The organism is Streptomyces sp. NPDC006458 (assembly GCF_040612135.1).
In the GTDB taxonomy this organism is placed as follows: Bacteria; Actinomycetota; Actinomycetes; order Streptomycetales; family Streptomycetaceae; genus Streptomyces.
In genome coordinates this window covers 210,015-264,312 of sequence record NZ_JBEXPR010000007.1, presented here as the reverse complement: position 1 = coordinate 264,312, position 54,298 = coordinate 210,015, and the positions used below count along the sequence as shown (strand labels likewise).

General features: G+C 71.1%; 57 protein-coding genes (2 of these 57 only partly in view). 36 read left to right on the top strand and 21 right to left on the bottom strand.

The window, feature by feature from the left end:
* The 7 genes from ABZZ79_RS12500 to ABZZ79_RS12470 form a co-directional block, all read left to right on the top strand.
* Positions 1-67: the 3' end of a hypothetical protein gene (locus tag ABZZ79_RS12500; protein WP_356688874.1), read on the top strand. Its footprint begins 1,349 nt before the window's first position; only the last 67 of its 1,416 coding nucleotides appear in the window; the start codon falls outside the window, past its left edge; its stop codon occupies positions 65-67.
* A gap of 125 nt (positions 68-192) precedes the next feature.
* Complete coding sequence (locus ABZZ79_RS12495) at positions 193-930, top strand: DUF2993 domain-containing protein (protein WP_356688873.1); 738 nt, start codon at positions 193-195, stop codon at positions 928-930.
* A 226-nt stretch (positions 931-1,156) separates the two neighbouring features.
* On the top strand, positions 1,157-1,237 hold the full coding sequence (locus ABZZ79_RS12490; RefSeq protein WP_350310325.1) for a putative leader peptide: 81 nt from the start codon (positions 1,157-1,159) through the stop codon (positions 1,235-1,237).
* Positions 1,238-1,372: 135 nt separating this feature from the next.
* Positions 1,373-2,218 (top strand): sulfurtransferase, encoded by an 846-nt coding sequence (locus tag ABZZ79_RS12485; protein ID WP_356688872.1) that lies wholly within the window; start codon positions 1,373-1,375, stop codon positions 2,216-2,218.
* A gap of 33 nt (positions 2,219-2,251) precedes the next feature.
* Complete coding sequence (locus ABZZ79_RS12480; RefSeq protein WP_356688871.1) at positions 2,252-2,539, top strand: DUF1416 domain-containing protein; 288 nt, start codon at positions 2,252-2,254, stop codon at positions 2,537-2,539.
* Between the two features lie 267 nt (positions 2,540-2,806).
* Complete coding sequence (locus tag ABZZ79_RS12475) at positions 2,807-3,067, top strand: DUF3099 domain-containing protein (RefSeq protein ID WP_356688870.1); 261 nt, start codon at positions 2,807-2,809, stop codon at positions 3,065-3,067.
* Between the two features lie 10 nt (positions 3,068-3,077).
* Positions 3,078-3,458 (top strand): VOC family protein, encoded by a 381-nt coding sequence (locus ABZZ79_RS12470; protein WP_356688869.1) that lies wholly within the window; start codon positions 3,078-3,080, stop codon positions 3,456-3,458.
* Positions 3,459-3,465: 7 nt separating this feature from the next.
* On the opposite strand, the gene ABZZ79_RS12465 is transcribed toward ABZZ79_RS12470, so the two are convergent.
* Positions 3,466-3,828, bottom strand: coding sequence for a DsrE family protein (locus ABZZ79_RS12465; protein WP_356688868.1), 363 nt, complete (start codon positions 3,826-3,828; stop codon positions 3,466-3,468).
* A 259-nt stretch (positions 3,829-4,087) separates the two neighbouring features.
* Between ABZZ79_RS12465 and ABZZ79_RS12460 the strand changes: the two genes are divergently transcribed.
* The 6 genes from ABZZ79_RS12460 (at position 4,088) to ABZZ79_RS12435 (ending at position 8,914) form a co-directional block, all read left to right on the top strand.
* The gene (locus tag ABZZ79_RS12460; protein ID WP_356688867.1) at positions 4,088-4,813 is read left to right on the top strand and encodes a hypothetical protein; all 726 of its coding nucleotides are present in this window, start codon (positions 4,088-4,090) and stop codon (positions 4,811-4,813) included.
* Positions 4,810-5,655 (top strand): hypothetical protein, encoded by an 846-nt coding sequence (locus ABZZ79_RS12455; protein WP_356688866.1) that lies wholly within the window; start codon positions 4,810-4,812, stop codon positions 5,653-5,655. The genes ABZZ79_RS12460 and ABZZ79_RS12455 overlap by 4 nt, the downstream gene beginning before the upstream one ends.
* On the top strand, positions 5,652-6,641 hold the full coding sequence (locus ABZZ79_RS12450) for a hypothetical protein (RefSeq protein WP_356688865.1): 990 nt from the start codon (positions 5,652-5,654) through the stop codon (positions 6,639-6,641). The genes ABZZ79_RS12455 and ABZZ79_RS12450 overlap by 4 nt, the downstream gene beginning before the upstream one ends.
* A 234-nt stretch (positions 6,642-6,875) precedes the next feature.
* Positions 6,876-7,451 carry an FABP family protein gene (locus tag ABZZ79_RS12445; protein ID WP_356688864.1) on the top strand — a complete coding sequence of 192 codons (576 nt, stop codon included), beginning with the start codon at positions 6,876-6,878 and terminating at the stop codon, positions 7,449-7,451.
* 49 nt (positions 7,452-7,500) lie between these two features.
* On the top strand, positions 7,501-7,938 hold the full coding sequence (locus ABZZ79_RS12440; RefSeq protein ID WP_356688863.1) for a transcriptional repressor: 438 nt from the start codon (positions 7,501-7,503) through the stop codon (positions 7,936-7,938).
* A 10-nt stretch (positions 7,939-7,948) separates the two neighbouring features.
* The gene (locus tag ABZZ79_RS12435; protein ID WP_356688862.1) at positions 7,949-8,914 is read left to right on the top strand and encodes a folate-binding protein; all 966 of its coding nucleotides are present in this window, start codon (positions 7,949-7,951) and stop codon (positions 8,912-8,914) included.
* Between the two features lie 37 nt (positions 8,915-8,951).
* On the opposite strand, the gene dtd is transcribed toward ABZZ79_RS12435, so the two are convergent.
* The gene (gene dtd, locus ABZZ79_RS12430; RefSeq protein WP_356688861.1) at positions 8,952-9,377 is read right to left on the bottom strand and encodes a D-aminoacyl-tRNA deacylase; all 426 of its coding nucleotides are present in this window, start codon (positions 9,375-9,377) and stop codon (positions 8,952-8,954) included.
* Between the two features lie 159 nt (positions 9,378-9,536).
* Between dtd and ABZZ79_RS12425 the strand changes: the two genes are divergently transcribed.
* Positions 9,537-10,142, top strand: a complete 606-nt coding sequence (locus ABZZ79_RS12425) for an AmfC protein (protein WP_356688860.1) — start codon at positions 9,537-9,539, stop codon at positions 10,140-10,142.
* A 117-nt stretch (positions 10,143-10,259) separates the two neighbouring features.
* Positions 10,260-11,513 (top strand): GNAT family N-acetyltransferase, encoded by a 1,254-nt coding sequence (locus tag ABZZ79_RS12420; RefSeq protein WP_356688859.1) that lies wholly within the window; start codon positions 10,260-10,262, stop codon positions 11,511-11,513.
* Positions 11,514-11,930: 417 nt separating this feature from the next.
* Here ABZZ79_RS12420 and ABZZ79_RS12415 read toward each other — a convergent pair whose 3' ends face one another.
* Positions 11,931-12,119, bottom strand: coding sequence for a hypothetical protein (locus tag ABZZ79_RS12415; RefSeq protein ID WP_356688858.1), 189 nt, complete (start codon positions 12,117-12,119; stop codon positions 11,931-11,933).
* A 145-nt stretch (positions 12,120-12,264) separates the two neighbouring features.
* On the opposite strand from ABZZ79_RS12415, the gene ABZZ79_RS12410 reads away from it, so the two are divergent.
* Both ABZZ79_RS12410 and ABZZ79_RS12405 read left to right on the top strand, forming a co-directional pair.
* Entirely contained in the window at positions 12,265-13,143 is an 879-nt protein-coding gene (locus ABZZ79_RS12410; protein WP_356688857.1) for a GntR family transcriptional regulator, read from the top strand.
* Positions 13,143-13,886: an HAD-IA family hydrolase gene (locus ABZZ79_RS12405; protein WP_356688856.1), complete on the top strand. Its 744-nt coding sequence runs from the start codon at positions 13,143-13,145 to the stop codon at positions 13,884-13,886. The genes ABZZ79_RS12410 and ABZZ79_RS12405 overlap by 1 nt, the downstream gene beginning before the upstream one ends.
* Here ABZZ79_RS12405 and ABZZ79_RS12400 read toward each other — a convergent pair.
* A complete protein-coding gene (locus ABZZ79_RS12400) occupies positions 13,877-14,029 on the bottom strand; it encodes a hypothetical protein (RefSeq protein ID WP_356688930.1) in 153 nt (50 codons plus the stop codon). The genes ABZZ79_RS12405 and ABZZ79_RS12400 overlap by 10 nt on opposite strands.
* Positions 14,030-14,082: 53 nt before the next feature.
* Here ABZZ79_RS12400 and ABZZ79_RS12395 point away from each other — a divergent pair, with 53 nt between their 5' ends.
* Both ABZZ79_RS12395 and ABZZ79_RS12390 read left to right on the top strand, forming a co-directional pair.
* A complete protein-coding gene (locus ABZZ79_RS12395; RefSeq protein ID WP_356688855.1) occupies positions 14,083-14,475 on the top strand; it encodes a hypothetical protein in 393 nt (130 codons plus the stop codon).
* 289 nt (positions 14,476-14,764) lie between these two features.
* Positions 14,765-16,966 (top strand): aminoglycoside phosphotransferase family protein, encoded by a 2,202-nt coding sequence (locus tag ABZZ79_RS12390; RefSeq protein ID WP_356688854.1) that lies wholly within the window; start codon positions 14,765-14,767, stop codon positions 16,964-16,966.
* Positions 16,967-16,978: 12 nt separating this feature from the next.
* Here ABZZ79_RS12390 and ABZZ79_RS12385 read toward each other — a convergent pair whose 3' ends face one another.
* Positions 16,979-17,941: a zinc-binding dehydrogenase gene (locus ABZZ79_RS12385; RefSeq protein WP_356688853.1), complete on the bottom strand. Its 963-nt coding sequence runs from the start codon at positions 17,939-17,941 to the stop codon at positions 16,979-16,981.
* Positions 17,942-18,036: 95 nt separating this feature from the next.
* Between ABZZ79_RS12385 and ABZZ79_RS12380 the strand changes: the two genes are divergently transcribed.
* Together ABZZ79_RS12380 and ABZZ79_RS12375 are read left to right on the top strand one after the other, a co-directional pair.
* Positions 18,037-18,684: a TetR family transcriptional regulator gene (locus ABZZ79_RS12380; protein WP_356688852.1), complete on the top strand. Its 648-nt coding sequence runs from the start codon at positions 18,037-18,039 to the stop codon at positions 18,682-18,684.
* A 48-nt stretch (positions 18,685-18,732) separates the two neighbouring features.
* Positions 18,733-20,781 carry an AAA family ATPase gene (locus ABZZ79_RS12375; protein ID WP_356688851.1) on the top strand — a complete coding sequence of 683 codons (2,049 nt, stop codon included), beginning with the start codon at positions 18,733-18,735 and terminating at the stop codon, positions 20,779-20,781.
* 125 nt (positions 20,782-20,906) lie between these two features.
* Here ABZZ79_RS12375 and ABZZ79_RS12370 read toward each other — a convergent pair whose 3' ends face one another.
* Together ABZZ79_RS12370 and ABZZ79_RS12365 are read right to left on the bottom strand one after the other, a co-directional pair.
* Complete coding sequence (locus ABZZ79_RS12370; RefSeq protein ID WP_356688850.1) at positions 20,907-21,746, bottom strand: nitroreductase/quinone reductase family protein; 840 nt, start codon at positions 21,744-21,746, stop codon at positions 20,907-20,909.
* Between the two features lie 157 nt (positions 21,747-21,903).
* Positions 21,904-22,827, bottom strand: a complete 924-nt coding sequence (locus ABZZ79_RS12365) for an NAD(P)-binding domain-containing protein (protein WP_356688849.1) — start codon at positions 22,825-22,827, stop codon at positions 21,904-21,906.
* 70 nt (positions 22,828-22,897) lie between these two features.
* On the opposite strand from ABZZ79_RS12365, the gene ABZZ79_RS12360 reads away from it, so the two are divergent.
* On the top strand, positions 22,898-23,245 hold the full coding sequence (locus tag ABZZ79_RS12360) for a helix-turn-helix domain-containing protein (RefSeq protein WP_356688848.1): 348 nt from the start codon (positions 22,898-22,900) through the stop codon (positions 23,243-23,245).
* Positions 23,246-23,336: 91 nt separating this feature from the next.
* Positions 23,337-23,942, top strand: coding sequence for a DinB family protein (locus tag ABZZ79_RS12355; protein ID WP_356688847.1), 606 nt, complete (start codon positions 23,337-23,339; stop codon positions 23,940-23,942).
* 248 nt (positions 23,943-24,190) lie between these two features.
* On the opposite strand, the gene ABZZ79_RS12350 is transcribed toward ABZZ79_RS12355, so the two are convergent.
* On the bottom strand, positions 24,191-24,445 hold the full coding sequence (locus ABZZ79_RS12350) for a hypothetical protein (protein ID WP_356688846.1): 255 nt from the start codon (positions 24,443-24,445) through the stop codon (positions 24,191-24,193).
* 427 nt (positions 24,446-24,872) lie between these two features.
* Complete coding sequence (locus ABZZ79_RS12345) at positions 24,873-25,565, bottom strand: TetR/AcrR family transcriptional regulator (protein WP_356688845.1); 693 nt, start codon at positions 25,563-25,565, stop codon at positions 24,873-24,875.
* Between the two features lie 53 nt (positions 25,566-25,618).
* Here ABZZ79_RS12345 and ABZZ79_RS12340 point away from each other — a divergent pair, with 53 nt between their 5' ends.
* The gene (locus ABZZ79_RS12340) at positions 25,619-26,737 is read left to right on the top strand and encodes an NAD(P)/FAD-dependent oxidoreductase (protein ID WP_356688844.1); all 1,119 of its coding nucleotides are present in this window, start codon (positions 25,619-25,621) and stop codon (positions 26,735-26,737) included.
* 475 nt (positions 26,738-27,212) lie between these two features.
* Here the strand turns inward: ABZZ79_RS12340 and ABZZ79_RS12335 are convergent, their stop codons facing one another.
* The 5 genes from ABZZ79_RS12335 to ABZZ79_RS12315 all read right to left on the bottom strand — a co-directional run bounded on the left by ABZZ79_RS12335 (position 27,213) and on the right by ABZZ79_RS12315 (position 33,243).
* Positions 27,213-28,292: a MerR family transcriptional regulator gene (locus tag ABZZ79_RS12335; RefSeq protein WP_356688843.1), complete on the bottom strand. Its 1,080-nt coding sequence runs from the start codon at positions 28,290-28,292 to the stop codon at positions 27,213-27,215.
* A gap of 170 nt (positions 28,293-28,462) precedes the next feature.
* The gene (locus ABZZ79_RS12330; RefSeq protein WP_356688842.1) at positions 28,463-29,368 is read right to left on the bottom strand and encodes a hypothetical protein; all 906 of its coding nucleotides are present in this window, start codon (positions 29,366-29,368) and stop codon (positions 28,463-28,465) included.
* A complete protein-coding gene (locus ABZZ79_RS12325; RefSeq protein WP_356688841.1) occupies positions 29,365-30,420 on the bottom strand; it encodes an ATP-binding protein in 1,056 nt (351 codons plus the stop codon). The genes ABZZ79_RS12330 and ABZZ79_RS12325 overlap by 4 nt, the downstream gene beginning before the upstream one ends.
* On the bottom strand, positions 30,411-32,495 hold the full coding sequence (locus ABZZ79_RS12320) for a transposase (protein ID WP_356688840.1): 2,085 nt from the start codon (positions 32,493-32,495) through the stop codon (positions 30,411-30,413). The genes ABZZ79_RS12325 and ABZZ79_RS12320 overlap by 10 nt, the downstream gene beginning before the upstream one ends.
* Positions 32,461-33,243 carry a TnsA-like heteromeric transposase endonuclease subunit gene (locus tag ABZZ79_RS12315; protein ID WP_356688839.1) on the bottom strand — a complete coding sequence of 261 codons (783 nt, stop codon included), beginning with the start codon at positions 33,241-33,243 and terminating at the stop codon, positions 32,461-32,463. Before ABZZ79_RS12315 ends, ABZZ79_RS12320 begins: the two co-directional genes overlap by 35 nt.
* 265 nt (positions 33,244-33,508) lie before the next feature.
* On the opposite strand from ABZZ79_RS12315, the gene ABZZ79_RS12310 reads away from it, so the two are divergent.
* From ABZZ79_RS12310 to ABZZ79_RS12300, 3 genes are all read left to right on the top strand, one after another.
* Entirely contained in the window at positions 33,509-33,955 is a 447-nt protein-coding gene (locus ABZZ79_RS12310) for a helix-turn-helix transcriptional regulator (RefSeq protein WP_356688838.1), read from the top strand.
* An 83-nt stretch (positions 33,956-34,038) separates the two neighbouring features.
* Positions 34,039-34,716 carry a hypothetical protein gene (locus ABZZ79_RS12305; protein WP_356688837.1) on the top strand — a complete coding sequence of 226 codons (678 nt, stop codon included), beginning with the start codon at positions 34,039-34,041 and terminating at the stop codon, positions 34,714-34,716.
* A 122-nt stretch (positions 34,717-34,838) separates the two neighbouring features.
* Entirely contained in the window at positions 34,839-35,171 is a 333-nt protein-coding gene (locus ABZZ79_RS12300) for a DUF2516 family protein (RefSeq protein WP_356688836.1), read from the top strand.
* 371 nt (positions 35,172-35,542) lie between these two features.
* Here ABZZ79_RS12300 and ABZZ79_RS12295 read toward each other — a convergent pair whose 3' ends face one another.
* From ABZZ79_RS12295 to ABZZ79_RS12285, 3 genes are all read right to left on the bottom strand, one after another.
* On the bottom strand, positions 35,543-36,814 hold the full coding sequence (locus ABZZ79_RS12295; RefSeq protein ID WP_356688835.1) for a fused response regulator/phosphatase: 1,272 nt from the start codon (positions 36,812-36,814) through the stop codon (positions 35,543-35,545).
* A 333-nt stretch (positions 36,815-37,147) separates the two neighbouring features.
* Positions 37,148-38,236, bottom strand: a complete 1,089-nt coding sequence (locus tag ABZZ79_RS12290) for an NlpC/P60 family protein (protein ID WP_356688834.1) — start codon at positions 38,234-38,236, stop codon at positions 37,148-37,150.
* Between the two features lie 258 nt (positions 38,237-38,494).
* Positions 38,495-39,280 carry a class I SAM-dependent methyltransferase gene (locus ABZZ79_RS12285; RefSeq protein WP_356688833.1) on the bottom strand — a complete coding sequence of 262 codons (786 nt, stop codon included), beginning with the start codon at positions 39,278-39,280 and terminating at the stop codon, positions 38,495-38,497.
* 350 nt (positions 39,281-39,630) lie between these two features.
* On the opposite strand from ABZZ79_RS12285, the gene mshA reads away from it, so the two are divergent.
* The 3 genes from mshA to ABZZ79_RS12270 all read left to right on the top strand — a co-directional run bounded on the left by mshA (position 39,631) and on the right by ABZZ79_RS12270 (position 42,860).
* On the top strand, positions 39,631-40,971 hold the full coding sequence (gene mshA, locus ABZZ79_RS12280; RefSeq protein ID WP_356688832.1) for a D-inositol-3-phosphate glycosyltransferase: 1,341 nt from the start codon (positions 39,631-39,633) through the stop codon (positions 40,969-40,971).
* A complete protein-coding gene (locus ABZZ79_RS12275) occupies positions 40,964-41,464 on the top strand; it encodes a YbjN domain-containing protein (protein ID WP_356688831.1) in 501 nt (166 codons plus the stop codon). Before mshA ends, ABZZ79_RS12275 begins: the two co-directional genes overlap by 8 nt.
* A 163-nt stretch (positions 41,465-41,627) precedes the next feature.
* A complete protein-coding gene (locus tag ABZZ79_RS12270; RefSeq protein ID WP_356688830.1) occupies positions 41,628-42,860 on the top strand; it encodes a peptidase inhibitor family I36 protein in 1,233 nt (410 codons plus the stop codon).
* Positions 42,861-43,051: 191 nt separating this feature from the next.
* On the opposite strand, the gene ABZZ79_RS12265 is transcribed toward ABZZ79_RS12270, so the two are convergent.
* Positions 43,052-43,813 carry a phosphoglyceromutase gene (locus ABZZ79_RS12265; RefSeq protein ID WP_356688829.1) on the bottom strand — a complete coding sequence of 254 codons (762 nt, stop codon included), beginning with the start codon at positions 43,811-43,813 and terminating at the stop codon, positions 43,052-43,054.
* A gap of 187 nt (positions 43,814-44,000) precedes the next feature.
* Between ABZZ79_RS12265 and ABZZ79_RS12260 the strand changes: the two genes are divergently transcribed.
* The 3 genes from ABZZ79_RS12260 (at position 44,001) to ABZZ79_RS12250 (ending at position 48,965) form a co-directional block, all read left to right on the top strand.
* Positions 44,001-45,698, top strand: a complete 1,698-nt coding sequence (locus tag ABZZ79_RS12260) for a stealth family protein (RefSeq protein ID WP_356688828.1) — start codon at positions 44,001-44,003, stop codon at positions 45,696-45,698.
* 12 nt (positions 45,699-45,710) lie between these two features.
* Positions 45,711-47,486 (top strand): stealth conserved region 3 domain-containing protein, encoded by a 1,776-nt coding sequence (locus ABZZ79_RS12255; protein WP_356688827.1) that lies wholly within the window; start codon positions 45,711-45,713, stop codon positions 47,484-47,486.
* 201 nt (positions 47,487-47,687) lie between these two features.
* Positions 47,688-48,965, top strand: coding sequence for an MFS transporter (locus ABZZ79_RS12250; RefSeq protein ID WP_356688826.1), 1,278 nt, complete (start codon positions 47,688-47,690; stop codon positions 48,963-48,965).
* 104 nt (positions 48,966-49,069) lie between these two features.
* Here the strand turns inward: ABZZ79_RS12250 and ABZZ79_RS12245 are convergent, their stop codons facing one another.
* On the bottom strand, positions 49,070-49,234 hold the full coding sequence (locus tag ABZZ79_RS12245; RefSeq protein WP_356688825.1) for a hypothetical protein: 165 nt from the start codon (positions 49,232-49,234) through the stop codon (positions 49,070-49,072).
* A 637-nt stretch (positions 49,235-49,871) separates the two neighbouring features.
* Entirely contained in the window at positions 49,872-50,570 is a 699-nt protein-coding gene (gene phoU / locus ABZZ79_RS12240) for a phosphate signaling complex protein PhoU (protein ID WP_356688824.1), read from the bottom strand.
* Between the two features lie 294 nt (positions 50,571-50,864).
* Between phoU and ABZZ79_RS12235 the strand changes: the two genes are divergently transcribed.
* Both ABZZ79_RS12235 and ABZZ79_RS12230 read left to right on the top strand, forming a co-directional pair.
* A complete protein-coding gene (locus ABZZ79_RS12235; protein WP_356688823.1) occupies positions 50,865-52,166 on the top strand; it encodes an ATP-binding protein in 1,302 nt (433 codons plus the stop codon).
* Positions 52,163-52,843, top strand: a complete 681-nt coding sequence (locus ABZZ79_RS12230; protein WP_356688822.1) for a response regulator transcription factor — start codon at positions 52,163-52,165, stop codon at positions 52,841-52,843. Before ABZZ79_RS12235 ends, ABZZ79_RS12230 begins: the two co-directional genes overlap by 4 nt.
* A 94-nt stretch (positions 52,844-52,937) precedes the next feature.
* Here ABZZ79_RS12230 and ABZZ79_RS12225 read toward each other — a convergent pair whose 3' ends face one another.
* Entirely contained in the window at positions 52,938-53,585 is a 648-nt protein-coding gene (locus ABZZ79_RS12225; RefSeq protein ID WP_356688821.1) for a DUF461 domain-containing protein, read from the bottom strand.
* Positions 53,586-54,212: 627 nt separating this feature from the next.
* Between ABZZ79_RS12225 and ABZZ79_RS12220 the strand changes: the two genes are divergently transcribed.
* On the top strand, positions 54,213-54,298 hold the beginning of the coding sequence (locus ABZZ79_RS12220) for a CarD family transcriptional regulator (protein WP_003953493.1). 397 nt of this gene lie beyond the right edge of the window; only the first 86 of its 483 coding nucleotides appear in the window; the start codon lies at positions 54,213-54,215; its stop codon lies off the right edge, out of view.

Genomic DNA, 54,298 nt, shown 5'->3' with positions numbered 1-54,298 from the left:
GGCGGGCGTGGCCCTGCCGCTCGCGGCCGCCGCGCCCGTGCTGTGGGTGCTGGGGCGGGGGCTGTAGCGGGGGCTGCGGGGACGCGCTTCGCGGGAGCGGCGCCTGTCACAGGTGATCGACAATCTCGCGGCGCCCTCCTCCGGCGGGGTTACGGTGACTGGCGACCGGATCGAACGCCGAGGTGGGGGAACATGCGAGCGCTGCGAATAGTCCTGATCGTGGCCGTGGTGCTGGGCGGCGTCTTCGTCATCGCCGACCGCCTCGCCGTGACCTTCGCCGAGGGCGAGGCCGCCGACAAGCTGCGGGCCGGCGAGGGCCTCGCGCGGACACCGGACGTGTCCATCAAGGGCTTCCCGTTCCTGACCCAGATGGTCGGCGGCGAGCTGGACGACGTCGAGGTCGGCATAGCGGACTACGAGGCGCTCACCGGCAAGGGCACGGAGAAGATCCGGATCGCCGACCTGAAGGCGAACATGAAGGGCGTCCGCTTCTCCGGCGACTACAGCTCCGCCACCGCGGCCTCCGCCACCGGCACCGCGACCATCTCCTACGCCGAGCTGCTCAGGACGGCGACGGGCGAGCCCACCCAGGTCGGGCCGGGGGTCACCGCGCGGGTCGTCGGCCTCTCCGACGGCGGCAACGGCAAGATCAAGTCGGCGGTCGAGGTGTCGATACTGGGCAGCAAGCTGCCCCAGCCGGTCACCGTGCTCAGCACGGTCATGGTCGAGGGCGACACCGTCAAGGTGAAGGCCGACGCGCTGCCCGAGTTCGGCGGGGTGAGCATCGCCGAGAGCCGGGTCCGGGAGATCACCGACTTCGACCAGGTGATCGAGCAGTTGCCGGGCGGTATCGAGCTGGACAAGGTGGAGGCGGCGGAAGACGGCGTACGGATCACCGTCCAGGGTTCGAACGTCAGCCTCGCCGGGTAGGTAGTCTCGCCGGGCGAGGGACCCTCTTCGGCGGGCGGCTGTCCGAACAGCGTTCCGAAGGGCGAGACGGTCCCGTCCGCACCGCAGATGCCGACGGTGCCTTCCGGGCCCGGACCCCTTGCCGTGACTGCCCCGCGAGGGAGCCGATCCCGCTATTCGGACGATCGCGTCTCAAAATGCGACACACCGGTGACATGTCCCGCTGTCCGTCCCTACGATCGAGGGCATGAAGCGACAGGCGGATCTCACGAAGCGGCGGGCAGTAGACCTGTGCCGCGTCGCCGCCATGCTCTGTCGCACCTTCTGAGCGGCACCGGCTCCGCAGCCGACCGCATTCTCCAGCCGCCCTGCCCAGGGCATTTCGTGCGCGCTCCCGCATGCCCGGCCGCGCACCCACTCTTCACGCACACCCTCGCCGCAACTGCCCCGGAGGAGAACGAGCATGAGCCGCAGCGACGTCCTGGTCGACGCCGATTGGCTGCAGGAGAACCTGGACAACCCGGCGATCGCCATCGTCGAGGTCGACGAGGACACCTCCGCCTACGAGAAGAACCACATCAAGAACGCCATCCGGATCGACTGGACCAAGGACCTCCAGGACCCGGTCCGCCGTGACTTCGTCGACCAGGAGGGCTTCGAGAAGCTCCTGTCGGAGAAGGGCATCGGGAACGACCACACCGTGGTCCTCTACGGCGGCAACAACAACTGGTTCGCCTCGTACGCCTACTGGTACTTCAAGCTCTACGGCCACGACAACGTCAAGCTCCTCGACGGCGGCCGCAAGAAGTGGGAGCTGGACGCCCGCGAGCTGGTCGACGGCACCGAGGTGCCCGCCCGCCCGGCGACCGAGTACAAGGCCAAGGCGCAGGACACCTCCATCCGTGCCTTCCGCGACGACGTCGTGGCCGCGATCGGCAGCCAGAACCTGGTCGACGTGCGCTCGCCCGACGAGTTCTCCGGCAAGCTGCTCGCCCCCGCGCACCTGCCGCAGGAGCAGTCGCAGCGTCCGGGCCACGTCCCGAGCGCCCGCAACATCCCGTGGTCGAAGAACGCCAACGACGACGGCACGTTCAAGTCGGACGACGACCTCAAGGCCCTCTACGAGGAGGAGCAGGTCGACCTGGCGAAGGACACCATCGCCTACTGCCGCATCGGCGAGCGCTCCGCGCTGACCTGGTTCGTGCTGCACGAGCTGCTCGGTGTGGAGAACGTCAAGAACTACGACGGTTCCTGGACCGAGTACGGCTCCCTCGTCGGCGTGCCGATCGAGCTCGGCGCCAACAAGTAAGACCACCGACCTTTACCCCTCAAGGAGTTCAACATGTGTGGAGCGAAGGCCGGCGGCCCCGACGCCTCGACGATCAAGCCCGGTGAGACCACCATCCAGGGCCAGGTGACCCGCGACGGCGAGCCGGTGCAGGGCTACGTGCGCCTGCTCGACTCGACCGGCGAGTTCACCGCGGAGGTCCCCACCTCCGCCACGGGCCAGTTCCGTTTCTACGCGGCCGAGGGCACCTGGACCGTCCGCGCGCTGATCCCCGGCGCCACCGCTGACCGCACGGTCGTCGCCCAGCAGGGCGGCCTCGCCGAGGTCGCGATCGCCGTCTGACGGCACGGAAACACCGCAGGGCCGCAGCTCCCGGGTTGGACACCTGAGCCGCGGCCCTTCGGCATGCCCGGCCCCCGGACCGAACTGGACGGTGAGGGGCGCCGGGGCACTGCGTCGGTTTCCGGCCGTCGGTTTCGGGGAGAGGTCGGCGGCAGGTGGCGTTGTCTCGCGGTCCCGCGTCCACGTGCACCCCGTCGGCGGCGAGTGGTGTTGTCTCGCCGTCCCGCGTCCACGTGCACCCCGGCGTGCCGGACCTACCCTGGAGTTATGTACGCACGGCGACGGCACGTGTACTTCGCCATGATGGGGATCTGCCTGGGGCTCTTCGTCCTGGCCTGGGCCGTCGTGCGGCTGTGGTCCGTTCCGGTGGCCGTGGGGATGTGTGTGGTGGCCATGGTGATCCCGCCCGTCGCCGCGATGGTGGCGAACCGGCGGGGGCCCGAGGACCGCTGGTGGGACGACCCCTCGGGGGACCCGCAGTCGGACGAGTGGTGGGACGAACTGGACGGCAAGAAGCGGCCGCGGTAGGAAGGCGGGCATGGTCGCAGCCAGGCTCTCCACCGTGGTGCTGGACGCGCACGACGCCCACGAGCTGGCCGGCTTCTACCGGCGGCTGCTCGGCTACGAGGTGCGCGCCGAGGAACCCGACTGGGTGCTCATCGGCCCCCCGCCCGGCACCGGGGGCCTCGCGCTCGCCTTCGAGACCGAACGGGAGTACGTACGCCCCGTCTGGCCGACCCGCGCCCCCGGTGACCAGCAGATGATGCTGCACCTCGATGTCGAGGTCGACGACCTGGCGGCCGAGACCGCGCGGGCGCTGGCGCTGGGGGCCACGCTCGCGGAGTACCAGCCCCAGGACGACGTACGCGTGCTGCTCGATCCCTGCGGGCACCCGTTCTGCCTCTGGGTGCAGTCGTAGGCCGGGGTCAGTAGACGAGTGCCTGGGTGTCGTCCGCCAGCGACTCCTGGACGAACACCTGCGCGCCCGCGATCCGGACGCCCTCGAGGACGTCCTTCTCCGTGATGTCCCGGCGGGCCGCGCACTGTGTGCACAGGGTGAGGCGCCCGCCCGCCAGGATCGACTCGATCAGGTCCGGCAGCGGCGCCGCGTGCGGCAGCTCGAACTCCGCCGCCCGGCCCGGCAGCGCGAACCACGACGACTCCCCGGTCAGCCACAGCGAGACGTCCACCCCGCTCGCCACGGCCACCGCCGCGACCGTGAACGCCTGCGAGCACCGCTCGGGTGCGTCCGCCCCGGCCGTCACCTTGATCACCAACTTCTTCGCCATGCGGGCAGCGTAGTGCGTCCGCCTGCCGAAACAGGCGCAGGACGGAGGCCACCAGCAGGCACGCACCCCCCTCCTCTTCACCGCGGAGGCATGGGCCGCCTTCGTGGGCGATGTGAAGCGGGACGAGGGGACCGGCTGACCCTCAGCGGACGGGGCATGACCGAATCGTGATCAACTCCCGTGCAACTTGATGCACGGGCCATGGGTCTCCTGTGCGCGCGGATAGGGAATTCGCGCTTCAGGTTCCACGGGAGACGATTTGGAAGAGCCAGAACAGCCGCCCCGGCGGCGCGGGCGCACCGCCGCACTGCTCGCCGCGGCCGTAGCGCTCGGGGTCGTCGCCGGCACCTGCGTCGGCTACCTCGTACAGGCCGACCGCGAGCCCACCGCGCTCCCGCCGCTGTCCCAGCCAGTTCTGACGCAGGCGAAGGGGCCGGCGCCCGAGCCGCTGTCGGTCCTCGGCGACCACAAGCTGCTCGCTGACGGTGACCTGACCCGACTGCTGCTGCCCAAGCCGCCCACGGCGAAGGAGACCGACTGGCTGCCCGCCAAGGGCTCGTGGGTGGACGCGGCCACCTTCGCGAGCTACTACGGATCTCCGGGCTCGGCGTTCGAGTGGCTCCTCGACGACGAGTTCCGCCGGGCCGCGACCGTCGGCTGGGACACCGGCACACACACCGTGGAGATCCGGCTCGTCCAGTACCGCCAGCGGGAGTCCGCCGCCGCGGCCGACGCCGTACGCAACGCGCAGGACTACATCGACCAGGTGCCTGACACCGACAGCTGGCCCATCCCCGGCACGGGCAACGGCTGGGCCTACGTCCACAACCGGCCCCAGAGCGAGCCGGGCTCCGCGCCGAGGTACATGGCCCGCGCCGAGGCCTGGCGCGGGGACATCGAGATGGAGATCTGGGTCTCCGGAGACCGGCCGGTCCCCAAGAAGACGATCATGGATGTGGCCGAGCGGCAGATGGAGCGGCTGTGAGCGAGAACGAAATCGCGCAGGAACCGATCCGGGAGCAGGCCGAGGCCGCCGGGGGCGGGCGCGCGCGGCGCAGGCGGGCGGCCGTCGTGGCGGCCTGCGCGCTGACGGCGGCGGCGGTCCTCGCCGGGGTCGGCGCGACCGCCGTGACCGTACGGGACGCCGACCGGTCCGCCGGTGCCCCGACGTGGAAGTTCCCCAAGCCCAGGTACAGCGAGGACACCACGGACGGCAAGGCCGACGAGGAGCGGCCGGACGGCGAGCAGGCGCGGGCCGCGGCGTCGCTCACCGCCCTGCTCGTGCCGTACGACGCCGAGGGCTATGTCCAGGGCCCCGACATCGAGGAGCTCGGCTCCGAGGCCGAACTGACCGGCGACGAGGCCACTGCCCGGCTCGGCGTCTTCCTCGAAGGCCTGCCCCGCTCCGCGCGCCGGGACATGGAGCGGATGATCGAGAAGCGCGACATCCGGGCCAAGGCGATGCGCAGCTACGCCAGTCAGGACACGGCCCGTTTCGCCCGTCAGGGTGTCTTCACGGTGTCCGTCGAACTCACCCAGCTCGGGAACCGGACCGCGGTGCGCGGCTACCTCGAAGCCGTGCGCTCGCTCGCCGGGCTGGAGGAGGTCGACGAGGGGCCCGAGATCAAGGGCTACAAGGACGCCGAATGCCTGCGCGGGCCGCTCGACGAGGACGAGGAGCTGGAGATGCTGTTCTGTGCCGCCACCGTCGGCGACATCGTCGTGGCCATCACCACGCAGGGCGCTGACCCCCTCGACGACGACGAAGTCACCCGGTTCGTGCGCACGCAGCTCGACCGGATCGACGCACCCGGGAAGACGATATGACCGAACGGACGAGCGAGGCGGCCGACATGGCTGAGGCGACCGGCGAGGCTGAGAGAGCCGAGCGGGCAGAGGTGACCGAGGTGACCGAGGTGACCGAGGCGGACCCGACGAACGAGGCGGCTGCGGCTCGCCCCGACTCCACGGCGGTCGCGCCCGCCGAGCCGGCCGGACTTCCACCGGCACCGGCACCGGCATCGCCGCCGCAGGCCACCGCACCCCGCGACCGGCGCGTACTGCGCGCCGTGACCCGCTGGGTCGCCGCCGTCGCCGTCTTCGCGGCCGTCGGCGCGGGCACGGCGTACGGCATCGCCTCCATGGAGCGCGGGGACGTCCCCGGCCTGGCCACCGAGTCCGACGGGCGGTGGGACTACCCCGAGCTGACGCTGCCGCCGCTGCCCGCCGGGAGCCCGAGGCCCTTCGCCGAGGGCAACAGGGAGAACGCGCACCACGCCGACCTGCGCGCCCTCGTGCTGCCCGCCCCCGCCGGGGCGAAGGAGGACAAGGCGCTGCGCGGCGAGGACGGCTGGCTGGAGACGAAGGACTACCTGGCGGAGTACGCCGACGACGAGCACCGGGAGCAGGTGCGGCAGAAGCTCGTCGACACGGGTCTGCGGCACATCGCCGCCCGCGGCTGGACCACCCCGGACGGCGTCAGCACCCGGATCTACCTCCTCCACTTCGCCACGGCGGAGATGGTGGACGGCCAGATCGCGAGCGACACCGTCTCCTACAGCACGCCCTCCTACCTGGTGCGCGGCGTGCACGACGCCGTACACGACGAGGAGTTCCCCGAGGCGGCCGCCGTCTCCGGGATCAAGCGGGTCGCCTACACCGAGCCCGCCCCTCACGGCCCCGAACACGTCCGGCTGGGCTACCTCGCCGCCGGGGACGTCCACGCGGTGATCATCCAGTCGCTCAAGGGCGGCGAAGTACCGGCCGTGCCCTTCCAGCAGACCGTGGTGCTCCAGAGCCAGCTGCTCGGATGACGCGAGGCGTACCTCGCAGGGAGGGCCGGGCCCCGGCCGCGTAAGCTGGGGCCCGGCCGTGCGCACCGAACCCTCCGCTCACCAAGGAGCACCCCGTGATCCTCTTCTTCGAAATCCTGCTGGGCCTGGTCTGTGTCGCTGTGGCGGCCTTCGCCGCTGTGGCCGTGAAGAAGCTGTACCAGGGCCAGCGCTGACCCCGTCCCCTTCCAGCCGTACGAGACTGCTGAGCTGATCATGATCGAGATCCCGTCCGACCTCCACAAGGACCTCGTGCCCCTCGCGTTCCTGCTGGGCAGGTGGGCCGGCGCCGGCGTGCACGACTTCCCCGGTTCCGAGAAGTGCAACTTCGGGCAGGAGGTCTCCTTCACGCACGACGGACGCGACTTCCTGGAGTACCAGTCCCACACCTGGGTGCTCGACAAGGACGGCAACAAAATCCGTCCCCTGGAGTCCGAGACCGGCTACTGGCGTATCGACGACGCCCGCAAGGTCGAGGTCACGATGACCCGTGACGACGGCGTCGTGGAGATCTGGTACGGCGAGCTGGCCGACAAGAAGCCGCAGATCGACCTGGTCACGGACGCGGTCGCGCGCACGGCCGCCTCCCGTCCCTACTCCGGCGGCAAGCGTCTGTACGGCTACGTCAAGAGCGACCTCATGTGGGTCGGCGAGAAGCAGACCCCCGAGGTCGAGCTGCGCCCCTACATGTCCGCCCAGCTCAAGAAGGTCGTCACCCCCGAGGAGGTCGAGCGCTGGGCCAAGGCCCTGCCCGACGACCTGCCGGACGACGGGGTGGCCTTCTTCAAGTAGGCCCCCTTCCACGGCGGCCCGCCGCCCGGGTGGTTCTAGACTCGTCGGTGTGGTGAGCACCGACTGGAAGAGCGACCTCAGGCAGCGCGGCTACCGGCTGACGCCGCAGCGGCAGCTTGTCCTCGAAGCCGTGGACACCCTGGAACACGCGACCCCCGACGACATCCTCGCGGAAGTGAGGAAGACGGCGTCGGGGGTCAACATTTCCACCGTCTACCGGACGCTGGAGCTCCTGGAGGAACTGGACCTCGTCTCGCACGCCCACCTGGGGCACGGCGCGCCCACGTATCACCTCGCCGACCGGCACCACCACATCCACCTGGTGTGCCGGGACTGCACCAACGTCATAGAGGCCGATGTGTCCGTCGCCGCCGAGTTCACCGCCAAGCTGCGCGAGGAGTTCGGCTTCGACACCGACATGAAGCACTTCGCGATCTTCGGCCGTTGCGAGGACTGCTCTCTGAAGAGTTCAAGTACCGAGTCGTAGGCTTGAGCGTATGAAGAGCCCCCTGCTGTCCCTGCCCGGCGCAGTCCCCGCCGAAGGCGTGGACGAAGGCGTCGCCGCCCACTACGGCGACCTGTTCCGTGAACAGCGCGCCCTCGCCGACGGCGCCGGATTCGTGGACCTCTCCCACCGCGGAGTCGTCACCGTGTCCGGCGACGACCGGCTCAGCTGGCTGCATCTGCTGCTCACCCAGCACGTCAGCGACCTGCCGGCCGGACAGGCCACCGAGGCGCTGATCCTCTCGGCGCACGGCCACATCGAGCACGCGCTGTATCTCGTCGACGACGGCACCACCGTCTGGGCGCATGTCGAGCCCGGCACCCAGGACGCGCTCATCGCCTACCTGGAGTCGATGAAGTTCTTCTACCGCGTCGAGGTCGCCGACCGGACCGGGGACGTCGCCGTCGTCCACCTGCCCGCCGGGTCCATCGCCCCGGTGCCGGACGGGGCGGTCGTCCGGGAGACGCCGTACGGGCGGGATCTCTTCCTCCCGCGCGACGGCCTGGAGGCGTACGCCGAACTGGTCGGCTCCCCGGCCGGGCTCCTCGCCCACGAGGCGCTGCGCGTCGAGCAGCAGCGGCCCCGGCTCGGCTTCGAGACCGACCACCGGACCATTCCGCACGAGCTGGGCTGGATCGGCAGCGCGGTGCATCTGCAGAAGGGGTGCTACCGGGGGCAGGAGACCGTCGCCCGGGTGCAGAACCTCGGCAAGCCGCCCCGCCGGCTGGTCTTCCTGCACCTGGACGGCAGCGAGGTGCATCTGCCGGTGCACGGCACCGAGATCCGGGTCGCGGACGAGGGGCCGGACGGCCGGAAGATCGGGTTCGTGACCACGTCCGTACGCCATCACGAGCTGGGGCCCGTGGCGCTGGCGCTGGTCAAGCGGAACGTTCCGCTGGACGCCCGGCTGCTGGCCGGGGAGACGGCCGCGGCTCAGGAGGTCGTCGTCGAGCCGTAGGGCGAGGGGCCCGTCGACGTCTCCGGCGGCGGCGCCCTCACATCTCCAGCAGGACCGTGAACGGGCCGTCGTTCGTCAGCGACACCCGCATCTGGGCGCCGAAGCGGCCGGTGGCCACCGTGGCGCCCAGGGCGCGGAGTTGGGCCACCACCTCTTCGACCAGCGGCTCCGCCACATCGCCCGGGGCGGCCGCGTTCCAGGTGGGGCGGCGGCCCTTGCGGGCGTCGCCGTAGAGCGTGAACTGGCTGATGACCAGCAGCGGTGCGTCGATGTCGCTGCACGACCTCTCCTCGTGCAGCATGCGCAGTGACCAGAGTTTGCGGGCCAGTTGGGCCGCCTTCTCCTTGGTGTCCTCGTGGGTGACCCCCACGAGGACGCACAGGCCCTCGCCGGTGATCTCGCCCACGGTCTCGCCGTCCACGACGACACTCGCGCCGTCCACCCGCTGTACCACTGCACGCATGCCGACCATCATGCCGTGCGGGCCGAAGGGCGTCGTACCTGGGCTTCTTTTCGTTCCTTAAGCGCCCATCTGGGGCCGTTCGGGGGCACTCGGTCACATAGCGGCCGGTTGGGGTGGCACGATGCTTCCACACGCCGGTCGAGGGGACGGTTGAGGCGTATGAGCACACCGAGCACGAGTACCGGGAGTCCGCCGGGCATGACCACCCGGCGGACGCCCGCGCAGCGCACGGACAGTCCGACGACAGGCCCGCTGCCAAGGGAGCCGGGCCCGCGGGATCTCGGGCTGCTGAGCCTGCCCGAGCTGCGGGCACTGCGGCGGGACGCGCAGCGGGACGAGGCCGATCTCAGCTATGTGCGGCGACTGCTGCAGGGGCGGATCGACATCCTGCGCGCCGAGTTGGCCCGGCGGGGGCCGAGTGTGCCGGCGCGGCCGGGGGAGGTGTCCGTGGTGGCGCGGCTGTCGGAGATCCTCACCGACGCACCCGCCCGGCAGCGGTCCTCGGCCCGGCACGTGACGCTGGGGACCCCGCACGGCGAGGAGTACCGGCGGCTGGCCGCGGAGATGCTCGCCGAGGTCGAGCTGTCGGATCTCGTGGCACGCACGGATCTCGAGCTGAGCGTGGCGATGGGGCGGCTCGTGCGGTACGAGCAGGAGGTCTCGCGACGGCGGGCGGGGCTCCAGGGGACGACCGACGTGTGCAGCGCGGAGATCGCGCGGCGGTACCGGGACGGGGAGGCGCAGGTGGACGATCTGCTGGTGTGAGGGCGGGGCAGGAGCGCGGCGGGGCACGGGCCCTCGGCGGCGGGCGCACGGGCCGCCTGCCGCCGGGCCGGCGGAAATGCGGGCGACACACCCACGTCACGGACCTACCGTGGCCCCATGACTGGCCACGCCGATATCGCCGTACGTCCCATTTCCGCCGGTGAGACCGCCGAATGGAGCCGTGCTCTGAACACCGGGTTCCTGCGCGCCCCCGAGTCGTCCGAGGAGGAGGTCGCCGACCGGGAGTCCTACATCGATCCGGGGCGCACGCTCGGGGCGTTCGAGGGCGGGCGGTGCGTGGCCACGTTCCGGTCGTTCGCCCAGGAGATCACGGCGGTGGGCGGGGCGGCCGTGGCCGCGGACGCCGTCTCCAACGTGACGGTGACGCCCACGCACCGGCGGCGGGGCCTGCTCAGCCGGATGATGGCGACGGATCTGGCGGCGGCCAAGGAGCGGGGCGACGTCGTCGCGACGTTGATCGCCGCCGAGTACCCGATCTACGGGCGGTTCGGGTTCGGGCCGGCCACGTGGACCGCGCAGTGGACGGTCGATGTGCGGCGGACCGGGCTGGACCCGCGCTGGTCGGGGCCGGGGGACGGCGGGCGGATCGACATCGTGGAGCCCGAGTTCGTGCGGAAGGCCGGGCCGGAGCTGTTCGAGCGGGTGCGGCGGGCGCAGCCGGGTGCGGTCGACCGGAGCGAGCGGTGGTGGCAGGTGGCCACGGGCGCGCTGCGGCTGGCGCGCAGTTCCTGGAGCGAGCCGTTCTTCGCGGTGTACCGCTCGGCGCGGGGCGAGGTCGAGGGCATGGTGTCGTACCGGGCGGACGACAACTGGCAGATGAAGCAGCCGCACAACACGGCGAGCGTGGACTGGCTGGTGGCCGCGAGTCCGGCGGCCGAGCGGGCCCTGTGGCACTACCTGTGTTCGATCGACTGGATCACTCAGGTGAAGTCGGGGTGGCGGGCTCCGGACGATCTGCTGCCGCTGCTGCTGCCCGACCCCCGGGCCGCGCGGATCACGACGCAGTCGGACTGGCTGTGGGTGCGGATCCTGGACGTCGTACGGGCGCTTCAGGCGCGTACGTACACCGGTGAGGGGGAGCTGGTGCTGGAGGTGGCCGACGCCGGTGGGCTGGTCGGCGGGCGGTATCTGCTCCGGGCGTCGCGGGAGGGCGCGTCCTGCGCGGTGACGACGCGGGAGGCCGACCTGGTGATGGACGTGGCCGAGCTCGGGGCGCTGTGGCTCGGGGACGAGTCGGCGGTGCGGCTGGCAGCGCTGGGGCGGGTCCGGGAACAGCGAGCGGGCGCCGCCCAGGTGGCCGACGCCCTGCTGCGTACGTCCAGGCGGGCTTGGTGCCCGGACGTGTTCTGACGGGTGTGCGCTCCTTTCCGCCGATGACAGGGTGGCTGTGCATCCGTAGCGAGCTGTTCAGTTGTGGCTGTGCTTCTTCTGTTGTGGCTGTGCTGTGAAGTTGTGGCTGTGCGGTCCTGCGGAGTGGCTGTGCGGTCCTGCAGGGTGGCTGTGCCTCTTCTGCTGTGGCTGTTCTGATCGGCGTGGCTGTGCGTCCGCCGGACTCCCGGCTCCCCTCCGGAAGGGAGCCCGGCTGGGGCCAACCCCCGTGAAGTGGAACCAGGTGGTGTGAGTTGGTGACCAACTCCACTGTGTTCATCTCCACTTGGGGGCGGTCTGTAACCACCTGTGGGGAAATCGTCCGAAGATGGCGGGAAGTCGTGGTCCTCGGCCCGTGTCGCCTCCGGACCGGGGGAGGGTGGTCGGCCACGCCTGATGTCACAGGGCGGGGCCGGTGAGCAGGAGGGCGAGGACGACCGCGCCGACGGAGCTGACGGCGGGACTCTTCGCCTTGATGCCGATGGTGAGCAGGAGCAGGCCGACGATGCCGGTGGGGCCGTACGTCGACTGGATGAGCTGTTCCATGCCGATGACGAGGACGGCGGACAGGAGGGCGAGGACGGGCACGGTGGTTCCCCCTTTCGGACGGGAGGTAAAGCTTCCGCCAACTTGGCCGAGTTGGTGACCAACTCTGATTAAGTTGTCCCCACTTGGTCGATACTCATAAACAACTTCCAAGCAACTCCCCTTAGATGGGTGCTAGTTGTAGCGTTTGGTCGTGGACCAGGAGAACGTGGCAGTGAACGGCAGCAGAAGGCTCACGCCGCAGGAGATAGCCGACACTCTGCGCGAGCGGATCCGGACCGGGGAGCTCAGGGCCGGGGACCGGCTCGCGACCCAGGCCGAGCTGTCCGAGGAGTTCGGCGTGGAGCGCGGCGCGGTCCGCCAGGCCCTGCGGGCCCTCCAGGAGGACGGCCTGCTCAGCAACGTGAGCAAGGGCAGCCCCCCGCGCATCGCCGAGCCGGCCTCCGCGCAGCACGAGCCGCAGCCCACCATGGTCGCACTGGCCCCGCGGCTGTCCGAGGCGTTCTCCGCCCGGCAGGTGCGCATCGACGCCGCCTGCCTGACCGCCGAGACGCTGATGCTGGCGCTCGGTGAGCCGCTGCGCCACATCCACGAGGGCCGGGTCCACCCCGAGTCGGTCGACGTACGCCTGCTGCTGCCCTCCCGGAAGATCAACCTCGCCTTCCCGGTCCCGGTCGACGGGCGCGGCGAGGACGACGCCGTCCACCAGCGCTGGCTCGCCCAGCGCAACGCGCAAGGGCATGTCCTGCGCCACAACCTCCAGTCCCTGCGCTCCACCCACGGCATCGACGTCCGGGTGGCCTTCCGGGCGCTGCCCTTCACCCCGCCGACCAAGCTGTACCTGCTGAACGGCACCGAGGCCCTGTTCGCGTACTACATGGTCGCCCGCCGCGAGGAGACGAGTGACGGCGAGACCCTCGACATGTACGACGTCCTCGGCACCGAGTCGCTGCTGTTCTCCTTCGAAAAGCGCGGCGGGCAACTGGAGGAGGCGTTCGTGGAGCAGTCCCAGTTGTGGTTCAACGCCCTCTGGGAAACCATCACCACGGACCTGACACTCTCCTAGTGACTTCTGAGACTGAGCAGACTGGACGGACGCTCCCGGAGCAGGACCCCGGGCGGCTGCGGGATCTCGTCGGCCGTGCGCGGGTGGTGCTCTGGGACTTCGACGGGCCGATCTGCCGCCTGTTCGCGGGGCATTCGGCGCGGGAGGTGGCGGGGGATCTGGTGCGGTGGCTGGAGGGCGGAGGGCTCAAGGGCCTTCTGACGGAGGCGGAGAGGGACTCCCTGGACCCGGTCGTGGTGATGCGGGCCGTCGACCGCCGCCACCCCGGCAGCGACCTGGTCACCGAACTGGAGGAACGTCTCACCCGGCACGAGGAGCGGGCCGCGCCCTCCGCGATGCCCACCGCCTACGCCGACCCGCTCATACGGACCTGGACGGCCGTCGGTGTCCGGCTCGCCGTCGCGACCAACAACTCCCCTCGTGTGGTGCGCGACTACCTCGCCGGCCGCGGGCTCGGTTCCTGCTTCGCCCCCCACATCTACGGCCGCACCCAGGCCCTGCACCTCCTCAAGCCCGACCCCCACTGCCTCAACCGCGCGCTCGACGCCACCGGCGCGGCCCCCGAGGACGCCCTGATGATCGGCGACGCGGCGACCGACTTCGAGGCGGCCCGGGAGGCGGGCGTACCGTTCCTCGGCTACGCCCGCAACGAGCGCAAGGAGAAGGTGCTGCGGGCCGTCGGCGCGGAGACGGTCGTCAGATCCCTGGAGCCCGTTCTGTGGGCGGTCCGGCGTCAGGCCTGAAGCATCAGCACGGTCGCCAGGACCGCGGCAGCCACCGCGAGGTCGTCGCGCCGGGCACGGACCCCCACTCCGACGGCGAGAAACAGTGCCACGCCCAGGACGCCGAGCCGGGCCTGCACGAGCAGTCCCACGTTCATCTCCACGTGGCCTGCGCCTGCTGCTGCCGTCCCGGGAGATCCCCCTGCCGTATCCCCGGGTGAAGGGCGACCCGGCCGACCTCAGACTCCTGGAGCGGCTGCACACGATCACCGCGCGCCACACGGAGTCACTGCGCGGGGCGCTCCTGCAACTGCGTACCGAGGACCTCGTGCCGTCCGTCGACGTCCGGATCCGGCGGGTGCCGCTGGCCCCGGCCTTCAAGCTCTACCTGTTCAACGGCGACGAGGCGCTGCACGGCCCGTACGAGGTCATCGAACGGCCGCTGGCGATGGGCGAGGACGTGGTCACGGCCCTGGACGTGCTCGGTCTCGGGGCCACCCTCACCCACCATGTGAAGGACGAGGACCGCGACTCACCGGGTTCGGTGTTCGTGGAGAGCATGCGGTCGTGGTTCGAGTCGGTGTGGACGCTCCTCGCCGACGAGGACTGACCTGGCTCGACGGCGAGAAGCGCCGGGAAGGGCCCGGCCCTGCGCTAGCATGCCCGCACCGTGCGCGGACCCGCTCCGTCCCCGGTGTCCGCGCGAGGGCCGATCGGCCGTCTCGAACGGCTTCAGGCGGAAGGGTGGCACACCACCCGCTGGGCTTACTCGACCGCGACCCCGGTCGTTCGGTGTATCGGTCTGGATGTCGAGCGGTCCGCCGTCGGCCGTCCGCCGCGCGGAACCGTGCTTGACGTCCTTCCCGTCCATCGTCGTGCGAGTCCCCCGGAGTGGCCAAGTGGGCGCACCCCCCGTTCCCGTGCATCCGACGCGGGGGCGTACCGCTGCCGACGAACCGGAGGCGTTCCGCGCGTTCGTGGCGAGTGCCGCGGCCCGGGGACACGCCGGCAGTGGGCATCACAACCACAACTACACGATGCCGCTGACGGAGCAGACGGCCCGCCTGCTGGGCCGGCAGCCCGGTACGACCGTCACGGTGCGCGTCCCGCGGGCGGACGTCCTGCCCGTGGTCATCAGGACCTGGTCGGACGAGGCGCAGATCCTGAACGCCGTACGGACGGTGTTGTCGAACGTGCCGCAGTGCCTGCTGCAGGGCGACGGCTACGCCGTCCACAGCTATGTGGAAGGCGTGCCGCTGTCCAGTGTGTGCGCCAACGGCAAGGCCGTCGACCCGCAGCTGATGAAGGAGCTGGCCGGGCTGCTCGCCCGTATCGGCCAGGTGCGCCGCGGGACTCTGCCGACGCTTCCGGCCGGCTGGCCGAGCGACTACACCGACAGCCGCGGGTTCCTGCAGGCGCTGACCCGGATGGCGGACGTACAGATCCGCCGGCCCAACTGGGCCGTCTTCGGCGGGCTGTTCGCGGCGCTGGGCATCCCCGAGGACGCGCTGGTCCGGCTGGGGGAGCGCGTCCCGTCCCTGGCGCGCCGGCCGTACAGCCTCCTGCACGGTGACCTGCACCGCGACAACCTGATCATGTCGTACGAGGGTGACCCGCCGGTCATCTGCATCGACTGGGAGCTGGCCGGCTACGGCGATCCGCTGCACGACCTCGCCACCCACCTGGTGCGTATGCGCTATCCGGCCGCGCAGTGGCCCCGGGTCATCGACCTGTGGGCGGACGCCATGCGGGAGCTGCGTCCGGCGGCGGTGAACGGACTCGGCAAGGACCTGGACCACTACGTCGCCTTCGAGCGGGCGCAGTCGGTGTACCCGGACGTCATGCGGGCGGCCCGCTCCCTGGAGGAATCCTTTGACCAGGCGAGCCTCGACCGGGCGACGCAGGCGGTGCGCGGCGCTCTGGAGGCGGCCGCGGAACCTCTCGGGCTGAAGAACGTGCCGGACGACGGCGAGATCGGCCGCATCCTCTTCCGGTGGCGGGCCTCCAGGGACGGCGGCGACGGCGGCAGGCCGGGCAGGCCGCTGAACGCCCATCACATCTCGTGGTCCAGGGACAAGCGCGTCCCGGTACGGCCCGACTTCCCGCTCTCCGCGGTGGACCGGGCGCTGGTGGCCGAGGGCGCGGCACCGGCCAACCGCGTGTTCAAGGGGACCGTGCATCTGAACTCCGTGGTGTGGGTGCCGGACACCGACTTCCCCGTCGTCGTCCGCCGCAAGGTGGCCAACGCGGCGCGCCGCGAACGCAGCTTTCTCAGCGAGCACGCCGTGCTGCGGGCGATCGAGTCCTCGGGGGCGCGCGTGGCCGCGCCGCGCGTGCTGGCCATGGGCAGAAGCAATCGGACGGACCAGTTCACCATCCACACCTACGAGGGCCCGCCCGACATCGACCAGCCGCCCAGCCACCCGGTGCACGGTCTGCTGCCGCACGAGGCCGACCTGCTCGTCGACCAGTTGGGCGAGCTGACCGGGGTGGGCTACCGGCAGCTGGACCCGGCCGCCGGGGAGGGCCGGTTCTACGAGTGGCTGAGCGGACAGCTGGTCGAGCTGGTCCGCGACCTGCCCAAGGAGTCCCAGCAGCTGGCCCGCTTCCTGGGCCTGCCCGAGGCCGCCCGGCTCGCGGAGATCCTCGGCCGGCACCGCCTCAGCGTCCGCGCACCCGCCCTGCTGCACGGCGACCTCAACCCGTGGAACCTGGTCCGTCGCGACGACCGGACGGCGCTCACCCTCATCGACTGGGAGATGGCCGTGGTCGGCGACCCCCTGTACGACCTGGTGCGCCATATGCACCTGACACCGACCCGCCCCGAGATCCGGGACCGGATGTTCCGCCGCTGGGAGTCCCGGCTGCCCGCTGCCTCCACGGTCGACTGGCGCCGCGACTGGCGCGTCTACCGCTGGATCGAGATCGTCCGCTCGGCCTACATCGACCTCGACCGCCTGGTGACGGGAGCCGGTCTCGACGCCCCCAACGTGCGCCGCGCCGTCGACTCGTACGCCATGACCCTGGCGGCGGCCAGCGCGTCGCTGGGTCTGCCCATGCGCCGCGCGGCCAACCCGTATCTGGCCCGTGCCCTGGCCTGAGGGCGACAGCCCCTAGACCTCCAGCACCACCTTCCCCACCAGCTTCCGCCCCTCGATCGCCGCATGGGCCAGGTCGGCCCGGGCCAGCGGGAAGACCTCGCCGATCACCGGCCGCAGGCGGCGCGCGACCGCCTCCGTGAAGGCCGTGGAGGTGAGGCGGCGCAGGTCGGTGGGGGAGAACTGGACGTCCTGGATGCCGAAGAGGGTGATGTCGCGGCGCTTGGCCTCGTCGGGGTCGACGGGGGCGAAGCCGCCCGAGGGGGCGCCGTGGGCGGAGAAGCGGCCGCCGTCGGCGGTGAGGGCGAAGGCGCTGAGGCCGAGTCCGCCGCCGACGCCGTCGAGGACGACGTCCGCCGCGCCGCCGAGGGCCTGCCGGGCCCGGTCCGGCCAGTCGGCCGCGCTCGGGTCCACCACCGCGTGCGCGCCCAGCTCCCGCACCAGGTCCGACTTGGCCTCCCCGCGGGCCAGTGCCACCACGTGGGCACCCCGGGCGCGGGTCAGCTGGACCATAAGCGTGCCCATGCCGCCGGACGCGCCGAGGATCAGGACCCGGTCCCCGGGCCCGACACCGACCCGCTCCGTCAGGCCGCCGGCGGTCACTCCGTCGTGGACCAGCGCGGCCGCCGGAAGGAGGTCGAGATCCTCCGGTACGACGGTCAGCGCGTCGGCCGCCGCCACCGCCAGTTCGGCGTAGCTGCCCGTGACGAACGCGGTGACCCGCCGCCCCAGCCAGGTCTCCTCGACGCCCGCGCCCAGCGCCCGCACCACACCGGAGACCCCGCCGCCGGGGACGTAGGGCGGCCGGACCGGGAAGTAGTCCAGGCCCCAGCCGGAACGCAGCTGGGTCTCCAGGTAGATCGTGTCGGCGTAGGCGACCTCGATGAGCACCTCGCCCGGTCCGGGCACCGGGTCCGGCACCTGTGCCGGGACCAGGACCTCCGGTCCGCCGAACTCCGTCACGTGCACCGCGCGCATGCTTCCCCCAGGGGTGATCGACTGCCGTGCCCGCAGTCTTCGACCTCAAGCGGAGTTGAGGTCAACCCCGTGTCCGGGTGCGTAGGCTTTCCGGCATGGCGGAGATGGGGCTGCGCGAGCGCAAGAAGCAGCGGTTGTACCAAGAGGTGTCGGACATCGCGGTACGGCTGTTCCTGGAGAAGGGCTTCGACGCCGTGCCGGTCGCCGAGGTGGCCGCAGCCGCGCAGATCTCCAAGCCGACGCTGTTCCGGTACTTCCCGGCCAAGGAGGACCTGGTCCTGCACCGGATCGCCGACCACGAGGGCGAGGCGGCCCGGGTGGCCGCCTCCGAGCCGGCCGCCCCGCTCGCCGCGCTGCGCCGGCACTTCCTCGACTGCCTCACCCGCTTCGACCCCGTCACCGGGCTGAGCGACCACCCCCAGGTGCTGGCCTTCCACCGCCTCCTCTACGGCACCCCGTCCCTGGTCGCCCGCGCGTACGGCCATCTCGAACGCTCCGAGGCCGTGCTCGCCGAGGCGCTCGGCGGCGACCTGGACGCCCGGCTCGCGGCCGGGCAGATCATCGCCGTACAGCGCGTCCTGGCCCTGGACAACTGGCGGCGGATCGCCGACGGGGCACGGGCGGCGGACCTGCTGCCGGAGGCGGTCGCGGCGGCCGAGCGGGCGTTCGGACGGCTGGAGCGGGGGCTGCCGGGGCTCAGACTGCGGGACGACCATGGTGTGACCGGGCGCGACCGGGTGTGACCGGGTAAAAAATGTAACCGAGTAACGAAATCTGTGTACGCTGCGGTCATGACCTCAGCCGACCTCACCCACGCCCTGCTGCACGAACGCGCCCACCACGACGCCTGCCGCGCCGCGCTCGCCGCCATGGTCGAGGGCGCCGGCGAACAGGTCGTGACCGGCGAGGACGTCTCCGCCTCCGGCGCCGACGCGGAGGTCCTCGGCCGCCGGCTGCGCAGCCGGGCCAAGGCGCTGCGGGAACTGCCCGAGGGCCCGCTGTTCTTCGGCCGGCTGGACTTCGGCCCGGACGCGGGCGACCACAGCGGCCAGCGCTACCACCTGGGCCGCCTCAGGATCAGCGAGCACCCGGCCGCCCCGCCCCTGGTCGTCGACTGGCGCGCCCCCGTCTCCCGCGCCTTCTACCAGGCCGGTGCCCGCGACCCGCTGGGTGTGGCCGTCCGCCGCCGCTTCGGCTGGGCCCCCGGCAGCAGCGGGGACTCGGCCGACCTGACCGGCCTGGAGGACGAGCACCTCGGCGCAGGCGAGGACCGCACGAGCGACCTCGTGGCCCGGGAGATCGAACGCCCCCGCGTCGGCCCGATGCGCGACATCGCCGCGACCATCCAGCCCGAGCAGGACGACCTCGTGCGCGCCTCGCTCGCCACCTCCGTGTGCGTGCAGGGCGCCCCCGGCACCGGCAAGACCGCCGTCGGCCTGCACCGCGCGGCCTACCTCCTCTACACCCACCCCCAGCGCGTCCACCGGGGCGGTCTGTTGATCCTCGGCCCCAACCGCGCCTTCCTGTCCTACATCGCCGAGGTGCTGCCCTCCCTCGGCGAGACCGGCGTACGCCAGGCCACGCTCCTGGAGGAGATCGCCCGCCATCCGGTGCGCGCCGAGGACTCCGCGCGCACGGCCGCGGTCAAGCACGACCCGCGCCTGGCCGAGGTGCTGCGCCGGGCCCTGTACGCGCACGTCACCCCGGAGGCGGCCGTCCCGCTCGTCCTGCGCGAGGAGTCCAGCCGCTGGCGCCTCGACGCGGACGGGCTGCGCGCGATCGTGGCCGGCGTCCGGGCCGAGGAGCCGCCCTACGACACCGGCCGCGAACGCGTCCGCACCCGGATCGTCCGCGCCCTCCAGGTCCAGGCCGAGCGCCGCGCGGGCCCCCGCCCGGCGACCTGGGTCCGCGGCGTCGAACGGGCCGTACGCCCGCACCTCGACGCGATGTGGCCCCGGGTCCGTCCGGAGGAGGTGCTCGCGGCCCTGCTCACGGACCCGGACACCCTGTCCGCCGCCGCGCACGGCCTGCTCGACGCGGACGAGCGGAAGGCCCTGCTGTGGCCGAAGCCGCCCCGCTCATGGAAGTCGGCGCGCTGGTCGTCCGCCGACCTGGTCCTCCTCGACGAACTCGCGGGACTCCTCGAACACCCCCCGGGGAACGGCCATGTCGTCGTCGACGAGGCGCAGGACCTGTCCCCGATGGAGTGCCGGGCCATCGCCCGCCGCGCGGCCTTCGGCTCGCTGACCGTCCTCGGCGACCTGGCCCAGGGCACCACCCCCTGGGCCGCCCGCTCCTGGCCCGGCCAACTGGCCCACCTGGGCAAGCCGGACGCGGCCGTCGTCCCCCTGACCACCGGCTTCCGGGTGCCCGCGCAGGTCGTGGACCTGGCCAACACCCTCCTCGAACGCCTGGACGTGGACGTCCCCGCGGCCCGCTCCCTGCGCCCCGACGGCGAACTGCGCCTGCGCCCCACGGCCGCCGCCGGCCTGCCGGAGCAGGTGGTGACGGCCGTACGGGAGGCCCTCGCCCACGAGGGCTCGGTCGGAGTCGTGGCCGCCGACCGGGACGTCCCCGCGCTGCGCACGGCCCTGGAGGCGGCCGGCCTTACGCCCGCCGCCCCCGACGCCCGGCCGGGCGCCCGCCTCACCCTGGCACCCGCGAGCCTGGTCAAGGGCCTGGAGTACGACCATGTCGTCGCGGTCGAGCCGGCCACGATCGCCGAGTCGGAGGACCGCGGCCTGCACCGGCTGTACGTCGTGCTGACCCGGGCCGTGTCACGACTGGACGTGGTGCACGCGCGGCCGCTGCCGTTCCCGGACCCGTCGGACGGACGCTAGCGACCATCCCGACTTGGCGGACGGACGCCGGGACCTGTCCCGGACTCGTCGGACGACGGACGCCGGGACCCGTCCCGGACTCGTCGGACGGACCCTGGGACCCGTCCCGGACCCGTCGACAGATCCTAGGGACCGAGCAGGGGGATCAACTGCTCCTCCTCGTAGGTGAGATGGGTCTCCAGCTCGGCCGTCAGCCGTTCCACCTCGGCGCGCGCGACCTCCGTGTCGCCGGTCCCCACTGCGGCCCGCAACTCATCGATCAGCGCGGTGATGCGCTCGTGCTCCTCCCCGAGCCGGGCCAGCGCGGCCTGCGCCTCGGGATTGCGGGCCGCGACCATCGGGAAGAGGGCCAGGTCCTCGCCCGTGTGGTGGTTGTGCAGCCCGTGGCAGAAGGTCAGGCAGTTGACCCGGAGCTGGGCGCCGAGCAGGGGTCCCTGCCGGGCCATCTCCTGCCTCAGCAGGCCGAGTTCACGACGGAAGGCGTCATGGACGACCTTGATGGCCTCGGCGAGCGACCCGGCGTTGATGTTCGGCGGCCCGTCGCCCGCGATCTCGTACAGGGCGACCACGGGGATCACCCGCTGAGTCTTCCTCTGGTACTCCGCCCACCCCGGATCGGCCTCCACAGCCCGCGCGAAGGCGAGTTCGCGCTCCTCGCCGGTGAGGGGCACGGCCCGCGCCCGGTAGGTGAAGGCGCCGCTCTCCACGGTCACTTCCGGGTGCGCGAGCAGATTGTGGTACCAGGCGGGATTCCTCGGCGAGCCGCCCGCCGAGGCGATCACCAGGACACGTTCGGCCCCGTCGGGGAGGTAGCCGACGGGCGTGGTGTGCGGCCGTCGGCTGCGGGCGCCCTCGGTGGTCAGCAGCAGGAGCCGCCCGCCCTCGAAGGGGCCGCCGACCCGCCCGTTGTTGGCCCGGAACTCCTCGATGACACGCTGATTGAACTCGTTGAACTCGTTGGGCATGCGTTTTCGTCTTCTCCGTCTCTCACGTCTCGTCCTCGAACGTCCTGATGAGAAACAGAGCCGGCGGGCCCCTGGCCCGCCCCGGCGGCCTCACTCAGAGGCCGGGCACCCAACTCGCTCACGGCACACGGCCGACCCGGCAGTCATACCGGCGACGCTATCCGCGCCCGACAGGCCCGGCAAGGGCTTTTCGAGCGGACGCGGCGAGCAGCTCGGTCACCCGCAGGAAGCCGTCCTCCCCATGACCGAGACCGATGACCCGGCGCGCCAGGCCCTCCGTCGCGCGCATCACGCTCGCGTCGATGCCGTGCGCCTCCGAGGCGTGCACGATGTGGGACATCGTCGACACCGCCGAGGTGATCGGGTTGATACGGCCGGAGTACGTGCCGTCCTCCACGTCCCCGGCCATCTCCTCGAACAAGGGCGGCAGGACCGCCGCGATCCCCTGGGCGAAGGGGGCCAGCTCCCGGGGGGAGATCCCCTCCACGCCGGCCATCGCGAGGGCGTGGGCGTACCCGGACATCGCCGTCCAGAAGACGTCCAGCAGCGCGAGGTCGTACGCCGCGGCGCGGCCGATCTCCTCCCCGACGTGCGTGTGCGTGCCGCCGAGCGCGCCCAGCAGCTCCCGCACGGACTCGTACAGCGCGACCGGTCCGCTGAGCAGGAACACCGCGTCGGCCGTCCCGATGCTCGGCGCCGGGGTCATGATCGCCCCGTCGAGATACCCGGCCCCGCGGTCCGCGGCCCAGGCGCCCAGCTCCCTCGCCCGCGCGGCGGTGTCGGCGCTGAGGTTGACGACCGTGCGGCCCTTGAGTGCCGGGGCGACGTCCTGCGACCGCAGCACCGCGTCCACGGCGTCGTAGTTCACCAGGCAGACCACGACCACCGCGCTCGCCTCCACGGCCGCACGCACCGAAGCCGCCGGGGCCGCCCCGCGGGCGACCAGCTCGGTGTCCCTGCCGGGCGTACGGTTCCAGACGGTCGTACGCAACCCGGCGTCCAGGAACGCCCCGGCCAGCGCCCGCCCCATCGGACCCAGGCCGATGACGGTGACGGCGGACCGGTCGTCGTACTCGGACATGATGCAACTCCCTTGAAAAACGGCACAATTGACAGAAACAGGCGAACAACTCATCGGAAAAGGGGCGAGGATGACCCGTCGCAGCCGCGCGCAAGACACGAACGTCTGCGGAGTGACCGCCGCGATCGCGGTGATCGACGGCAAGTGGAAGACCACGCTGCTGTGGCTGCTGGAATCCGGCCCGCAGCGCCCCGGCGAACTGCGCCGGCGGCTCCCGGGCCTCAGCGAGAAGGTGCTGACTCAGGCACTGCGCGAGATGGAGGAGGACGGTCTGGTGCACCGCGAGGTGTACGACGTCCTGCCGCTGAAGACGGTGTACTCGCTGACCGCCTTCGGCCGTGAACTCTCCGAGGTCCTCGCCCCCCTCTCCGACTGGGGCCACCGCCGCCTGGAGCGACTCGCGGCCACGGCCTCCTGATCACCTGCGACCAGCCTCGCGCGCCGGGCGGAGGCTGCCAAGTACCCACAAAAAAGTGGGTACGCGGCGCCCGCCCGGCAATACTGGCCTCATGAATCCCGCTGACCCCGACCCCAAGGTCGCTCTCCGCTTCTACCTCCAGTCCGCCCGCGACGCCCTGCTGTGGAAGCTGGAGGGCCTGTCCGAGTACGACGCCCGCCGCCCCATGACGCCGACCGGCACGAACATCCTGGGCCTGGTCAAGCACGTGGCCTCGGTGGAACTCGGCTACCTCGGCGACACGTTCGGCCGGCCGTCGGGCGAGAGCCTGCCCTGGACGGGGGAGGACGCCGAGGCCAACGCGGACATGTGGGCCACGCCGGAGGAGTCGCGCGAGGATGTCGTGAGCCTGTACCGCCGTGCCTGGGCGCACGCGGACGCGACGATCGACGCGCTGCCGCTGGACACCGTGGGCCGGGTGCCGTGGTGGCCCGACGGCCGGGACGAGGTGACGCTGCACCACGCCGTGACCCGGGTCGTCGCCGACACGCAGCGGCACGCCGGACACGCCGACATCCTGCGCGAACTGATCGACGGCGCGGTCGGCATGAACGAGACCAACACCAGCGTGCCCTCGGACGACCCGCGGTGGTGGGAGGGGTACCGGGAGCGCCTGGAGAAGGCGGCGCGGGAGGCGGAGGACCGCTATCGGGCGTAGTCCGCCACCGCCCGGCCGAAAGTTCCGGCCCCACGGCGGCCGCCCCGCCTCCGGGCGCCACTGTCCGTTCCCAGAAGATCTGAATGGATGAGGTGCCTCTGAGCTGGGTCTTTTCAGTTCTGCTGGGACGGTTCCGATGCCGCGCGGTCCAGTGGATCTGAACGGTGGTGAGCCTACTTGTGAGGACAGCTGGGGTAGTCCCATTTGTTCTGTCGGACAGTGGGGCTGTGACCTGGAGTCTTTCAGTTTTAGTGGGACTCATCCTGTAGGGCGTCGTAGTCGTCCGGCGTCGTCACCAGCATCAGTGATCGTTCCAGGGAGTCGGTCCAGCGAAAGAGGGCGTCGTTGGAGAAGGCGTGGGATCGGAGCTTCTCGCGAAGCGTGGGGACGTTCAGCCGCTGCTCAGCCTCTGTGTAGACGGCGTTGATGGTGCGCCGGTGCTGTCTGAGGTTCGCCCATCGGCGAGGCGCCCGTAGGGCCCGCCAAGCAGGGTCGGCCACCATGCCGAGGAGCGTGACGAACTCTGGGTAGGTGGCGATGTACTCCCGCTCGTCGACGCGTCGCCTGATGATGTTCCCGTAGATGGCTTCCTTGGGAGGGAGCTGGGCGAGGCGGTCATTCCAGCGTGAGAGCAGATGAGGCTGGTTCTTGTTCAGCAGCCAGGAGCGGCATCCGGAGGGTCTCGGGCGTAAGACCCGTCAGGATAGCCAGCCGTGGCAGAACCATCGGAGTCCAGCGCCACAGTGTGTCCGTCCGCTTGCTGACCTGCGCGATTTTGCACGGCGTCAGAGTTTTCGCCAGTTGGCCCGCCGTCACTTGGTTGGCGGCGGCGAGGCGGTGCAGATACCAGCCGAAGACTTCTCCGTGGACCGGTGGCAGAGGAAGTGGCAGGAGCCGGACCGGGGCTTCACATTCGGCAAGAGCTGAGCGTCACGCCGGCGGCCGGGTCAGTTTGGCGGCCACGGCGTCGAGGACCCAGTCCAGGCCGGTTGCGAAGGATGTCTCGGCGTCCACGTCCGTGCCGTCGTACACGGCCTTGGCCAACGCCGGGAAGCGGCCGGTGGCCAGCATTCTCGTCACATGCGGGCCGTGGGCGCGCTGCCAGTCGTGCTTGGACAGGCCCGTGGCGCGCTCGGCCCGCAGGTTCGCGATCTCGCGCCTGATCGCGCCAATGAAGTAGGCGCTGACAGTCTCCACGGCGCGCATGACGGTGTCGACGTCGGCGAGGCCGTCAAAGGCGGCCAGCGTGGCCTCGGTCACGGCGAGGCCGTTCGGACCCAGGGTCGGGCGACCGCCGAGCAGGTCGGCCAGCCATTCGTGACGGAGAGCGGCCTGCCTGGTGCGATGGGCGAGGATACACAGTGCCTCCCGCCAGTCACCGGGCTGTTCCTCGGGGAGAATCTCGGCCTGGACCTCGTCCACCATGAGGTCGAACAGCTCCTCCTTGGTGGAGATGTGTCTGTACAGCCGCATCGGGCCGGCGTCCAGGCGGGCCGCGACCTTGCGCATCGACACCGCCTCCAGCCCGCCCTCGTCGGCCAGTGCGATGGCGGCGGCGACAATCCGCCCCCGGTCGAGCGGCACGGGGCGAGTCGGCGGTTCCGGCCGGTCCCAGACAGTCATGCCCACACCGTACCGTTGCGATACACCGTAAACGAGCAATACGGTGTATCGATATGAGACATCGCATCGCAGTGGTCGGGAGCGGTCCTGCCGGCCTTACCTTCGCCCGTGTCCTGCACCGTCATGGTCACCCGGTCACCGTCCTCGAACGCGATCCCGCCCGGGACGCCCGCCCCCCGGGCGGCATCCTGGACCTGCACGAAGGGCTGGGCCAGCTCGCGCTGGACAAGGCGGGGCTGCTGGCGGAGTTCCAGGCGCTGTCCCGTCCCGAGGGGCAGGCCATGCGCATCCTGGACACGGACGGGACCGTCCTGCGCGACTGGCAACCCCGTCCAGATGACCGGGCCAATCCCGAGATCGACCGCGGGCAACTCCGTGACCTGCTGCTCGGCCCTCTCGACGTGCAGTGGGGTCGGGGCGTGACGCAGGTGGTGCCGGGGACCCGGGATGGCGCACTGGTCCACTTCGCGGACGGGCGGCAGGAGACGTTCGACCTCGTGGTCGGTGCGGACGGCGCCTGGTCCCGGATCCGTCCGGCGGTCTCGTCGGCGACACCGCACTACGCCGGCGTCACCTATGTCGAGACCTCCCTCGACGACGTCGACACCCGCCACCCTGACCTCGCCCGGCTGATCGGCGACGGTTCCGTGGCTGTGTACGGCGTGAACCGAGCTCTCGTCGCCCAGCGCAACAGCGGCGGCCACGTCAAGGTGTACGCCCAGTTCCGCGCGCCGCTGGACTGGCACACGAACCTGGACCTGGCCGACGTCGAGGCTGTGCGATCGAGCCTGCTGGCTCTGTTCGACGGCTGGGCCCCTCCCGTCCTCGACCTCCTCCGCCACGGCACCGCTTTCGTCCACCGCCCGCTTTACGTACTGCCCGTGTCCCACACCTGGGCCCACGTCATCGGGGTGACGCTACTGGGCGACGCCGCCCATCTGATGCCCCCATTGGGGGCGGGCGCGAACCTCGCGATGCTGGAAGGCGCCGAACTCGCCGAGTCCATCGCCACCGGCCCTGAAAATCTGGACGAGACCGTCCGCGCCTTCGAGGAACAGATGTGGGCACGGGCCGGCAGGTGGGCGAAGATCACGACGGCCGGTCTGGAACGCCTCGTGAGCCCGGACCCCGCCGAAGCTCTCGCACTCTTCGACCAGGTCCAGCCATCCTGACTGCCAAGCGCCAGAGCACCAGCACCAACAGCTCGCCCACGGCTTCATGGGACAGTACGGCACCGCCACTGGTCCGATCCTCCTCGCGGGACGGTGAAGCAACTCGCTGCGCAGGTCGTCCGGGACCCGTTCACTTCACTCTGCAGACTCGGCGGGAAACCGCAGATAGGCAGGGAACGGACACGGCTGTCCTGTCCCAGATATCTGTGGGCAGGGGGAGGCGCTGACCTGCGGTGTCTACGGTTGAGTGGGACAGGTTGGCGGTCGGTGTCCCGCTCAACCGTAGGCAGCAGGATGGTTCACCCGCGGAGCCAAGCCAGCAGGCGCCGTGGAGTCGGTCGCCATGTGCTGGCCGGCATGGATCGGGGAGCCGATTTGGCTTTCCTGACTTGTTGGGCGAGTCGGTATTCGTCCGCCTCGCGGATGAGTTCATGAGAGCGGATCTGGTGCAACTCGAAGTGCATGCCGCTCGCTCCTATTGCTGTAGCTCCATGACGTCGGCGACCACGCAGCTGACGTTGTCGGGGCCGCCGGAGCCGTTGGCGAGGGCGATGAGTTCGCGGACCGCCTGCTCGGGCTCACTGATCTCGGAGAGCACCTGGTGGATCTCTTCGATCGGCACGACGGTGGAGAGGCCGTCGGAACAGAGCAGGTAGCGGTCTCCCTGCTGGGCGTCGTGCAGGCGCATGTCGGGGGTGCCATCGGCTCCTTGGCCCAGAGCGCGTATCAGCAGTGATCGCTGGGGGTGGGAGGCGGCTTCTTCCGGGCTGAGGCGTCCTTCGTCGACCATCGACTGGACCATGGTGTGGTCGTGGGTGATCTGGAACAGCTCTCCGTCGCGCAGGAGGTAGACGCGGGAGTCGCCGATGTGGACGAGGGCCAGCTGTGAGCCGGTCCAGAGCATCGCGGTGAGTGTGGTGCCGGCCTCTTCGGGCGATGAGGCGGGTCCGGCGACGCCGTTGACGGCCTGTTTGGCCTGTTCGATGGCGTCCTCGAGGAGGTTGAGGAGATCGCCTGCCGGGATGCTGTCGGTTTCGAGGCGCTTGAGCGCGTCGACGGCGGCGGCACTTGCGGGGGCTCCTCCGCTGCCGAAGCCGTCGGCGACTGCGAGCAGGCGGGACCCTGCGTAGGCGGTGTCCTGGTTGCTCTCACGGACAAGGCCCGTGTCGGAAAGAGCGGCGTAACGGATTCCCAGGGGCTTAGCGGTCGAAGACATAGCGGGGTCCTTCCAGGACAGATGGCCGATGAGGAAGGAAGCGAGGTCTCGCCGCGCGGCGGTGTCGGCCTCGACCTGGGCCCAGAACGCGCGGACCTCCCGGGCTGCCGGGCCTGCCTCCAGCGTGCAGACGTGCTGGATGCGGGCCAGGGGCATCCCCAGGCGCCGGAGCCAGGCGACCAGCCGGGCTTGCTCCAGCTGTTCCGGGGCGTAGAGACGGTAGCCGGTCACCGGGTCGACGCGAGCGGGAGTTAGCAGACCGAGCTCGTCGTAGAGACGCAGCGCCTTCGGTGACAGTCGGGATGCCTTCGCGAACGTCCCGATAGTCAGCAACCCCATACCCGCTCTCCTCCTCATGCCGAGCATGTCGCCCGGCCTCACCGATGCTGTGGCCTCCCCCAAGGTGAAGGTCAACCAGAGTCCTGCTCCGGCTCGGTCAGATGGTCTCCCACTCGCTCGTCGGCTGAGTGATCAGTCAAGGACGCCGACCGTCGGTGGGCATCGATGCCTCACCGGGCAGTGGACGCGGTTGCGCCTCTTGAAGGGTTCAGGAGGCCTTCGATCTGCCTGGCTGTGGCCTCGATGGTGGTGCTGAGCCACGTGCGGCTGGTGCCCCGCAGGGGCGTCTGCAACGGGAAGCGGCGGTGGAATTCGGCGAGGGCATGTGTGGCGGCGAGGAGATCTTCGCTGAGGATGGACTGTCTCCAGTGGACGGATGCGAACAAGCTGATCAATGTGATGTGTTCGGGATATCCAGCTGCGATCCGCCAGGGGGCCGTCTTGTCCGGTTCGACCGTCGGTCCCTTTACTCGGACCAGGTCGTGGAGGAGTTCGACCCGGCGGTTGAGCCGGTAGTGGCGGTGGGCCAGACCGCTCCAGAGCTTGCCGGTGGCGTCCAGGCAGATGCCCGTGACGGTCGGGCCGAAGCGCCGGCGGAGCCGCCAGTAGCGGCGTTGAGCGCGGATGACGTCAGGGGTGCGGGTCAGGTCGAGCTGTTGGTCGGGGGCGAAGACGTCCTTGCCGATCCAGAGGTTGTGGCGAAGACAGACGTTGTCGTGGATGGAAGCCCAGACCTGGGCGGGGAGATTCCAGCCAGTGCGCGCGACGACGCAGCGACGGCATGCCCAGCGAAGAACATGATCGTCCGGGACGGCGGGCGGTGCTGGGGGCAGACCTTCGGTGTAGAGGTCGGAGATTGTGCGGCTCAGGTGCTGGCGGGACTGACTGCTGAGGATGCAGAGGGCATCGACGCTGGTCAGGCGGGATTCCAGCCAGCGCGACGGGGCTCGCAGCCGGGCCAGAGGAACATGGTTGGCTTGGGCCAGCCGGGTCCAGTAGGACGATTCGCACTCGCCGGGAAACGGCGGCAGCGGGATGGGCAGGGGACGGATCAGGGCAGGGTGAAACATGTTCATCCCGTGCGGGGCAGGGGCGAGGGTCGGCCGTGGCAGGAGGATTCGCTGCTGTGGTCGATGCGGATGTTCTTGACCGTGGCCCGCGTGATGCGTTCGCTCTGGTCAAGGATCGCGGAGATGGCCGCGGCCCGGACGAGGTGGGAGAGACTTCCGATCATGCCGCCGGTGCGCTGATGGAGGTACTTCGCCATCGTCACCAAGGTGGTCGGCTCGTGCCGGTGGAGGCGGAGGGTGTTCTCCATGGAGGCGATCAGGGACCGCCACTCGGTGTTGAGGGGGAAGGGCCCGGTGCGGACGAGGATGCAGCGGCCAGCGAGCTGCTTGCCGCGGATGCCGGTGAACAGACCGGACTGTTCAACGTTGATTCCGGCATAGACGAACGTCGCGGGCAGGTGCTCGGTGAAGTATTTGAGGTGGTCGGAGAGGTCCTCGCCAGCGATGGTGGCGTGGTTGAGCAGGTGGATCTCGTCCACTAGGACCAGGTCCGTGCGGGCCTCGATGAGGACCTGGCAGACGGCACTGGTGACGTCGATGGTGTTGTGCCTCGGGCCGATCACAGGCAGGCCGAGGAACCGGGCGAATTCCATGGCGAGTTTGCGAGGGGAGCCTTTGGGCGGGGCGGTGATGTAGACGACCGGGATGCGATCGCTTCCCGGGTAACGCTGCCGGACGCGAAGTTCGTGCAGGCGGCCGAGCTGCTTGAGCGCGGTGGTCTTCCCGGTGGTCCATTCCCCGGAGACGATGAGTCCGCGGCGGGCGCCGTGCTCGCGCTGGTTGAGCAGGGTCAGCAGCCGCCCTTGGTGGGCGATGTCCTTGACCGTGGACGTGCGCACGACCTGGAGTTCGGAGTGATAGGCGATGCGGGCCTCGTCGTAGGCGTCCCGCATCGGCGGGCTCAGCGCCTGCCACTGCTGCTCGGGCAGCAGGTCGAAGACGGCCGGGTCTTCTTCGACGAACTGGCGCCAGCCTTCCAGCCGAGTGGACGGGTCCGTGCGGTCCTCGCCGGGCTCAGGTACTTCCCCGCTATCGGGGTCCGACGTGTTCACCACCACCGCTCAGCCTCCTTGCGTGCGTCGAAGATCTCCAGCGGGATCACGTCGGCGAGTTCGTCCTCGTCCGTCTCCACCGGTTCGGCAGCGGGCTCGTCTGCCGGCTCGTCCGGCCGGGGCCAGGAGGGTTCGGCGGTGGCCCGGGTCCGGGCGGCGACCTTGCGGTTCCGGTCGCTGCGGCGCGACGCGCGGGACGGTTTCGCGGGTTTGTCCTCCGGGCCGTCGGCGGCGCGGTCCAGCAGGGCGACGGCGGCCTGGGCGATCTCGTCCTCGGTCGCCGGGTCGGTGCCGCGCTGGGCCAGGATGCGCCGGGCGTGGTCCCAGGCGAGTTCGCCCATCGGCATCGGGGCAGTGCGAAGATGCCGCCAGATGGCGGTGATCCAGCCGCCCTCGCGGTGGTTGCGCACCCAGATGCGGGAGATGTCGTAGGGGTCGTAGTGGACTTCCCAGCTCCGCCCGTCCGGGCCAGCGCCGGACGGCTCGCGGCGGAACGGGTTCAACTCCGCGCTGTCGTAGGTGCGGTGGCCCAGGCGGATGCCGTAGGAGTTGATCCTCCGCCGGCAGCGGGGCAGCAGCTCGATGTACTCGTCCGGGCTGAGCGAGACCGGGACGTGCCCGGCCGCCGCGACCAGGGCGGCGTACTTCTCGTTCGGAGTCAGCGCCTTGCCGGGCATCAGTGGGTCGCGCAGTCCGTCGTGCGGCCGCATCTGCCAGTGCACGATCCATTCCTGCAGCAGTTCCTGAAGCTGGTGGATCGTCCAGACGGCCTCCTTGGCCGGATCGGTGCCGCGGTGTTCGGTGCTGCGTCCCTTGTGGCCGGGAAGGTGCTGGACGAACATCGTGGCCACCGAGCCCAGCGTTGTCTCGATGTGCGGTTTGTCGGTCGGGGTGTCGGGGTGGGCGGGCTGGAAGGAGATGCCCAGTGCCTGGCAGGCGGAGCGGAAGGTGTCGGAGATGTATGCCTTGCCGCGGTCGCAGACGATCGTCTCCGGAGTGATCACCGGAATCGCCGCCGCCTGGGCCAGCCGCTCGTCCAGCGCCATGAGCGACGCGTGCGGCAGCACCGAACGGGACATCCGCAAAGCGTCCGCCCAGCCCGGCCGCATCGGCTCCGGCGTCATCGCCCGCGCCAGCAGCAGCGCGGCGTCCACCGCCTTCGTTGACGGCCGCAGCACCGCCGCGGCCAGCGTGCGGGTCGCGATGTCCACGATTCCGGTCAGTTCGACGGTGTCGACCGTGCCGTCGTCGTGAACGACCAGCACGTCCAGTGGCGTCGAGTCGATCTCCATGACCTCGCCCGGCCGGGCGGCAGTGAGCTGGCCGAACATGCCGTCCGGCTGCTTGGCCAGCGAACGACGGGTGGGGGCCGAGCCCAGTGTGTGGCGGCCCGAACTGACCGCTTTCAGCAGCCGGTAGAACGCAGTGCGCGACGGCAACGGCACGACTCCGGGCCCGTGTTCGGCCTCCAGGAGGCGTTCCATCCGGCGCCGTAGCACCTGCGCGGAGACCGTGGACCGGCCCGTCTGATCCTCCACGACCCTGCGCAGAGCCTCGACCACCCGCTGGTCGGCGCGGCCCGTGCCGTCCGAGACGGCCCGCAGTCGCGGGTCGACCAACCCCAGCACCCCCTCGTCCTCGAAACGGCGCCGCATCCTCTGGATCAGCGCCAGTGACGTCGTGTGCCCGGCCCCGGCCAGCTCTGCGGCCTTGGCCAGTTCCCGCTGCCGCAGCGACATCACCGCCGGGTCGTACTCGGCTCGCACCGGGCTCTGCGGATCATCCAGCGCGCGGCCCGTGAGCATCTCCACCAGGTGCCGCTGCCACCACTCGGCCCTCTCGACCGCCTTGGCCGGAAGCCCCTCCAGCACGCCGGCCGCCGGGACGACAGTCCGCACCGAGGCGGGGGTGACCACCTCGAAGCCGACAGAGGACAGCAGATGGGCCAGCATCACCACGCTCGCCGACTGTGCCTCGTCGACCAGCCGGACCGCTGTCCCCTCCAGCGCGGCCACCGTGTGCAGCCGTCCGTCGAACCGGACCAGGTCACCCGCTCGCAACAACCGTGGACGCGACGGCATCCCCGCCTCCTTCCCGCACCATGCCGAGCCGGACCCGCGAGTCCGCCGACAACAGCCCGGCCTCCAGATCCACGGTCAGGACCCGGCGCCAGAGCAGGTGGAACAGCACCGGAAGCACCGCGATCTGGTCACCCGTGGTCAGGGCCCCGGCCAGCAGCCCGCCGCCATCGGTGAACGCCTTCGTCAGGCGGGCGGCGACATCCGGGCGGTGTACTCGCGGATGCCGGTAGTCGGCCAGCCACCGCACGTTCGCCATCAGCACCGCGTCCGGGGTCCCCACCCGCGTGAATTCCCAGCCCACCGACCGGCAGGCCGCCGCCGTCACGGCGAACTTCTCCGCGTCATCCGGCCTGATCCGCTCGTCCGGACGCACGTCCACCACCAACCCCGTGCCGTCGGCGCGGCGGACGAAGAAGTCCGGCGTATGCCGTACCCGCTTCCCGTCCGGCCCGGTCCACGACAGCCGGAACGGCTGCGAGGCCATGCCCGTCACCAACGGATCGAAGTCGAGCAGCATCAAGTGGTCGCGCTCCAGCCACGACTCGTATCCCACATGCCCGCCGCAGGTCGCCGACCAGTACCAGCCGCACCAGTTGCCCTGACCTCGGAAAGCTGGGAATCGGCGCTCGGGCCTTACCGACTCGAACCGGACCGACCACAGGCGCCCCAACGACCCCCGCTGACGGATACCGGTCGCGCTGACGTACTCCAGCTCGACGTCCTTCGCCGACACCTCGCGCACATCCATCCGGGCCTCCGGTACGACGCTGACCAGCTACTTCGACCGTAGAAGCGCGGCGATTGCCGTACCTACACAAGACCGGAACCCTCCGGAACTTGCCTACACATGACCGGGACCCAGCCGTACATGCCTACAGAAGAGCGGGACTGCCTACACATCGCAGAGACAGGACAGCCATGCCCCCCGCCGCCCCGCCTCCGGGCGCCACGCCGGATAACTCTTGCAAGCGGCGTGCTTGCAATTGTTAGCGGGTTGGGTGCACAGTGGGGTCATGGCATCGCTCAATGTCGGCAACCTCGGTGAGTACCTGCGTGAGCAGCGGCGCAGCGCGCAGCTGTCGCTGCGGCAGCTCGCGGAGGCCGCCGGGGTGTCGAACCCGTATCTGAGCCAGATCGAGCGCGGGCTGCGCAAGCCGAGCGCGGAGGTGCTCCAGCAGGTCGCCAAGGCGCTGCGGATCTCCGCGGAGACGCTGTACGTCCGCGCCGGGATCCTGGACGCCGAGCGTGACCGGGACGAGGTGGAGACGCGGGCCGTCATCCTCGCGGACCCCACGCTCGACGAGCGGCAGAAGCAGGCGCTGCTCCAGATCTACGAGTCGTTCCGCAAGGAAAACGGCAACGGCACCTCGACGACCGAGCGACCCACCGGCGAGCACTCCGATGTGCCCGTCGACGCCGTGGGCGATGCTGGCGGGGAGCCGCAGCAGACGGCCGGTTGACCGGACCAGGGGACCGGCCGCCGACTGCGGACCCACCAGACCCTCAGCCGAAAGCAGCAAGCGAATCCGGGAGGACCCTCACCATGGCCATCACCGACGACCTGCGCAAGACCTTCAGCGACCCGACCCCGCTCTACTTCGCCGCCGGCACCGCCGATCTGGCTCTCCAGCAGGCGAAGAAGGTGCCGGGCCTGGTCGAGCAGCTGCGGTCCGAGGCCCCCGCGCGGATCGAGGCGGTGCGCAGCACCGACACCCGGGCCGTGCAGGAGCGCGCCGCCGCCCGTGCCAAGGAGGCGCAGGCCAAGGCCCGTGAGGCACAGGAGACCATCCAGGCACGGGTCACCGAGTTCATCGGTGCCCTCGACGGCGACCTGAAGAAGCTCGGCAGCACCCTCGACGCCGATCTGAAGCGGCTGGGCGAGTCCGCCCAGGACCTCGCGCTGCGCGGGGTGGGCGTGGCCGCGGAGTACGCCGTCAAGGCCCGTGAGACCTACGAGAAGGTCGCCGAGCACGGCGAGCAGACCGTCAGGGCGTGGCGCGGTGAGGCCGCCGAGGAGCTGGAGGACCTCGCGGTGGCCGTCGAGCCGGAGCCCGCGCCGAAGGCCCAGCCCGTCGCGGTCAAGGACGAGCCCGCGCCGGCCGAGCCCGCCGAGGAGAAGCCGGCCGAGGCGAAGGCCGCCGCCCCGGCGAAGAAGGCTCCGGCGAAGAAGGCGCCCGCGCGCAAGACCGCCGCGAAGAAGGCGACGCCGCCGGCCGAATGAGCGCCGGCCCCGGGTGACGGACCGGGCACTTCCGGGTCGCCCGGTCCGTTGTTCGGGTAGTCGAGCCGTGCTTGCGGGTACGGTGACCGCGTGAGGACGAGCCGAATCGGAGGGTGGACATCATGCTGATGCAGGGTTTCGCGGGGTTCATGTCCCTGCTGAGTCTGGCTTTCACCCTGTTCAGCGGCTTCGCGCTGGTGGACGCGGCAGTGCGCCGTGAGGATGCCTATCGGGCCGCCGACAAGCAGACCAAGACGTTCTGGCTGGTGATTCTCGCGCTGGCCTTCATCGTGAGCCTGGTCTTCGGCATCCTGTCGTTCCTGCCGATCATCGGCCTCATCGCCACGATCGTGTACATGGTCGACGTCCGCCCGGCAGTCCGCCAGATCTCCGGCCCCCGCCGCGGCGGCAGCAGCAGCGACGGCCCCTACGGCCCCTGGAACGGCGGCCGCTAACCGCCCCAAGGACCGCAGGCCCAAGGACCGCAGGCCCAAGGGGTGCGGGGAACGGCGCGATCAACCACGGACCCCCCGCACCCAAACACGCACGGAACCCACCCCAAGGGGCGCGAGGAACTGCGCAACAACCCCGGGACGGCCACCCAGGGGCGCGGGGAACGGCGCGATAAACCGGGAACGCCCCGCACCCAAGTACGCACCACACCCACCCCAAGGGGCGCGGGGAACGGCGCGATCAACGACGGACGAGCCCGCACCCAAGTACGCACCACACCCACCCCAAGGGGCGCGAGGAACCGCGCGACAGGCCCAGGATGCCCCGCACGCACCCCACCAGCCCCACACACCCCCGGCCAAACCGCCGGAGGCTACGGCACGCGATCCAGCAACAACACAGCCACATCATCCGTGAGCTCCCCACCATTCAGCTCACGAACCTCGTGCACGGCCGCCCGCAGCAACTCCTCACCGCGCAGTCCCGCGGCAAGCTGCCGGCGGACCATCTCGACCATCCCGTCCTGCCCGAGCCGCTCCAGCCCCGGCCCGACACGGCCCTCGATCAGCCCGTCGGTGTAGAGCATCAGACTCCACTCGGCCCCGAGATCCACCTGCATACGCGGCCACCGCGCGCCGGGCAGCAGCCCGAGGGCGGGCCCGTTGTTCTCGTACGGCAGCAGACGGGCGGTGCGGCCCGGCCGGGAGACCAGCGGCGCGGGGTGCCCGGCCAGGCACAGCCCGGCCCGGCGTCCGTCGGGCGCGATGTCCACGGTGCACAGGGTCGCGAAGATCTCGTCGTCGGCCCGCTCGTGCTCCAGCACCTGCTGGAGCGTGCTCAGCAACTGGTCCCCGCACAGCCCGGCCAGCGTCAGCGCGCGCCAGGCGATGCGCAGCTCCACGCCGAGGGCCGCCTCGTCGGGCCCGTGCCCGCAGACGTCGCCGATCATGGCGTGGACCGTGCCGTCCGGTGTGCGGACGACGTCGTAGAAGTCGCCGCCCAGCAGGGCGCGCGAGCGGCCGGGCCGGTAGCGCGCGGCGAAGCGCAGCGAGGAGCCCTCCAGCAGCGGCGTGGGCAGCAGCCCGCGCTCCAGCCGCCGGTTCTCCTGGGCGCGCATCCGGCCCTCGGCGAGCCTGCGCTCGGCGGTGTCGGAACGTTTCCGCTCCACGGCGTAGCGGATGGCCCGGCTCAGCAGCCGGCCGTCCAGCTCGTCGCGGAAGAGGTAGTCCTGGGCGCCGACCCGCACCGCCTGCGCGCCGCGCTCGGCGTCGCCGGACGCGGTGAGCGCGAGTACGGCGTGCCGGGGCGCGAGCGTCAGGACGTGCCGCAGCACGGCCAGCTCGTCGGGCTCGTCGCCCGCCCGGCCCGGTGCCGTCAGCGCCAGGTCCAGCAGGATGCAGTGGACGTCGTCGGTGAGCAGCCGCTCGGCCTCGGTGAGATTGCGGGCCGTGCGGACGCGGATCGACTGGCCGGAGGAGTCGATCAGGTCCGGCATGATCACCGAGCCGCCCGGATCGTCCTCTATCAGCAGCAGCGTGAGGGGGGCGGCGGTGTCCTCCTTGGTGAGGCCGGCGGTGGACGCGGCCTGCGCCTGACCACTCTCCACGGCCGGGATCGCTCTCTGCCGCGGTACGGGTACGGGCATTTCCAGTGTTCCTTCCCTCCCCCCGAGGGCATGGCGGGGCGAAGGACCTCGACCCACCGTCGGGACCTTAGCGGGTGTCGCCGTCGCAGCGGAATGGTGTACGGCACGCCGTCCGCCGTCAGGCCGCTGTCATATGCCGCGTTCCGTACCGCAGTTGGGCGAGGTGCCCGCCCTGCTGGATGACGAACGTCACGTCCTTGCCCGGTTTCACGCAGACTTGGCGTGCGCCAGGTCACGTGGCCCCCGTCACGAGGTGTGCGTCACGCGCCCGCACGGCCGTCTGTACCGGCTGTCGGCCCGGTCGGGTCCCACTCGGCACGGCCGTACAAACCGTTACGCATCCGGGCGAACCACCCCGAGTATCGGCATCGAGCCCGCTCCGGTGACCGTCACCGTGCGTCCGGGGCGCGGGGCGTGGACGATCAGGCCGTCGCCGATGTACATGCCGACATGGCTGGCGTCGTCGAAGTAAATGATCAGGTCGCCGGGCCGCATGTCCTTGACGTCGACATGGGCCAGCTGCTCCCACTGGGCCTGCGAAGTGCGGGGGATGACCAGCCCGACGTGCGCCCAGGCCTGGGAGGTGAGGCCGGAGCAGTCGTAGGAGTCGGGGCCTTCGGCACCCCATACGTATGGCTTGCCCTGTTGTGCGGTGGCGAACTCGACCGCCCTCACGCCCTGTTCGGAGGCGCCGGCGATGTTGCCGTCCAGGACGCCGGTGCCGAGCCAGTCGGTCTGGGCCTTGTGGGCGGCCTCCCGCTCCAGACGGGCCAGGCGCTCCTTCTCCTCCTTCTCCAGCCGTGATTCGAGCTCCTCCGCCTCGGCGATCCGCTTCTTTATCTTCTTCTTGGCGGTGGCCTTCGCCCGGCGGTTGGCCTCCAGCTTCGACCACTGGGTGGAGGCGTCCTGGGCGTACTGCTCCAAGTCCTGCTGGGTCCTGGTCGTTTCGCCGAGCAGATGCTTGGTCGCGCGCTCGCCCTGGCGGATGCGGCCGTGGCCGTCGAGGAACTCGCCCGGGTCGTCACTGAGGGCCAGCTGGGCCTCGGGCGGCAGCCCGCCGGTGCGGTACTGGGCGGCGGCCCCGCGGCCCGCGCGGTCCTTGAGGTCCGCCAGCTTCTCCCGGCCCGCGACGATCTTCTTGGCCAGCGAGACCAGCTCCGCGGACTGCTTCTGGACCTTCTCCTCGGCGGCGTTGTAGATGTCGGTGGCGACTGCCGCGTCGTGGTAGAGCGTCTCCAGGCGCCGGCGTACGGCCTCAAGGTCCTTGTTCGTGGCCGGAGTCACGCGGGTGACGGAGGCCGGCGGTCCGGGCGCCGGGGTCGGGTCGGGTGCGGCGAACGCCGTGCCGGGCGCCGCCAGCACGGTGACCGCGCACACGACGGTCACGGCTGCCGTGATCAGCCCGCGCTTGCCCGTTCCCATACGCCTGCCCCCAAACTGATTAACCGTCAGTAACATGCGGTGCCTGGGGGATCGTGCCATGCCGCCGCCCAGAACGACAGAGGTCGTACGACGCCGTACGCCCTGGGACACACTGGACGAGGGCTTCGTTCCCCGTTGAGTCGTCCGGTCATGACGATCTCCCCGTCGATGTGACGAACGACTCCGTGCCATCGTTCCCGCAAGTCACCCGGGAGAGGGACACCTGCTCGAACAGTTCACCTGCCTGCCGTCGCGCCCTTACCCGCGCGGCGCCAAGGACTCCCAGCTCAGCGTCACTTCACCCTGCCGCCAGCGGGCCGGCCCGTCCGTCACGGGCCAGTCGGCCGCGAGGTCCCGCACCGTGCGCAGCCACCGCTGGCGCGCGCCGTAGGAGGCGTAGGGCGCGGCGGCGGCCCACGCGCGGTCGAAGTCGCGCAGGAAGGAATGCACCGGCTCGCCGGGCACATTGCGGTGGATCAGGGCCTTCGGCAGCCGCTCGGCGAGGTCCGAGGGCCGCTCCAGGGAGCCCAGCCGGGTGGCGAAGGTGACCGTGCGCGGCCCCTCCGGGCCGAGGGCGACCCACACGTGCCGGCGCCCGATCTCGTCGCAGGTCCCCTCCACCAGCAGCCCGCCGCGCGAGGCCCCGGCGGCCGGGGCGAGGCGGGCGCACAGCCGCTCCCAGACGGCCTCCACCGCTTCCTCGTCGTACTGGCGCAGCACGTTGGCGGCGCGGATCAGCAGCGGTCGCTGGGGGATGGGGATCTCGAACCCGCCGTGCCGGAAGACCAGCCCCTCGCGTTCGTACGGCCGGGCCGCCGTCACGCGCGCGGGCTCGATCTCGACCCCGACCACGCGCGCGTGTGGCGCGACCGTGCGCAGCCGGCCGAGCAGTTCGACGGCCGTCCAGGGGGCGGCGCCGTAGCCGAGGTCGACCGTCACGGGGTCGGTGGCCCGCCGCAGTTCGGCGCCGTGCGTGGCGGCGATCCAGCGGTCCATGCGGCGCAGCCGGTTCGGGTTCGTCGTCCCGCGCGTGACCGTGCCCACGATGGGGGTCCCCCCGCTCGAGCGAAGTCGAGAGTGGGGGAGGGCGGCGCGGGAAGTCATGGATACGAGGGTATGCGGGCGCGGACGTCCCTCGGTGCGGGGCGGTGAGGGGCGCCAAGCGGAGGTCTCTCGGTGCGGGGCGGCACCGGGCGCCAAGCGGGGGCGGTGTCGAGCCGGGCGGGCGGGTAGGCGCGCGACGCCGCACGCTATCGAACGGTTGAGCGACTGCGCGTAATGATTCGGCAAAGACGGTCGACGAGGAAATGGATTCAGGCCCTCCGTCGTTGATGCCCCTCGGAGGGCGCGCGCGGTCCTCCGTCCGGCATGCCCGCAGCAAGGAGGAACGCCCCGTGAGCCACTACGTCGGCAGGCTCGGGCGTCGTTCGGCGGCAGCCCCCTCACGGCTCAGGCTCGGACACCGGCGCCCCCGGCGCGTCGCGATGCTCTCCGTGCACACCTCCCCGCTGCACCAGCCGGGCACCGGCGACGCGGGCGGCATGAACGTCTACATCGTCGAACTCGCCCAGCGGCTCGCCGCGATCAACATCGAGGTCGAGATCTTCACCCGGGCCACCACCGCGGCCCTCCCGCCCACGGTGGAGATCGTCCCCGGCGTCACCGTCCGGCACGTCGACGCCGGCCCCTACGAGGGCCTGGCCAAGGAGGACCTCCCGGCTCAGCTGTGCGCCTTCACGCACGGCGTGATGCAGGCCTGGGCGGGCCACCGGCCCGGCTACTACGACCTCGTCCACTCGCACTACTGGCTCTCCGGCCATGTCGGCTGGCTCGCCGCCCAGCGCTGGGGTGTGCCCCTGGTGCACGCCATGCACACCATGGCCAAGGTCAAGAACGCCAGCCTCGCCGACGGCGACACCCCCGAGCCCGCCGCCCGCGTCATCGGCGAGACCCAGATCGTCGCCGCCGCGGACCGGCTCATCGCCAACACCGCCGAGGAGGCCGACGAACTCGTCCGGCACTACGCCGCGGACCCCGCGAAGGTCGCCGTCGTCCACCCCGGCGTCAACCTCGAACGCTTCCGCCCCGCCGACGGCCGCGCCGCCGCGCGCGCCCGCCTGGACCTGCCCCAGGGCGCCCTCATCCCCCTCTTCGCGGGCCGCATACAGCCCCTGAAGGCCCCTGACGTGCTGCTGCGCGCCGTCGCCGTCCTGCTGGACCAGCGCCCCGAACTGCGCTCCCGGCTGGTCGTCCCGGTCGTCGGCGGCCCGAGCGGCAGCGGGCTGGCCAAGCCCGAGGGCCTGCAGAAGCTCGCCGCCCGGCTCGGCATCGCGGACGTCGTACGGTTCTGCCCGCCGGTCGGCCAGGACCAGCTGGCGGACTGGTTCCGCGCGGCCTCGGTGCTGGTCATGCCGTCGTACAGCGAATCGTTCGGGCTGGTCGCCATAGAGGCCCAGGCAGCGGGTACGCCCGTGCTCGCGGCCGCGGTCGGCGGTCTGCCGGTGGCGGTGCGCGACGGCGAGACCGGCTTCCTGGTGCGCGGCCACGATCCGGCCGCCTACGCGCGCGTGCTGCGCGACTTCGCCGACACGCCGCATCTGTCGGCGGCCATGGGCCAGACCGCCGCCCGGCACGCCCGCTCCTTCGGCTGGGACACCGCGGCGGGCGCCACAGCCGAGGTGTACACGGCCGCCCTGCACGCCCATCGCCGTCGCGTACGCTCCCACCATGGGTGATGCGGAGAAGGCAGCGCGGATCGTCGAGGACGCCCTGAAGGACGCGGAAGTGGAGTGGGAGAGCCCCCGCCCCGGCCACTACGTCGTCAAGCTCCCCGGCACCCGCAAGCTCTCCACGACCGTCTCCCTGATCGTGGGCCGGCACTCGCTGTCCCTGAACGCCTTCGTCATCCGCCACCCCGACGAGAACGAGGCCGGCGTCCACCGCTGGCTCCTGGAGCGCAACCTCAAGCTCTACGGCGTCGGTTACGCCGTCGACCCGCTCGGCGACGTCTACGTCACCGGCAAGGTCGCCCTCGCCTCCGTCACCCCCGCGGAGATCGACCGTCTTCTCGGCCAGGTCCTGGAGGCCGCCGACGGCAGCTTCAACACGCTCCTCGAACTCGGCTTCGCGACCTCGATCCGGCGCGAGTACGCGTGGCGCGTCTCCCGCGGCGAGTCCACCCGCAACCTGGACGCCTTCACCCACCTCACCCGGCGCCCGGAACATTAGGCGCCCGGAACGCTAGGCGCCCGGAACGCTAGGCGCCCGGAACGCTAGGCGCCCGGAACGCTGGGCGCCCCGCGCACATAGCTGATCACTTCCGCGGGTGGCGCGATATCGTCCTCCCGCGGCGCGTCGAGCGTCTCTCCGCGCCGCGTCAGGGAGGGAACACATGCGCATATCCCCGCTTCGGCGCCTGGCCGCGCTGGCCATGACGCTGGGGCTCGCCTCGCTCGGGCTCCTGGGCACGGCCGCCTCGCCCGCTCAGGCCGCGATCCGCGACTGCCCGGCGGGCTACTTCTGTGCCTGGAAGTCGGAAGACGGCACGGGCACGATGTTCAAGACGAACACGAACAAGGCGACACTCGGCACCTGGAACAATTCGTTCCGCTCGGTCGTGAACCGCACGTCGCAGTATGTCTGCCTGCACGAGGACGCCAACTACGGGGAGGCCGGAGGCGCCTACGTCTGGGCGCCGGACCCCCCGGGCACCGAGTGGGGTCACGCGTACGCCACCACCAGCTCGGTGCGGTTCGTGCGCACCGAACGGGAGTGCCACTTCCCGGCCTACCCGAGCTGGTACTCCTCGGCCACGCCCGAGGCGGCCGGCTTCGGCGACCTCAACGGCGACCTCAACGGCGACCTCAAGGCCGACGTCCTCGTCCGCGACAAGGCGGGCCGGCTGTGGTTCCTGCCCGGCGACGGCACCGGTCGGCTCGTCGGCTCCGGTGGCTGGAACGCCATGAACGCCCTCACCCGCCACGGCGACTTCAGCCGCGACGGCCGTGAGGACCTCATCGCCCGCGAGGCCGCCACCGGCAAGCTCTGGCTCTACCCGGGCAGCGGCACCGGCTCGTTCGGCAGCCGCAAGCTGATCGGCTCCGGCGGCTGGAACTCCATGAGCCGCGTCCACGCTCTCGGCGACCTGACCGGTGACGCCCGCTCCGACCTGATCGCGGTCGAGAAGGCCACGGGCAGGCTGTGGCTGTACCCGGGCACCTCCACCGGCACCCTGGGCGCCCGTAAGCTCATCGGCTCGGGCGGCTGGAACTCCATGAACGCGCTCGTCGCCGTCGGCGACGTCAACGGCGACGCCCGCCCCGACCTCTACGCCCGCGAGGCCGCGACCGGCAAGCTCTGGCTCTACCCGGGCCGCACCGCTGCCCTCGGCGGCCGCAGCCTGGTGGGCTCCACCGGCTGGAAGCTCGTGGCCGAGTTCGTCGGTGTCGGCGACGTCACCGGCGACGCCCGCGCCGACCTCGTCACCATCAGCACGAGCAGCTACGTGGGCGAGTCCTGCCGAGGCGTCGGCTGCCAGCTCGTCCTCCCGGGCCGCGGCGACGGCACCCTCGACCCGGGCGAGGTGTCGGACCCGTACTGGTTCGGCCTGAACGGCACGTTCTGACCCGACCAGCAGAACGCGATCAACACACGGAACGCGTTCAGCACACGGAACGCGTTCAACAGACAGGACGCGATCAACACAAAGGAGAGGGCCTCCGCACCGAGCGGAGAGCGTCAAGGACGGTGGGCCCAGCCCGTGAAAATGCCCCCGCCTCGCGCCGTAAGCGCAGGTCGGGGGCATGATCGCAACTCTTACTTCTTCTTGCCCTGGTTCTTGACCGCCTCGATCGCCGCCGCGGCCGCCTCGGGGTCGAGGTACGTGCCGCCGGGGGTGACCGGCTTGAACTCGGCGTCGAGCTCGTAGGCGAGCGGGATGCCCGTGGGGATGTTCAGGCCCGCGATGTCGGCGTCGGAGACGCCGTCGAGGTGCTTGACCAGGGCGCGCAGCGAGTTGCCGTGGGCGGCGACCAGGACCGTGCGGCCGGAGAGCAGGTCCGGGACGATGCCGTCGTACCAGTAGGGGAGCATGCGCTGGACGACGTCCTTCAGGCACTCCGTGCGCGGGCGCAGCTCCGGCGGGATGGACGCGTAGCGCGCGTCGTCCGCCTGGGAGAACTCGGCGTCGTCGGCGAGCGGCGGCGGCGGGGTGTCGTACGAGCGGCGCCACAGCATGAACTGCTCCTCGCCGAACTCGGCGAGGGTCTGGGCCTTGTCCTTGCCCTGGAGCGCACCGTAGTGGCGCTCGTTCAGGCGCCAGGAGCGGTGGACCGGGATCCAGTGACGGTCGGCGGACTCCAGTGCGAGCTGCGCGGTGCGGATGGCGCGCTTCTGGAGGGACGTGTGGACCACGTCGGGCAGCAGGCCGGCGTCCTTGAGCAGCTCACCGCCGCGGACCGCCTCCTTCTCGCCCTTCTCGTTGAGATTGACGTCCACCCAGCCGGTGAACAGGTTCTTCGCGTTCCATTCGCTCTCGCCGTGGCGGAGGAGGATCAGCTTGTACGGTGCGTCGGCCATGGCCTTGAGCCTACCTAACGAATCCGGGGCGGTCGGAGTGTGGCCTTGGCCCCATCGGGCCTCCGGCGGGCGGTGGGAGAGGCGGCCGGGTGCTTGTCTAAATTAAGGTGAACTCTTCCACAACCTATTGCCACATCCACCTGTCCCTTCAGCGCAGGTGAGCGGTTCAGATGAGGAGCACAGAAACGTGACCGTGCGTTCCTTTGCGCGGCGGATGCGTCCGCGAGTCGAGCGGAAGGCCGCCGAGCGAGTCTGGCAGCTGCGGACGATGCGGCGACGCCGCAGAGCAGCGGTCACGGACCCCGTGCTGCGCCCCATCGCCGTGCGCGGCCAGCAGCTCTACGGGCGGGTTGTGACGGAGTTCACGGCCGCCGGTGCGGCCGCCTCCAACCTCGACCTGGTGATCGCCGCGCTGGAGAAGGAGAACATCTCCTACTTCCTCGTGCCGACCGCCCGTACCCGCCACATCGTCGGCGTGAACTCCGTGGACCGCGCGCGCTTCATCGCCGCGCTGGAGACGCTGTACGAGGGCAAGGCCGTGTTCATCGGCCGGCCGATGCCCGGCGGCCAGCTCAAGCACCCCGCGATGTTCCTGGACGGCGTCCTGCCCTCAGGTCTGAGCACGGCGCCCGTGCTGCGCGTCGGCGAGAACCACCTCGGCCCCAAGGGCCAGCTGCTGGCCGGCCCCGAGCTGGCCTGCGACGTGGAGTTCTGGGAGGACGGCGGTCGCCTCCTGGCCACCGAGGAGGGCCAGCGCCGCCTGGCCAAGGTGCAGCCGCAGGCCTCCGAGGACATATTCGGCGAGTCCCTGATCGCGCCGCGCAACAACGGCATCACCGACGTGCTGCCCGCCTCCGAGCAGAAGCCGGTCATGGTGAGGGTCGGCGAGCGGGAGCTGCCGAGCTTCGCCCCGCTGACCCTGGCCCCTGTGAATCGTGTCACGTTCCCCGTGGACGTCGTCTACACCTGGGTCGACGGCGAGGAGCCCGCGATGCGGGCGAAGCGGGCCAGGTATCAGGACCGCGGCACCGCCGAGATCCTGGACAAGGAGACCAACGCCTCCCGCTACACCAGCCACGACGAGCTGAAGTACTCGCTGCGCTCGCTCGCGATGTACGCCGACTTCGTCCGGCACATCTACATCGTCACCGACGGACAGAAGCCGCACTGGCTGGACGACACCGCCGAGGGCATCACGGTCGTCGACCACCGCGACATCTTCCCCGAGGACGTCCTGCCGGTCTTCAACTCGCACGCGATCGAGACCCGGCTGCACCACATCCCCGGCCTGTCCGAGCACTACCTGTACTTCAACGACGACGTGTTCGCCGGCCGCCGCATCACCCCGGAGCACTTCTTCCACGGCAGCGGCCTGCTGCGCGTCCCGGTGTCCCCGCTCAAGATCGGTGTCGGCAAGCCGCACGCCGAGGAGACGGCCACCAACTCCGCCAGCAAGAACGTACGGGCGCTGCTGATGGAGAAGTTCGGGAAGATGACCACGAACAACTTCATGCACACCCCGCTCCCGCAGCACCGCGGCACGCTCCTGGAGCTGGAGGAGCTGTTCCCGGAGGACATCCGGCGCACCACGGCCTCCCGCTTCCGTTCCCCGACGGACATCGCAGTGACGGCTCCGATGCTCTACAACTACGCGCTGATCAAGGGCCGCGGTGTGCCGGGCAAGTTCGGCTTCCGGTACGTCAACATCAGCCGCCCGGACGCCGACAAGCGGCTGGAGGACCTGAAGACGAACCGCCGGTTCGACTTCTTCTGCCTCAACGACGTCGACGTGGCACCGGAGGAGCGCGAGCGGGTGCACGTCCGGATGTCCGAGTTCCTGGAGAACTACTTCCCGTTCCCCAGCCCCTTCGAGAAGCGGAACTGACGGACCGAGGCCATGGAGATACGTCACCGCCTGCCGGCACCCGCGGGCATGCGGGCTGCCCGGGACCTGCTGCTCCGCCTCCGGCTGTGGCTGGCCGCCCGGCTGTGGGGGCTGCGCGGGTCCCGCTCGCGCCGCCGGCTGCGGCGCGCGGTCCCGGGGCTGCGCAAGGTCGCCTTCGGACCGTCGCGGCTGTACGGGTCCATGGTCACGGGCTACACCGCCGCCGACGCCGCCGAGGCCGACCTGGAACAGGTGTGCACGCTGCTGGAGGCGGCCGGCGTGCCGTATTTCCTGGTCCCCAGCGGCCACGGCACCGGCGCCCCTGGCCAGGTGGTCGGGGTCGCGCAGGAGCACCGCGGCACCGTCCTGGCCCGCGCCCGGCAGCGCTTCGCGGGTACGGCGTCGTACGTCGGCGCCGTCGCGGCCGACGGCAGCGTGTCGAGCGCGGTGCTGTGGGCCGACGGCAGGCTGCCGCGGGCCCTGCGGAGCGCTTCGGTCCTGCGGACCGGCCTGGTGCGGCTCGGCCCTGCCGGGCAGGTGCTCAGTGGGCTGGAGTCGGGCTGCGACATCGAGTTCTGGCGGCACGGCCGGGACCTGGGCGGCGAGCCCGCCCACCTGACCGTGCCCGGCGACCGGCTGGAGGACGTCTTCGGCACGGCCCTCGTCGCCCCGCGCCGCAACCCGGTCTCCGAGGTCGTCCCGGAGTCCGCGCAGAAGCCGGCCGATGCGCAGCGGCACCGCCGCGCCGTGCCGACGTTCGCCGCGTTCGCCGAGCCGGGCATCGACGACGTGCTGTTCCCGGTCGACGCCGTCTACACCTGGGTCGACGGCGACGACCCGGCGATGGCCGCCAAGCGCCGCGCCCACCAGGAGCGGTCCGACAACGTCATCGCCGCGCGCGAGACCGGCGACTCCCGCTACACCAGCCACGACGAGCTGAAGTACGCCCTGCGCTCGCTGGAGATGTACGCCGGTTTCGTCCGGCACGTGTATCTGGTGACCGACTCGCAGGTGCCGGCCTGGCTGGACCCGGCCGCCGAGGGCATCACGGTCGTCGACCACCGGGACATCCTCCCCGCGGACGCGCTGCCGGTGTTCAACTCGCACGCGATCGAGAGCCGGCTGCACCACATAGCGGGTCTGTCGGACCAGTTCCTCTACTTCAACGACGACGTCTTCATCAACCGCCCCGTGCGGGCCGAGCACTTCTTCCACGGCAGCGGCATCGCGCGGATCCCGTTCTCGCCGCTGAAGCTCGGGGTGGGCTCCCCGCATCCGCTGGAGCCCGCGCCGAACTCGGCGGGCAAGAACACCCGTGAGGTGATCAAGCGGTTCCACGGGCGGCAGATCACCCAGAAGTCCCTGCACACCCCGCATCCCCAGCTGCTGTCGGTGATGCGGGAGATGGAGGGCCTCGGCATCGAGGAGCTGGAGCGCACCGCGTACTCCAGGTTCCGCTCCACCTCGGACGTCGCGCCCGCCTCGACCCTCCACCACCACTGGGCGATCGCGACCGGACGGGCCGTTCCGGCGGAGTACCTCTTCCGCTATGTGCAGCTGGGCTCGCCCGACATGAAGCAGCGCCTGGCGCGGCTCGCGGCCGGTGAGGATGTCGACTTCTTCTGCCTGAACGACGTGGACACCCCCGCGGCCGCCCGCGCGGCGGCGCAGAAGGCGATCCGGGCGTTCCTGGAGCGCAAGTACCCCTTCCCGAGCCGCTTCGAGAAGAAGCCGGCGGTGGGCCCGCAGGCGGCGCCGCAGGACAGGCCGGCACGGCTCAGGCGCTGACGCGGTACGGGGGCGTCGGCGGCGGAGTTCCTCGCGCGGCCGTGGACGTCCCCCGGCGGCCGCGCCGAGCCGCGAGGCCGCCCGGCGCGCCCCCGACAGCCCCTCGATTGACGCTCCCCGTCAATTCGGTGGCGCTCGCGCCGGCCCCGTTCGTAAGTTGTGGCTGCCACTTGAGCCGCTTACAGCTGTGGGGGATGCGCGATGTCACCAGCCTCGTTGAGACGTGCCGTGCGGGAGTCGGTCTCCGGTCTCCCGCGCGCCTTCTGGTGGCTGTGGACCAGCACGCTGGTCAACCGGCTGGGCGCGTTCGTCGCCACGTACATGGCGCTCTACCTGACGCTCGACCGCGGCTACTCCGCCTCGTACGCCGGCCTGGTCGCGGCCCTGCACGGGCTCGGCGGCGTGATCTCCTCGCTGGGCGCGGGCGTGATGACGGACCGGCTGGGCCGCAGGCCCACGCTGCTGATCGCCCAGTCCTCGACGGCCCTGTCGGTCGCCCTGCTCGGCTTCATGCACCACCCGGTCGCGATCGCGGCCGTCGCCTTCCTGGTCGGCATGGCCTCCAACGCCTCCCGGCCCGCGGTGCAGGCGATGATGGCGGACATCGTGCGCCCCGAGGACCGCGTGCGCGCGTTCTCCCTGAACTACTGGGCGATCAACCTCGGCTTCGCCGTCTCCTCGGCGGGCGCGGGCTTCATCGCCGAGGTCAGCTATCTCGCCGGCTTCCTGATCGAGGGGGCCATGACCCTGGCCTGCGCGATCGTGGTCTTCCTGAAGCTGCCGGAGTCGCGGCCGGTGAAGACGGCCGCGGACCAGGGCAAGGACGAGGAGACCGGCCTCGGCACGGTGCTGCGCGACGGCCGATTCATGGGTGTCGTCGGGCTCTCCTTCCTGGTCGCCCTGATCTTCCAGCAGGGCTCGGTCGGGCTGCCCGTCGCCATGGGCGAGGCCGGCTTCACGCCCGCCGACTACGGCCTGGCCATCGCCGTGAACGGCGTGCTGATCGTCGCCCTGCAGATCCCGGTCACCCGCTTCATCGAACACCGCGACCCGCAGTGGCTCCTGGTGGTGTCGTCCCTGCTCGCGGGCTACGGCTTCGCGCTGACGGCCTTCGCGGGCTCGGTGGCCGCCTTCGCCCTGACCGTGTGCGTCTGGACCCTCGCCGAGATCGTCAACGCGCCCACCCAGACCGGCATCGTCGTCCGCCTCTCCCCGGTGCACGGCCGCGGCCGCTACCAGGGCATGTACACGATGTCCTGGTCCGTCGCCGCGCTGATCGCCCCGCTGATGTCCGGCGTCCTCCTCGACCACTTCGGCGCGGAATGGCTGTGGGGCGCCTGCGCGGTGATCGGCACGGTCGCGGCGGCGGGCTACTGGCTCCTGATGCGCTCCCTGCCCCAGGAGCCCGCGCTGCCGGAGCCCCGGCCCGTGGCCGTACGGCCGCTCCCGGACGGCGAGCCGAGCACCACGGCCGGCTGAGCCGCCCCGTGGCCGCCAGGCCGAAGCTCCCGATCACCAGGTCGCGCACACGACACGACGAGGCCCCCGGCAGTACACCGGAGGCCTCGCGCACTCGACGCTCGTCAGCCGCACTGGCAGGGGTTGCCCGACTGGCACCCGCAGCCGCAGCCCGAGCCGCAACCGCACGCGCCGATCACCATCAGGTTCCTGATCTCGGCGGGCTGCTCGGTCGCGCGTTCCTGCGTGGGGTCGGGCGTGCCACTGGGCGTGCCGGGGGCTTCGGCCATGGTCCCTCCTAGGGCTGGTGGCTTTACCCATTCCATGCCCGCGTCAGCGGGCGCATCAACAGCGCACGGAGGCGAAGGCGAGACCCGGCCACGCCGCCCCCGCCCGCCGACCACGCCGTCTCCCGCCCGCCGACTACGCGGTCTCCCGCCCGCCGACCACGCCGTCTCCCGCCCGTGGCGCCGCGTTCCCGCCCGTCGGCTGCGCCGCGACCGAGCCCATCGCCCGCGCCGCGTTCCGGCCCGTCGGGTGCGCGCTACCAGTCGTCGGCTACGCCGTGCCCCCGCCCCGTTGGCTGGAACTCCGGTCGGAGCTCGTCCGCGTGCGCCTACCCGTCACCAGCCCTCGGCTGCGCCGCGAACGAGCCCGTCGGCCGCCACGCGACTCCGCCCGTAGGCCCGGCCGCGTTCCCGCCCTTATGCCGCGCCGCGACCGAGACGGTCGGCTGCGAAGCGACTCCGCCCGTGGGCCGCGCCCCGTTCCCGCCCGTACGCCGCGCCCCGACCGAGACCGTCGGCCGCGAAGCGACTCCGCCCGCCGGCCGCGCCGCTTTCCCGTCCGTCTGCCGCGAAGCGACTCCGCCCGTCGGCCGCGCCACGACCGTGGGCCGCGCCACGACCGCGACCCACGGTCGTGGAGTTACGCCGTGTCCCCGCCCATAGGCTGGATCTCCGGCTGGGTGTCCGGCTGGAGCTCGTCCGCGTGTTCACCCGTCACCAGGAACACCACACGCTTGGCCACGGACACCGCGTGGTCGGCGAACCGCTCGTAGTAGCGGCCGAGCAGGGTGACGTCGACGGCCGTCTCGATGCCGTGCTTCCAGCGGTCGTCCATCAGGTGCTGGAAGAGCGTCCGGTGCAGCAGGTCCATCGCGTCGTCGTCCTGCTCCAGCTGCATCGCGAGGTCGATGTCCTTGGTGACGATGACCTCGGCCGCCTTCGCCATCAGGCGCTGCGCGAGCTGGCCCATCTCCAGGATCGTGGCGTGCAGGTCCTGCGGCACCGCCCGCTCGGGGAACCGCAGCCGGGCCAGCTTGGCCACGTGCTGGGCGAGGTCGCCGGAGCGCTCCAGGTCGGCGGACATGCGCAGCGAGGTGACCACTATCCGCAGGTCCGTCGCCACCGGCTGCTGACGGGCCAGCAGCGCGATGGCGCGGGCCTCCAGGTCGTGCTGGAGCTCGTCGACCCTCTTGTCGGCCTCGATCACGTGCTCGGCCAGCCTCAGGTCGGCGTCGAGCATGGCCGTCGTGGCGCGTCCGATCGCCGACCCGACCAGCCGGGCCATCTCCACCAGACCGTCGCCGATCGAGTCCAGTTCCTCGTGGTACGCGTCCCGCATCAGGGTTCCCTCTCGTGCGTCTTTCAGGGGGTGTCGCCCCCGCGGCCTCTCGGGGCCCGGCCCTGGGGTTGCCCGGGGTGCGGCCCCGCGGTCTCATGGGGCTCGCCCCCACGGTCGCTCAACAGTTCCCAAGGGGGTTCCGCCCCTACGTTCCCACGTTCGACCCTGTACGCGTCCGTTTCGGCCACCCCAAATGAATCAGTACTGGCTCCAAGGTGAACTCTGGGCGACGAGTGTTCGAGGTCGCACATCCATGGCTGTGGCCATACCGTTCGCCATGCCTAACCTGGACGCATGGACGTGAACGCGGCGGTCGCCGCAGCGGCAGCGATCGCCGGGGTGCTCACCGGCGTCATCGCCATGCTGGCGTTCCGCTGGAGCGAACGCGACCTGAGCCGGCCCACCCGGACCTCCCTGCACACCGACCCGGTGCTCCCGCCCGGCGTCGACACCGTGCTGTCAGTGCTGCGGTCCTCGGCCGTCGTCCTCGACGAGGCCGACGCCGTGGTCAAGGCCAGCTCCGCGGCCTACGCCCTCGGCCTGGTGCGCGGCGGCAGGCTCGCGGTGGAGCCGATGCTGCAGATGGCCCGCGACACCCGCCGGGACGGCGAGATACGCCAGGTCGAGCTGGACCTTCCCAAGCGCGGTGGCGGCCGCGGCGAGGCCCTCGCGGTCTCCGCCCGCGTCGCCCCGCTCGGCTCCCGTCTGGTGCTGCTGCTGGTCGAGGACCTCACCGAGGCCCGGCGCATAGAAGCGGTCCGGCGGGACTTCGTCGCGAATGTCAGCCATGAGCTCAAGACCCCGGTCGGCGCGCTCTCCCTGCTCTCCGAGGCCGTCATGGACGCCTCCGACGACCCCGAGGCCGTGCAGCGCTTCGCGGGCCGCATGCAGATCGAGGCGACCCGGCTGACCAACCTGGTCCAGGAACTGATCGACCTCTCCCGGGTGCAGAACGACGACCCGCTGGACGACGCCGAACCGGTCCGGGTGGACGAACTGGTCGCCGAGGCCATCGACCGCTGCCGCCACCAGGCGGGCACGAAACAGATCACCATGTCCCCAGGAGGCCACGCCGACCTGCACGTCTGGGGCCATCGCGGCCAGCTCGCGGCCGCCCTCGGCAACCTCGTGGAGAACGCCGTCAACTACTCGCCCGCCCGCACCCGCGTCGGCATAGCCGCCCGCCGCGTGAACGGGGTCGGTGGCGACTCGATCGAGATCGCCGTCACCGACCAGGGCATCGGCATCTCCGACAAGGACAAGGAGCGCATCTTCGAGCGCTTCTACCGCGTCGACCCCGCCCGCTCCCGCGCCACCGGCGGTACGGGCCTGGGGCTGGCGATCGTCAAGCACGTGGCCGCCTCGCACGGCGGGGAGGTCACGGTGTGGAGCTCGGAGGGACAGGGCTCCACGTTCACCCTGCGACTGCCGGAGGCGGGCGCCGCCCGCGACCGCGCGTACCAGCACCCCGCCCTCGACTATGAGAGCGACCCGGGCGCGACGGGACACTCGGCCCACTCGTCCCGCACCCCTTCTACCCCTTCCCCCGAGTCAACCGCGTACCAGACGCTTTCCGCCCCGGAGGTCCTTCCGTGACCCGAGTGCTCGTCGTCGAGGACGAGGAGTCCTTCTCCGACGCCCTGTCGTACATGCTCCGCAAGGAGGGCTTCGAGGTCGCTGTCGCGTCCACGGGCCCCGACGGACTCGACGAGTTCGAGCGCAACGGCGCCGACCTCGTCCTCCTCGACCTGATGCTGCCCGGCCTGCCGGGCACAGAAGTGTGCCGCCAGCTGCGCGGCCGCTCCAACGTCCCCGTCATCATGGTGACCGCCAAGGACAGCGAGATCGACAAGGTCGTCGGCCTGGAGATAGGAGCCGACGACTACGTCACCAAGCCGTTCTCCTCCCGCGAGCTGGTCGCCCGCATCCGCGCGGTGCTGCGCCGCCGCGGCGAGCCGGAGGAGGTGGCCCCGGCCGCCCTGGAGGCCGGTCCGGTCCGCATGGACGTGGACCGCCATGTGGTGACGGTCTCCGGCTCCAAGGTCGACCTGCCGCTGAAGGAGTTCGACCTGCTGGAGATGCTGCTGCGCAACGCCGGCCGGGTGCTGACCCGTATGCAGCTGATCGACCGCGTCTGGGGTGCCGACTACGTCGGTGACACCAAGACCCTCGACGTCCACGTCAAGCGTCTGCGCGCCAAGATCGAGCCGGACCCGGGGGCCCCGCGCTACCTGGTGACGGTCCGCGGTCTCGGCTACAAGTTCGAGCCGTAGGCCGCACCCGCGCGACCCCGCGCGGCCGGCGTCACCCACGACGAAGGGCGGGACCTCCGAGGAGGTCCCGCCCTTCGTCGTACGGCTGCGGCGGTCAGTGACCAGCCTCGCCCTCCGCGCTCTCGGAGGCGGAGGCGGACGCCTGGTCGGCCGGCGTGCCCGAGGGGGACGCGGACGCGCCCTCGGCGGGCTGGCCGCTCTCGGTGGCCGCCGGGCTGGTCTCCGGGGCGGACGGGGCCTCGGTCGGGCCCCATTCGGAGAAGTAGCTCTGGGCCGGCACGACGAAGGCCTCCAGGCTCACGTCGCCGGTCTCGCTGAAGGCGAAGGTGACCTTCTGGTTGGCGCCGTCGACGAGGGCGCTGCCGTCGGCCAGCACGGCGGAGGCGTTGCCCTCGCCGCCGATGACGACGGAGCCGCCGGCCGGGACGGACAGGCTGCCGCCCTCGGTGGCCTTGATCTCGGCGGTGCCGATGCCGTCCACGGTGATGGAGTCCACCGTCTGCGCGGAGCCGCCGGAGTTGAACAGAGTCGCGGAGACCGCGGCCGGGCCCGCGGCGTCGGCCTCGGGCTGGATGATCACCACCGCGTTCTGGATCTTGATGTCGCCGACGCTGGTGGCCGCGTTGTCCGGCTTGACGCCGAGGGTCTGAGCGTCGTTGCCGGCACCGCACGCGGCGAGCGAGGCGATGGCGAACGCGATGACGGAGGCGGCGAGGGCGCCGCGTCGAAGGCTGCTGCTCACGGCGGCGGCAACTCCTTGAACGCAGGGGCGGCTCCCTGGATAAAGCCGCTCTAAGTGTCTGTCAGCGGCCCCAGGTTACCGAGTCGTTCCCGCGCGGCCGCACCCGACCCTCCCCTCGGCCGGTCGCGTCGCCCGGCAGGGGGCGCGACGGGACTTCGCGCACCCTTGAAGGTGACTCCGGAGTCACCTCGGGCGAGGCCCGTCCGGCATTCACACAAACCACTGCCGCAATGCCCGGCGATCCGCTCGCAAATTTTCCGTGAAGGAATGCGCCAAGGCCCGGAAATTGATCACCGGGAGCCGGGCCGGACGACTGAGCGGATCAATTCCGGATTCGTCTGGTACCCGACTCATCTCACCGAACGGAGTAGCGGAAGTCGATCACTTGGAAGCGGACATATCGGGATGTTCGGCCACGTGGAGGAGCCCCCGAGCTTGCGTAACGTGCTCGTTTCAGCCCGTACGGAGAGCCGCTCCGACCTGCGAATACCTTGTCCCGCGACCCCGGCGCAGCACGTCCGTGTTGCTGTTGTCAAGCCCCGAGATATGCCCTGACCTGCGAAAACGCCATTCAGCAACCGTCGTTTCCGTGTTACCCTGGATAGCCACGGAAGGGGTACCTGTCACATGACGTTCAAGGTTGGCGACACCGTGGTCTATCCCCATCACGGGGCCGCGCTGATCGAGGCCATCGAAACTCGCCAGATCAAAGG

What these genes read in the sequence shown, in the direction of transcription:
- ABZZ79_RS12495 (WP_356688873.1), top strand. Translation starts at nt 193, where the DNA reads ATGCGAGCGCTGCGAATAGTCCTGATCGTGGCCGTGGTGCTGGGCGGC.
- ABZZ79_RS12490 (WP_350310325.1), top strand. Translation starts at nt 1,157, where the DNA reads ATGAAGCGACAGGCGGATCTCACGAAGCGGCGGGCAGTAGACCTGTGC.
- ABZZ79_RS12485 (WP_356688872.1), top strand. Translation starts at nt 1,373, where the DNA reads ATGAGCCGCAGCGACGTCCTGGTCGACGCCGATTGGCTGCAGGAGAAC.
- ABZZ79_RS12480 (WP_356688871.1), top strand. Translation starts at nt 2,252, where the DNA reads ATGTGTGGAGCGAAGGCCGGCGGCCCCGACGCCTCGACGATCAAGCCC.
- ABZZ79_RS12475 (WP_356688870.1), top strand. Translation starts at nt 2,807, where the DNA reads ATGTACGCACGGCGACGGCACGTGTACTTCGCCATGATGGGGATCTGC.
- ABZZ79_RS12470 (WP_356688869.1), top strand. Translation starts at nt 3,078, where the DNA reads ATGGTCGCAGCCAGGCTCTCCACCGTGGTGCTGGACGCGCACGACGCC.
- ABZZ79_RS12465 (WP_356688868.1), bottom strand. Translation starts at nt 3,828, where the DNA reads ATGGCGAAGAAGTTGGTGATCAAGGTGACGGCCGGGGCGGACGCACCC.
- ABZZ79_RS12450 (WP_356688865.1), top strand. Translation starts at nt 5,652, where the DNA reads ATGACCGAACGGACGAGCGAGGCGGCCGACATGGCTGAGGCGACCGGC.
- ABZZ79_RS12445 (WP_356688864.1), top strand. Translation starts at nt 6,876, where the DNA reads ATGATCGAGATCCCGTCCGACCTCCACAAGGACCTCGTGCCCCTCGCG.
- ABZZ79_RS12435 (WP_356688862.1), top strand. Translation starts at nt 7,949, where the DNA reads ATGAAGAGCCCCCTGCTGTCCCTGCCCGGCGCAGTCCCCGCCGAAGGC.
- dtd (WP_356688861.1), bottom strand. Translation starts at nt 9,377, where the DNA reads ATGCGTGCAGTGGTACAGCGGGTGGACGGCGCGAGTGTCGTCGTGGAC.
- ABZZ79_RS12425 (WP_356688860.1), top strand. Translation starts at nt 9,537, where the DNA reads ATGAGCACACCGAGCACGAGTACCGGGAGTCCGCCGGGCATGACCACC.
- ABZZ79_RS12420 (WP_356688859.1), top strand. Translation starts at nt 10,260, where the DNA reads ATGACTGGCCACGCCGATATCGCCGTACGTCCCATTTCCGCCGGTGAG.
- ABZZ79_RS12385 (WP_356688853.1), bottom strand. Translation starts at nt 17,941, where the DNA reads ATGCGCGCGGTGCACGTGACGGAGTTCGGCGGACCGGAGGTCCTGGTC.
- ABZZ79_RS12380 (WP_356688852.1), top strand. Translation starts at nt 18,037, where the DNA reads ATGGCGGAGATGGGGCTGCGCGAGCGCAAGAAGCAGCGGTTGTACCAA.
- ABZZ79_RS12375 (WP_356688851.1), top strand. Translation starts at nt 18,733, where the DNA reads ATGACCTCAGCCGACCTCACCCACGCCCTGCTGCACGAACGCGCCCAC.
- ABZZ79_RS12370 (WP_356688850.1), bottom strand. Translation starts at nt 21,746, where the DNA reads ATGCCCAACGAGTTCAACGAGTTCAATCAGCGTGTCATCGAGGAGTTC.
- ABZZ79_RS12365 (WP_356688849.1), bottom strand. Translation starts at nt 22,827, where the DNA reads ATGTCCGAGTACGACGACCGGTCCGCCGTCACCGTCATCGGCCTGGGT.
- ABZZ79_RS12360 (WP_356688848.1), top strand. Translation starts at nt 22,898, where the DNA reads ATGACCCGTCGCAGCCGCGCGCAAGACACGAACGTCTGCGGAGTGACC.
- ABZZ79_RS12355 (WP_356688847.1), top strand. Translation starts at nt 23,337, where the DNA reads ATGAATCCCGCTGACCCCGACCCCAAGGTCGCTCTCCGCTTCTACCTC.
- ABZZ79_RS12350 (WP_356688846.1), bottom strand. Translation starts at nt 24,445, where the DNA reads ATGGTGGCCGACCCTGCTTGGCGGGCCCTACGGGCGCCTCGCCGATGG.
- ABZZ79_RS12345 (WP_356688845.1), bottom strand. Translation starts at nt 25,565, where the DNA reads ATGACTGTCTGGGACCGGCCGGAACCGCCGACTCGCCCCGTGCCGCTC.
- ABZZ79_RS12340 (WP_356688844.1), top strand. Translation starts at nt 25,619, where the DNA reads ATGAGACATCGCATCGCAGTGGTCGGGAGCGGTCCTGCCGGCCTTACC.
- ABZZ79_RS12335 (WP_356688843.1), bottom strand. Translation starts at nt 28,292, where the DNA reads ATGGGGTTGCTGACTATCGGGACGTTCGCGAAGGCATCCCGACTGTCA.
- ABZZ79_RS12330 (WP_356688842.1), bottom strand. Translation starts at nt 29,368, where the DNA reads ATGAACATGTTTCACCCTGCCCTGATCCGTCCCCTGCCCATCCCGCTG.
- ABZZ79_RS12320 (WP_356688840.1), bottom strand. Translation starts at nt 32,495, where the DNA reads ATGCCGTCGCGTCCACGGTTGTTGCGAGCGGGTGACCTGGTCCGGTTC.
- ABZZ79_RS12315 (WP_356688839.1), bottom strand. Translation starts at nt 33,243, where the DNA reads ATGGATGTGCGCGAGGTGTCGGCGAAGGACGTCGAGCTGGAGTACGTC.
- ABZZ79_RS12310 (WP_356688838.1), top strand. Translation starts at nt 33,509, where the DNA reads ATGGCATCGCTCAATGTCGGCAACCTCGGTGAGTACCTGCGTGAGCAG.
- ABZZ79_RS12305 (WP_356688837.1), top strand. Translation starts at nt 34,039, where the DNA reads ATGGCCATCACCGACGACCTGCGCAAGACCTTCAGCGACCCGACCCCG.
- ABZZ79_RS12300 (WP_356688836.1), top strand. Translation starts at nt 34,839, where the DNA reads ATGCTGATGCAGGGTTTCGCGGGGTTCATGTCCCTGCTGAGTCTGGCT.
- ABZZ79_RS12295 (WP_356688835.1), bottom strand. Translation starts at nt 36,814, where the DNA reads ATGCCCGTACCCGTACCGCGGCAGAGAGCGATCCCGGCCGTGGAGAGT.
- ABZZ79_RS12290 (WP_356688834.1), bottom strand. Translation starts at nt 38,236, where the DNA reads ATGGGAACGGGCAAGCGCGGGCTGATCACGGCAGCCGTGACCGTCGTG.
- ABZZ79_RS12275 (WP_356688831.1), top strand. Translation starts at nt 40,964, where the DNA reads ATGGGTGATGCGGAGAAGGCAGCGCGGATCGTCGAGGACGCCCTGAAG.
- ABZZ79_RS12270 (WP_356688830.1), top strand. Translation starts at nt 41,628, where the DNA reads ATGCGCATATCCCCGCTTCGGCGCCTGGCCGCGCTGGCCATGACGCTG.
- ABZZ79_RS12265 (WP_356688829.1), bottom strand. Translation starts at nt 43,813, where the DNA reads ATGGCCGACGCACCGTACAAGCTGATCCTCCTCCGCCACGGCGAGAGC.
- ABZZ79_RS12255 (WP_356688827.1), top strand. Translation starts at nt 45,711, where the DNA reads ATGGAGATACGTCACCGCCTGCCGGCACCCGCGGGCATGCGGGCTGCC.
- ABZZ79_RS12250 (WP_356688826.1), top strand. Translation starts at nt 47,688, where the DNA reads ATGTCACCAGCCTCGTTGAGACGTGCCGTGCGGGAGTCGGTCTCCGGT.
- ABZZ79_RS12245 (WP_356688825.1), bottom strand. Translation starts at nt 49,234, where the DNA reads ATGGCCGAAGCCCCCGGCACGCCCAGTGGCACGCCCGACCCCACGCAG.
- phoU (WP_356688824.1), bottom strand. Translation starts at nt 50,570, where the DNA reads ATGCGGGACGCGTACCACGAGGAACTGGACTCGATCGGCGACGGTCTG.
- ABZZ79_RS12235 (WP_356688823.1), top strand. Translation starts at nt 50,865, where the DNA reads ATGGACGTGAACGCGGCGGTCGCCGCAGCGGCAGCGATCGCCGGGGTG.